Origin of the sequence: Streptomyces albipurpureus, from assembly GCF_023701525.1 — a bacterium.
Taxonomy (GTDB): domain Bacteria; phylum Actinomycetota; class Actinomycetes; order Streptomycetales; family Streptomycetaceae; genus Streptomyces; species Streptomyces albipurpureus.
Genome location: NZ_JAMQAW010000066.1, coordinates 1 through 57,671 on the forward strand (window position 1 = coordinate 1; position 57,671 = coordinate 57,671).

A 57,671-nucleotide genomic window follows, 5' to 3' on the forward strand; every position below is an offset into this window, starting at 1 on the left:
ACGCGAGAGCGTCTCAAAGGAGTACTCGGTGGTCTCGAAGATGTCACTGTCAGCCCAGAACGTCAGTGAAGTACCGGTCTCGGAGGCCTCCTCGTGCTGCTTGATCGCGGCGGTCGGCACGCCCTTCTCGTACTCCTGGCTCCAACGGTGCCCGCCGTAGCGCACCTCCGCCTCCACCCGCGTCGACAGGGCGTTGACCACCGACATGCCCACGCCGTGCAGACCACCGGAGACGGCGTACCCACCGCCGCCGAACTTGCCGCCCGCGTGCAGGACGGTGAGGACGACCTCCAGGGCCGGCTTGCCCTCGGACGGCACGATGTCCACCGGGATGCCTCGACCGTTGTCGATCACACGAACGCCACCGTCGGCGAGGATCGTCACGTCGATGCGGTCCGCGTGCCCCGCGAGGGCCTCATCGACCGAGTTGTCGACGATCTCGTAGACCAGGTGGTGCAGACCGCGCTCACCGGTCGAGCCGATGTACATGCCAGGCCGCTTACGGACCGCCTCCAGGCCCTCCAGGACCTGGATCTGGCTGCCGGTGTAGGACGCGTCCCCCACGTTGCCCGCGTTGGGCGCGGATGCGGTGGCGTCTACCGAAGGGTCGGAGGGAATGCCGGGATCGGTCACAGGGGCGCTCTCTTTTCTGGCGCGACAAACCGCGCCCCCACCCAGTGGGGCGGGAGCGGCATGACGTCGAACGGAGGTCGGCGCAGGGCCCCGCCGACCGGCCAGGCCCTGTTCCGCAAGTTTCACCATGGAATCGAGAACTAGGTTTACCACACCCAGCGCAGGCATCGCAGACTCCACCACGAGCCCCCCTAAAGCCCCACAGGCGGCCGCGTGTTCATCCAATCAATCCCCCCTACACGTGACACATGAAAGCCCCTCAGGGCGCCACACAGGGCTTCCCCTGCCTGGTGTCACGATCCGCTGAAAAAGGGGACCCGGGAACGGCCTGGAATTGCTCCGTAGAGCCCGCGAAGCCGCCTAGGCAGACAGAGGACATCCACCTCAGGGTCATCTACTCAACGTCCGGGACGGAGGCGCCCACAGCGCATTGCCGCCGATTCCTGGGCCGCGGTGCGACGGGCGCCGAGCGGGTCGCGGTGGCGGTCAAGGCGTTCACCAGCCTGCGCAAGGCCGCGCGCAACTGGCCCGGTTGGCGAACAAGTGCCGCGCCCACCGCAGCGTCCCCTCGCTCTCGCCGTGCTTGCCGGTCACCGCGACCCGCTTGATCCACACGTTCGCCCCCAGCCCGAAAAGGACCAGCAACTGTCGGCGCCGCAGCACATCCTTCGACAGCAACTCTCGGGTGGCCACCGAGGTGGACTCAACGATGAAGTCCGTGCCCAACTCGGCGTACTCCGGGATGGCCAGCGGATCGATGCCGCCTGTCCCGAACTACCGGTCGGTCCCCGCCGGCTGAGCTGTCGGGCTCAGCCGTGGCGGTGGGTAGTTGGGCACGCACCTTGCGACCTTCAGCGCATCTTCCCGATCCCCCGTGCTCGCGCCTGCTCTCCGGTGCTCTCCGGGCGGATTCGTTCGGCCAGGCAGTTCCGGTGGGAGATGATGGTGTGGCTTCCTGGACCGTCGTTGCTCCGCGAGTCCAGGACGAGGGCGTCTCCACCCGGGCTCAACGTGATCGTTCGCCACAGAAGTCGCAGCGCCAGGCCAGCGACTCCAGGTCGTCAGGTCGGATGCTGAGCCGCACCGATACCGGCGGACGCCAACGATGGATCTGCTCGATCACCGCATCGATCTGCGAACCGATGGGTGGGAAGAGCGCGAGTAGTTCGTCATAACTACTCGTGGTCCGGGAGAACTGCTGAATCATGTCGATGGAGGCCGACAGACCCGCGTTCTCGAAACCTACGATCTGAACGACCGCTCCCCATGGGTGATGGCTCAGGATCTTGGCCTGAACCCTCTGGCCAGGCATAAGCGCCAGACTCGCTGTCTCGAACCTCTCCATGAACCGCTTCCCCATCCCTTGACCCAGCAGGCCGCGCCCCGCGGCACTCGTGCGTGTCATTCGCCCGGAACCCCTACGCCTCCCGGATCTCCTTGCGGTGCCGCCTGACCCGGTCACCCTGCCAGCCGTAGTCCATCCACGCCCCGGCGGGAACCCTGACCCGCTGAGCCATGTACTCCACCGCCGCCGCGGGCGTCTCCCGGGCAGACTCCGGGAACCGGGCATCCGCCTCAAGAAACCTGGGCAGGAGCACAAACCCCAATCAGGTCGCCCGTGGATTGCTCCAGGCCACCTGGCCTCAGCCATACCCACGCACAGGGGCCAGGTACGGCGAGGTGGACCAGCCACCACCGGAAGCGGTCGGGCGAGGCCACTGAGCGCGGGCGAGTACCCGGCCTTGCGTAGTGCATACGAGTGGCCGGCGGTCAGTGTCATTCCCGATGCCTCTCACCCCGTGGCCGGACGAACGGCGGAACAGCGGTGGAGCATCCGACAATAAATTCTGTCTTGACAAAATTTATTGTCGGTTGGATTCTGGAACGGTGCTGGACGTCGCTGTGATCGAAGAACCCGCCGCGGCCGAGGCCTCACTGGACCCGATACGGTCCCGAATCCTCGCCGCCCTCGCCGAGCCCGGCTCGGCCGCCATGCTGGCCGTCCGTCTGGGGTTGCCCCGGCAGAAGGTCAACTACCACGTCAAGGAGTTGGCACGGCACGGACTTGTTGAGCTCGCCGAGGAACGCCGCAAGGGCAACGTCACTGAGCGGGTGTACCGCGCCACCGCCGCCTCCTACGTGATCTCCCCCAACGCGCTGGCCGCCGTCAGACCGGACCCTTCCCGCTCTCCCGACCAGCTCTCCGCCCGCTGGTTGTTGGCGCTCGGGTCCCGGCTGGTGCAGGAGGTCGGCACCCTGCTGACCGGCGGCGCCCGCGCCAGGCGGCGCATCGCCACCTTCGGTATCGACGCCGAGGTCCGGTTCGCATCCGCGGCCGACCGGACGGCCTTCGCCGACGAGCTGGCCCTGGCAGTGGCGACCCTGGTGGGCCGCTATCACGACGACGCAGCCCCGGGCGGCAGGAGTCACCGCGTGATCGTCGGGCTCCACCAGACCCCCGCGTCGCAGCCTGGCCCCGCAGGGAGTGAGGCCGACCAGCAGCAGGAGACCGGACCCGAAGCAGGACAGGACGACGCACCATGACGCACCCGTTCGAGATCGAGTTGGAGACGACCCTCCCGGCAGGCCCGGAACAGGTCTGGGAAGCGATTGCGACAGGACCGGGGATCGACTCCTGGTTCATGGGCCGCAATGAGGTGGAGGCGCGCGAGGGCGGCATCACCGCCATGACCACGGGCGGTCACCGGGAGGAGGGAGTGATCACCGCCTACGAGCCCGGCAAACGCCTCGCCACCCGCACCGCCGAGGGTGCGGACGGTCGGTTCATGGCCTTCGAGTATCTGATCGAGGGACGTGACGGCGGCAGCACCGTGCTCCGCGTCGTCCACAGCGGTCTGCTCGGCGACGACTGGCAGGATGAGTACGATGCGCTGCGCCGCGGCTGGCCCTTCCACCTCCACACTCTCCGCGAATACCTGACGCACTTTCCCGGACGCGTCGGTGTTCCCGTCTTCGCCCTGGCGCCGTCCGGCGGACGATCAGGGCACGAGGTGCGGGCGGCACTGGCCAGAGGGCTGTCGCTGCCGAGCTCGACCCCGGTGGGCGCCCGGGCGCACGCGGAGTTGGCCGGCCTGTCCCCATGGGAGGGCGAAGTGGTCTGGTCCGATGACGAGCGCCTGGGGCTCCGCGCCAGCGAGGGGATCTACACCTTCCATCACGGCTCCGGTATGGCGTTGATGTTCCATCACCTGTTCGGGCCGGACATCGGTGGAGCCGAGGCTGCCTGGCAACGGTGGCTGACCGGACTCCTCAGCTGACCTGCGCGGACAGCCCGGAACACCCGCCCGCTCGAACCCGGGCCGTCTCCCCCCTCACCACCGCAGAACCTGCCTCCTATGGCTCTCCGGGATGAATCAGCACCAGGCCTCTGCAACCTCGAACACCGCCGAATCGGCACCAAGCAATCGCGAATCAGACACCAGACACCAAGGAAGTCTCATGCGTACCCTGATCAGCACCGCCTTCATCTCCCTCGACGGCGTAGTGGAGGGCCCCGGCGGCGAACCCGGCTACCGAAACTCCGGATGGACCTTCAAGGACATCGAGTTCGTCCCCGAGGCGTTCGAAATCAAGGGGCGGGAACAGCAGGAATCCACCGCGATCCTGATGGGTCGGGTCAGCTACGAGGCGTTCAGCCCCGTGTGGCCGGACATGGAGGAGTTCGCCGACTACAAGACCATGCCGAAGTACGTCCTCTCCACCACCCTCACCGAAGACGACCTGGTCGCGAACTGGGGCGAGACCACGATCCTGCGCTCGCTCGATGAGGTCGCGGCCCTCAAGGAGGGCGAGGGAGGCCCCATCATCATCCACGGCAGCGCCTCCCTGAACCGCGCCCTCTCCGACGCAGGTCTGATCGACCGCTATCACCTGCTCGTCTTCCCGCTGCTCCTCGGCGCGGGCAAGCGCCTGTTCAGCGCCACGGACAAGGACACCCAGAAGCTGAAGCTGGTCGAGCACGCGACATACGCCAACGGCCTGCAGAAGAACGTCTTCGACGTCGTCCGCTGACCAGGCTCCGGTGGCGCGCCCTGCCGTCGCCTCCTCGTGCGCAAAGCCGACCGTCCGGTCCCGGTTGGGCGCTGAGACCAGCGGAAGACGTCAGGGCCGCACCCGGTGAATGATCGACTTACCGCGTTCGGAAGGCGATGAGCCGGTTGGGATTCACGGCGCCGGTGGGATCGACGCACCGGCGGCGAGCAGTCTCCGCGCCAGCGCGCGGCAGCGGCTCCCGAGCTCCGGAGGGCCGAGCACCTCGAAGTCGTGCCCCAGCAGGAGTACGTGCATGAGCACGAAGTCGAGGCTGGCGGCACCGCTGAGCACCTCGCAGAGCTCGCTCCCCCGGTGTCTCACGACGGCCGCCGATGCCGGAATCTGCGCACGCACCGTGTCGGCCGACGCATGGACGAGGAAACGGGCCTGGTGCGGGTAGACCCGGCTCGCCACGCCCTCCTGCACATATGTCGCAGCGTCGGGCACCGCGCGCGGGCGAAAGCGCCACGCCCGTGCGGACACCTCGGTCATCCGGTCGACGCGGAAGGTGCGCCAGTCGTCGCGGTCGAGGTCATAGGCGAGGAGGTACCAGCGCCGGTCGGAGGCGACCAGGCGGTAGGGCTCGACCCGGCGCCGCCGCACCGCGTCCCCAGCCGGATAGTCGAAGCCGGACTCGACCTCGTCGCGGCAGGCTCGGGCCAGCGTCATCAGCACCTCCGGGTCGACCGGTGTGCGCCCACCGCCGAAGGACTCGACCGAGCCGGAGAGCGCGCGCACCTCGTGACGCAACCGGCTGGGCAACACCTGATCGAGCTTGGTCAGCGCGCGGAGCGCCGCGTCGCCGGCCCCGACGATCGCGCCACCCGCGCCGGCGAGCAGCGAGACCGCGGTGGCGATTGCCTCCTCGTCATCGAGAAGCAGCGGCGGCAGGTTCTGCCCCGGGCCGAGCCGGTAGCCACCGCCGACGCCCTGGCCGGCATGCACCGGATAGCCGAGCGCGCGCAGCCGTTCGACATCTCGGCGTACCGTGCGCGAGGTGACCCCGAGCCTGTCGGCGAGCTCGGGGCCGGTCCAGACCCGGCGCTGCTGTAGCAGCCCGAGCAGGGTGAGCACCCGCTCCGCCGTACCCCGTTCATCGCCCTTGGCCGCGTCCATGGCGCCCACCCTGTCAGAGATGGCGGACCGCACCTGTCCGCTATCGATGTCACGGTGGCTCCATGGACGGCAACGAACTCGATGGGAACAGGACCCTGCGCGAGCAGTGGGAGTTCCACTGGAACCATCAGCTCCGGGCCCGGCTTGATGGGCTCACCGACGACGAGTACTTCTGGGCGCCGGTTCCTGACGCCTGGAGCGTGCGGCCGCGCGGCGGCTCGACAACGCCCCCGCGGTTCGGCGCTGGGGACTTCACGATCGACTACGACTCCCCTCAGCCGGTCCCCGCGGCCTTCACCACGATCGCCTGGCGGCTTGGTCATGTCATCGTCGGTGTGCTCGCCGCGCGCAATGCGGCGCACTTCGGCGCGCCGGCGGCGTCATACGAGACCTGGGAGTACGCCGGCAGTGCGACCGCTGCGCTCGACCAGTTGAAGACCCAGCTCGACGTCTGGCTGGCTGGGGTGCGCGGACTCGGTGACGCCGGGCTCCGGGTCCCGGTCGGTGAGAAGGAGCCCTTCCCCGAACTGCTCATGGCGGATCTGGTGCTGCACGTCCACCGCGAGTTGATCCACCACCTGTCCGAGGTCTGCCTGCTGCGCGACCTCTACCTGCACGCTCCGGCGCCTCTCGGGAGGACCCCATGACCACGAAGACGACCCACCTCGACCCGGAAGGGCTCTACTACAACCCCGCCTTCACCCAGGGGGTGATCGCACCCGCCGCCCGGACGGTCCAGGTCGGCGGCCAGTTCGGCACCGACGGCACCGGAAGCCTGCTCGACGGTGTTGAGGCGCAGACCATTCAGGCGATGCGCAACGTGCTGACCGTGCTCGCTGCCGCGGGCACCGGTCCCGAGCATGTCACCAAACTCACCATCTACCTCGTCGACGGGGTCGACGCACAGGCGGGATACGCGGCGTCGCGATCGGTGTGGGGCGATCACCGCACGGCCGTCACGGTGGTTTACACCTCAGGGCACGCTCGCCCGGGCGCGCTCGTGCAGATCGACGCGGTAGCGATCATTCCCGAAGCGGAGGAACCCATGGACTGAGGCGGCGACGGCGCGCATCGCCGCACGGCGGAGGGCAGCGCCGGTGTCACGGGGCCGTGCCCGGCCGCTGTCGTGCGGCTACCTCACCATCGTCCGTGTCGGCACCCGGCTTGTGGGCGAGCCGGTCGCCCGGGTGGAGACTCACCGTGCGGCGGACGCCACCGCAGCCTCGCTCTGCGCCCGCGTCCGCCAGCTGTGTGCACCACGGAATCGCCGTCATCTGCTCCCCCTCCGGCCGAGCAGGGCCAGGCGTCTACTCGCCGAGGGAAGGCGTTTCTCACGAACGGACCCGCCAGCATCACGGGTCACAGCGTCCCTGCGGGATCTCGGCGTCCCGGTGACCAGCGGGCCTTCGCCCAGGTGGAAGGCCTCCGCACCCGCCCTCGTCCTTGCGCGCTGGGGATGTCACAACCATCCGTTCCGTTGTGCCTGCAAGGCCATCTGAAAGCGGTTCGCGGCGCCCAGCTGGGCCATCAGGATCTGTAGGCGCCGGAACAGGGTGCGCCGACTGACTCCCATCTCGCGGGCGATGACATCATCACTCGCGCCGCCCGCGAGGAGCCAGAGCAGACGGCGGTCGGCGGGTGGCAGACCGCCGGGGCGGGTGGTGCGCCCTTGGAACGGCAGGGCGTTCTGCCAGGACTGCTCGAACAACGCGATGAGTGCGGAGAGCAGCCCGCACGGCTGCACGACCAGCATGGTGTTGTGCACGTCGGCTTCTTTGATCGACAAGGAGACGAGCGCGTAGGCGTCATCGATGATGACGAGTTTGACGGGTACCGATGGCAGTACCCTGGCCTGCTCACCGGCCTTGACACACGGTTCGATCACCTCCCTCAGATGGCCTGGATGCTCCAGCGACTCCCGGGAGTACACGACCCGCTGTGTCACACCGCGGGCGAGGGTGGCGAGCGCGTCATCCGTGGCTCCGGGCAGGGGAAAGTACGGTGGCGACTCAAACTGCCGGATCTGATCGCGGGCGCTCGCCCAGGCCTGACGAATCCGGGGGCCGATGGTGTCGCCGGTGACGACCTCGACAAGATCGTCGTTGTACGCGGCGAGCCGCTGCCGCCGAAACGACTCAAAAGCACCCCCGACGGCGATGCGCGACTCCTCGACCTCGGCCGCGCGGTGGCGGGCGAGGATCTCCAGGCCGGCGGTGGGCGGAACCGGGGCAACCATGTCCCCGCCGTCCTCGGCGGGGCTGGCCAGACCGGCGTCGACCAGTGCGCCGTACGCCGTGGCGAGTTCCGCACCGTTCACACCGGCCGCGGCCGCGATCGTGCTCAGCGGGGCGGGGGCCAGTTCGAGAAGGGTCAGATAGACCTGGGCCGCCGTGTGGTCGAGTCCTAGCAGCCGGAGGGCCTCGCTGAGTTTCCCGTTCGTCATACGCCTCATTATCGGCGGCGCCGACGCCGGGCTATGGCCGATCAGTGCCAGTGGCACTCCTGGGCGCCGAGCGGGCGCGGTGCGGGGTACCGTCCGAAGACCGCCGTCGACCGGCGGCGGCGAGGGAACCGAGGTACACCGGCGAGAAGCCGGTCCTGCGTGGCTCGCCCTGTCCCTCGTCGGTGAGGAACCCACCCAGAGAAGGTGTACGACGTGTCAAAGGGCCGAAAGAACGGTCTCTACTCAGGGATCTCCGAGGAGCTGTCCGCTCTGATGCGCACGGGGTGGGCGGACACCGAGCGGCACGACCTGGGCATTGATGAGCAGGCTCCGTACGCGGCCCGGCGCCGCGCCGCGCTCTCAGCGCGCTTTCCGGGTGAACGCCTCGTGGTTCCCTCCGGAAACCTCAAGGTCCGATCGAACGACGACAGCTACCCGTTCCGGCCGTACACGGGCTATGTGCACATGACGGGAGACCAGGCCCGGGACGGCGCCCTGGTCCTCGAACCCCGTGCGGACGGCGGCCATGACGCCTACTGCTACCAGCTGCCGCGGGACAGCAGGAACGACAACGAGTTCTGGACCGGTCCCACGGCCGAACTGTGGATGGGACGGCGCCACTCCCTCGCCGAGTCGGAGCTCGTGCTCGGTCTGCCCTGCCGGGACGTCCGCACGGCCGCCGCCGACCTGGCCGCCGCCCCCGATGCGCCGACCAGGATCGTACGCGGCGTCGACCCCTCCCTGGAGGCGGCCGTCGCCACGGACGAGGAGCGCGACGCCGAACTGGAAGAGGCCCTCAGCGATCTCCGCCTCGTCAAGGACGACTGGGAGATCGCGGAGCTCCGCAAGGCGGTGGACTCCACCGTGCGCGGATTCACCGATGTGGTCGGTGAGCTCTCGGTGGCAATCGCGTCGTCCGAGCGGTGGATCGAGGGCACCTTCTTCCGCCGCGCGCGCCTTGAGGGCAACTCCGTCGGCTACGGCTCGATCTGCGCCGCGGGTGAGCACGCCACGATCATGCACTGGACGGACAACGACGGCCCGGTGCGCTCCGGAGACCTGCTCCTGCTCGACGCCGGCGTGGAGACGCGCACCCTCTACACCGCCGACGTCACCCGCACGCTTCCGATCAGCGGAACCTTCACACCCCTGCAGCGCAAGGTGTACGACGCGGTGTACGAGGCCCAGGAAGCAGGCATGGCCGCCGTCAAGCCCGGCGCCGCGTACCGGGACTTCCACGAAGCGTCCCAGCGCCACCTGGCGGCCCGACTGGTCGAGTGGGGCTTCATCGAAGGCCCGGCCGAGCGCGCGTACGAACTCAGTCTCCAGCGGCGCTTCACCATGGCCGGCACCGGTCATATGCTCGGTCTGGACGTCCATGACTGTGCACAGGCCCGGAACGAGGAGTACGTCGACGGCGTACTGGAGCCGGGCATGGTCCTCACCGTCGAGCCCGGCCTGTACTTCCAGCCGGACGATCTCACCGTGCCCGAGGAGTGGCGCGGCATCGGCGTCCGGATCGAGGACGATCTGGTCGTGACCGTCGACGGTCATCAGAATCTGTCGGCTGGCCTGCCACGGTCTGCGGACGATGTCGAGGCGTGGATGGCCCGCTTCGCGGGTTGAGCACGTCACCAGGGACCCGGTGTTGGAGCCCCTGGTCCGGAAGGGTGCCGGTCGGCCCCCCTTCCGGACCGGGGGCTCCGATCTGCCCGGCCAGCCGGTGATCCAGTGCCGTCTGCTGTTCGGCCGTATCGAAAACCTGGCGTGCCCCGACCCGCCCCCGCATGGCCAGTCCCGGAGACCGCATGCCCGCCTGCCCGCCTGACCGCCCACTCGCCCGTCGGTGGTCCACTGCCTTGAACACCTGAGCAGGAGTGAGAACACTCGGCTGGCGTCGCCGATCCGGCCCCGCCCCACTGACACCTGCTCTGAGTCCCCCGCAGGCTCTACCGTCCAGGGATCAACGGTCGGGAACACCGGCTCCGGAGGGTGAAAGGGAGCGAGGGTCAGGACGTTGTGGACTTGTGCCGCGGGGCTTCGCGCAGTGAGAACCACATCCGGGCCAGCAGGCGGGAGCGTTTGGTCAGCACCGTGTAGGCGGTGGGCTGGTGCCCGGCGTCGCGCGCGGCTTGTTCGAGGTAGTCGCGCAGTTGCCACACATCGACCGGATCGGCCGCTGGGTCGGCCTGGAGTGTGGAGTGCAACCGGTGAGGCGTGAAGTGGAGATCCGTCGCGACTTCACGCGATGTCAAGCCGGACAGGGCGAGGTTACTCTTCAACTCCTCACTGGTCTGGTGCCGTTCCGCGGGGTTCAGCGTCATGAGCTCGCTCGTTTCCGTGATCTCGCGGCGGCGCTGGACGGGCTCCGACCCGCCGGTGCCCCGCTGGGAAGACCCCCTGCGGACCGGGACCACAAGTCCCGACCCGACCGGCAACGTTACTGGTGCCCGGCTCGGTCTCGCCTCACTTACCGGGATGGCACAACACACGGTTCGGCCCATGGGACCGTCATTCCGCTGCCTGGCCGCTGCTGATCTTGGAAGGCCCCCATCCATATCGCCCCTGCGCCACGGCGTGGCCCCGAACACCGCGAGACGTGTCACCCAGGTCCATCCGCGAGAGCCGAAGAAGATATGGCCGGCGATGTCGAGAACCCGTGGCTGGCTTCGTCCCAGGAGTGAACGCGGCCAAGATGGGTCGCACCAGTAACGAGGAGAAGAACGATGGCCAAGTACCTGCTGCTCAAGCACTATCGCGGCGCCCCGGCCGCGGTCAACGACGTGCCCATGGACCAGTGGACGCCTCAGGAGATCTCGGCGCATGTGCAGTACATGCAGGACTTCGCGGCCCGCCTTGAGGGAACCGGGGAGTTCGTCGACGGTCAGGCGCTCGCCCCCGAGGGGACGTACGTCCGATACGACGGCGAGGGTCGCCCGCCGGTCACCGACGGCCCCTTCGCCGAGACCAAGGACCTCATCGCCGGCTGGATGGTGATCGACGTCGACAGCTACGAGCGCGCCATCGAACTGGCCGGGGAACTGTCAGCCGCCCCCGGGGCGGGCGGGAAGCCCATCCACGAGTGGCTGGAGGTACGCCCGTTCCTGGCCGCGCCGCCCACCATCACGGAGTGAGCTCCGAGATGAACGAGGCCCTCCTGCGGAGCCTCACGCCGAGTGTGCTCGGGATCCTCGTCCGCCGTGGAGCTGGCTTCGCGGCGGCCGAGGACGCCGTGCAGGACGCTCTGGTCGAGGCCGTCCGCGTCTGGCCGGCCGCGGAACCGCGGGACCCGAAGGGCTGGCTGGTGACCGTGGCCTGGCGCAAGTTCCTCGACGTGGCCCGGGCGGACGCTGCCCGCCGCCGCCGTGAGGACCTCGTCGACGAGGAACCGGCGCCCGAGGCGGCACACGCGGCCGACGACACCCTCCAGCTCTACTTCCTGTGCGCCCACCCATCGCTGACGCCGTCGTCCGCGGTCGCGCTCACGTTGCGCGCCGTCGGAGGTCTGACCACCCGCCAGATCGCCCAGGCCTACCTGGTGCCCGAGGCGACCATGGCGCAGCGCATCAGCCGGGCCAAACGCACCGTCTCCGGAGTGCGGTTCGACCAGCCCGGCGACGTCGCCACCGTGCTACGCGTCCTCTACCTGGTCTTCAACGAGGGCTATTCCGGCGAGGTCGACGTCGCCGCCGAGGCCATTCGACTCACCCGGCAGCTCTCGGCCGCGTTCGACCACCCCGAAGTGGCCGGGCTGCTCGCCCTCATGCTGCTCCACCATGCCCGGCGCGCGGCCCGGACCGCACCCGACGGCAGCCTGGTGCCGCTCGCCGAGCAGGACCGCGGTCGGTGGGACACCGAGTTGATCGCCGAGGGCGTCGAGATCCTCCAGGCGGCCCTCGCCCGTGACCGGCTGGGCGAATTCCAGGCGCAGGCCGCCATCGCGGCACTCCACGCTGACGCGCCCACCGCGGAGGAGACCGACTGGGTGCAGATCGTCGAGTGGTACGACGAGCTCGCGCACCTCACCGACAGCCCGGTTGTCCGGCTCAACCGCGCGGTGGCCGTCGGCGAGGCCGACGGACCGCGTGCCGGCCTGGCGGCGCTCATGGTGCTTGACGACTCGCTGCCCCGCTACGCCGCGGTGTCGGCGTACCTCCACGAGCGCGACGGCGATCCGGCGACGGCGGCACGGTTGTACGCCGAGGCAGCCCAGCAGGCCCCCAACCTCGCCGAGCGCGACCATCTGACGCGCCAGGCGGCCCGGCTCAACGCCCGCAGGCGCTGAGAGGTGCGGCTGCTGGTTCGACCGGCACCACCCGTGCATCCGGCTCCGACCGGTCCCGACCTGGCCGGAGGATCGCCGTTCACCGCCGTAGGTGTTGGCGATCATTCGCGCCCATCGGGCGAAGTCGACGTCAGTGACGGGACGCAGGAGATAGGGATCGGTCACCGTGACTGTCCAACGGAGATCAACCCTCGACGCGATCGAGTTTTCCGGCGGCCACCGATCGTACTGCTCGGAACGATCACGCGGCACCCGGTCCGTGGTCGTCGACCGCGGCGATCCACTGCCACGGACGCTGGATCGGACGGTCGGTCCGGGCGCCGCGGAAGGGGACATCGCGTTCGTCGCGCGTAGGCCGGTTCCTCACGCGGCAACCGACGAGGTCATCGAGCGGATACCCCAGGTGCCGTGCGGCCCGCCGCTCTGTCGGCGGTCATATGCGGCGGGCGGTGGTCTTGTTGGTCGTAGCCCAAAGGCGTACGCGCCGACGGGGGCGGGCATCTCCAGAACTCGCTGGCCGAACCGCTGCGGTGCGGGTGATGGCCGTGCGGACGCCGGGGTCTTTGAGCCGACCGGAGAGACAGCGAGGTGGCGAACCCGCGCACGATCCGGCCATGTTCGGGCTCGGCGGCGAGGGCGAGCTGGCCGTTGAGCCGGGTCTCGAACCGGCGGGGCGTCTTGACGATCGCCGGGCGAACACCGTAGGCCACGAGGGCCGGGGCCGTCCGCCGCTCGCGGACAGCCCCGGACGGTTGCTGAGCGGGACGTCAGAAGGAGAGTTTCCAGCTGTGGATGGAGGAGAGCCCCCAGCTGTCATCGGACTGCGCTCTGAGGTTCCAGGTGCCGTTCGCGGTCTCCGCGGAGGCGTCCACGGCGAGGGTGGCGGTGTAGCCGCCGCCTTCGTACCAGTTGCCGTTCGCGAGGGGGTAGACGGTGCCGTCCGGTGCCACCAATTCCAGGAGGGGGGTGGTGTCATTGAGAATGGAGAGGTCGACAAGGAGGATGGTGGGGGCGTTGCCGTTGACCCCGGTGACGGTGATCGGTGAGGAGACCTTCGCTCCAGGGCTGCCGTCCGGAAGGGGGCCCGGGATCGGGACGCTGGAGGTGTTCTCGAAGACCGGGCCGGACGGCCTCGGGGCGCCACCGGGGCGGGTGCCGACGTTGACGGCGCCCCAGGCGTGCATCACATTCCGATAGGTGGCCGAGGTGGCGCCGTAGAGGTCGGCCGCCGCCGAGAGGGTGGCGGCGCGGGCTCCGGCGTAGTCCGTGGTGGAGGTCATATAGACGGTGAGCGCCCGGTACCAGATCTTCGCTGCCGCGTTCCGTCCGATGCGGGTGACGGGCAGACCGTCATGGGTGCGGCTGTTGTAGGAGACTCCGTTGACGGTCTTGGTGCCGCTGCCCTCGGAGGCCAGATAGAACCAGTGGTTGGCCGGGCCGGCGCCGTAGCGCTTGTTGCCGCTCGAAGCGATACGGGGGTGCCAGTAGTCCGCGTAGGCGCCGGTCCTGGAGGGCTGGTCCATAGGGCGCGTGAAGTCACGCTCCCTGCCGGTGTAGGTCTTCTCACGGATCAGGTAGTCGCCGACGTCATGGGCGTTGTCGGCGCTGAACTCCACCGCGGCGGCGAAGATATCGCTGTTCGCCTCAGCCAGTGGGCCGGCCTCACCGTAGTAGGAGAACTTGGCGGTGGCGGCGCTGAGGCCGCGTACCATCTCGTGCGCCGTGGCCTCGACGCCGGTGTCCGGATTGGTCCCGCCATCGCCATAGGTCACACAGAAGCAGGTGTCCCGCCAGAAGGAGTTGAAACGGTCGTTGACGCTCCAGTGGACACGGGATGAACCGCCGTCACCGTCGTTGCGGATGCCATAGCGGTTGTGCTCATCCACGAAGTAGTCCCAGGTGACCTGGGCTCCGTACGCGGCGTCCACGGCGTCGGTCTGTCTGTTCGCGGAGGTGCCGTCGCCCCAGATGTTGTCGGTGTCGGAGACGAGTTTGCCTATGACCTCCTGATATGAGTTGCCGAGGTCATAGGTTCGGTGGCTTCCACGAGCGGTGTCGGTCAGGTTGTAGTTGGAGCCGAACTTGTAGACTCCGAGGTTGACCTCGCCGCTGTGCCGGCTGTGGCCGATGCCGCTGTCTCTGCGCAGGGCGTCATGGCGCGGGAGTTGGGCGCCGGCCTTGGCGTCGGCGGGCCGGCTCTGACCGGTGCCGCTGCTCTGCACGGCCTCGCGCCGGTGGAGTTCGGCGCCGGTGGTGGCATCGGTGACGATGTGCAGTTCGCTGGGGGTGCCATCGGGCTGGATGCCGTTGACCACGGATTCCCAGGCGAGGACCGGGCGACCGGAGACAGCCCAGACCACCGCACGCGGGGCCCGAGCGAGTTTGGTGCTGGTGCTTCCCTCTTCCTTGGCCCGGGTCAGGGAGAGGGCCTTGGCCGATGCGGCGCTGCGGGCGGGGGTGGTGCTGGGGACGGAGATCCGGGCCGTGGTGGCCCTGGTCACGCTCTTCATGGCGCCGGTCGCGGTGGTGTGGACGATCAGGTCGCCGCCGAGGACGGGCAGCCCGCCGTAGGTGCGCTCGTACCGGGTGTGCACGGTGCCGTCCGCGTCCGTGAGCACGCTGCGCGGCACCAGACGCTCCTTGCCGCCAAGACCGAGCGCGGCAGCGGTCCTGGCACGGCTGACGGTGGCGTCAGCGAGCAGGGCCGCTTGCTGCGCGGGGCTGAGTTTCGCGGGCAGGGCGCCCGCCCGGACCGGCGCGGCCGGTGGAGTTGTTGCCGTGGGCGCGGCGCCCGCGGCAGGGGATGGCAGGGCCACGGTGAAGAGCGCGGCGGAGGCGAGGAACGCGGTCGAGACCTTGAGGGATAACCGTCTCAAGTGGACTCCTTCTGCGGGCGGCCGTACGTTGCGGCCGGTACGGGTGGCCCGTCCGGCAGGCCGTGCCGGACGGCAGAGCTGTGCTGTGCGGATGACGAGGCGCATCGGGATGGCGGGAGGGGTGGACGCCCCTGGGCCGGGCAGTGCGGGACCTCAGCTGTATGTATGTGAGGTAGGGCGCCTGACAACAATGTGAAGCGTGACACCAGAGATACAGATAGGACAGGAGTGATTCAGGAGTTGGCCCGAACTCATCGGCGGGCCGAGATCGGCTCACAGAAACCGTGAACGGTCCCTACGGTGAGGAGTTCCACGCCGTCCTGGTCCGGGTTGACAGAGCGCGGCCAGTTCGGGCAGGTCAGGCACCCGATGGGCATGACCCATACGTACCGACGACCTGTACAACAACACGTGGCGGAAGGGGGCGGCGGACGCCTGCGGGCACGCGGTATCGGCGTGATTCGGATTTCTCTGTGACGCCTTGGAGAGCGTGAGCCCGATGGGTGCTAGGGGCGTGATGGGGATCGGGCGCCAGATGGGGCCGTCCCGACTCGTCGCAGGCGGCAGGCGGCAGGGCCGCCGCGCTCCCCCGGGCCGGCTTCATCGTCGAGGCTCACCAGACTCTCGCCTCGGCCGAAAACACGCTCGGGGGAATCCTTACTCGCGCGCCGCCAGCCCGATACGCCCCAGGCCCCCATCTGGTGAGTCGACGGAGGCACGGCAGAGGACCGTGTCAACCGCCCGGGACCCTGCTAGGCGAAGCCCCCTGTCCCATGCGCCCGTTGGTCTCCAAGGTGGCTATGGGTCCGCGCGCGGCGATACGGCGGCCACCGCACGGAGATCCCGTGGAGCCGACGCAAGCGTCCGCAGGCCGAGGGGCGTCGTGGTCCCGTCCAGAAGTAGTTGGTCGAGCCAACTCCTGGCGTGGAGGCCAACTCCTGGCGTGGAGTGAAGGCGCATCATGGCGTCGTATCAGCCAGCCCGTGTCGGGTGCCCAGGGATGGCGCTGTAGCCGAGTCGCCCAGCGAATGCCGGTGAAACGCCACGGCCGATGGGATGGATCAGGTACTCGGTCTCGCCTCCTCGTACCTCAAGGGGTGGCCGGGACCATGCCGAGGCGCGGTGGGCGGAGTCGCTGACGATGATCGTGGCGAAGTCCGCGATGGCCTTCGCGGTGGCGGGTTGATGATCCAACCACGTGACACCCAGGAGTCAGGGGTCATGGCCTCTTGCCCCGGAGATCATTCAACCTTCCTCCCTCCCATGGGCAGTTCGGGTAGATCGCCCAGGTCAAGGGCCTCCCTGACCGCCGACAAGCAGGTGCGGACGTCTTCACGAGCTCGTTGGTCCGCCGCACTGGCCCGCCCCGGAGGGCATAGGGAGCGTAGGCGCTCTCCGTCCAGATTGATCTGGGCGACTATCTGTCGCCTTTTGCGCCGGACGTGTTCGGGCACCAACCCGAGAGGCGAGGCCACGACGTTCATCACCACATGGAGCTGGGGGCTGTCCGCCTTCGCCCACCATTTCTTCCAGTCCAAGGACACCGCCATGGACTCGTTGAGTGCCCCGATGGTGCTCTGGTACGAGAATGGCAGACCGCAGTCAAAGGCCAGGGAGAGTGTCAGCCAGCCATCCTGTCCGGCCTCCGCTCTGGCCCCCGGGTGGGGCGCGAGCATCTCCAGTGCATCGTCAGCGGCGGTCAGTAGGAGCAGTGCTTCGGTGTCCTCGTGGGTGGGGATGCCCGCGGGATTGACCAACGCCGCGTCGAAGGAGGCTTTTCCGGCCGCGACGACGCCGCAGGCTCTGGTGTCGGTGAGTGGGGTTCCCCCGAGTTCTTCGGCGTATGAACTCTGGATCTGCGCGATGTGTGCCCTGACCAGCTCACCGAAGGCGGCGACGTCTTCTTCGTCCTCTTCGGCGAGGAGTTCGGTGAGGTGATGCACTGTTTCCTCATCGGCTTCACCATCCAGTTCGCCCATCAATTGCCAGAACTGGTCCTGGTGCACCGCTGACTCCCCGTTGTCGCTCTTCCGTGTGCGCAGTGTCGCAGAAGCGGCGGGCCCCATGATGTCCGGGCTCCCGCCCCTGGATGTCCGCGTCCCCAGCCGCTGAGGAACTGCCAGGACAACCGGCGTCACGGCCCCTTGGAGCGACCGGTCTTGGGGGTTGGGGCCGCACCGGGGGCGCGCGGAGCTGATCTGGCCCTGGGTTCGCGGGCACCCTGGCGGGAACGGGCGACGGTGCTACCGCTCGCACTCGGCATCGGGATCGATCCGCCCCGCAGGCCGCGCGGACTGCACGTCGCGATGAGCATGCTTTCTCGGGGCCGTCCGCTCCCCCGTACCCCGGGCAACGGCCGCATCCTCCCCTGGACCAGGACACGATGACCGCGGACCAGTCCTGCCAAGGATCTACCTATCGTTCCTGCCAAGGACTACCTCCCGTGAAGCAGGCCTGGCCCCGGCAGCGATGACGCTGCCCGGGGCCAGGCCTTGCGTTGCTCGCGGAAGCCCCAGGTGATGATGCCTAGAACCTGATCAGAGGCCGAACTCCTGCGGGGACACGCCGAGCGCCATGCACGCTTCCCGCAGGACCTGGGCCTCAGCCGGGGCGATGTACCCGTCCGCTCCAGCGACGACGAAGCCGGTCTGCACGACGGCCTTGGCCTCCACCGGCTTCTTCGCCGCCTTGGCGATCTCCTGCATGGCCTCGGTCTTGCCCTGCTGGAAGTTGAACATCAGCTGGTCGACGTGCTTGTTGAACCGCTGCCGTAGCTGCTCGGGCGGGAAGTTCTGCAGGACGTCGTTCTGCAGGATCAGCGACTCCACATGCTGCCGCTCGGCCGGGTCGACCGTCCCGTCAGCGGCCGCGACCAAGGCACACATGGCCATGCTGGCGTCCCGGTAGGAGCCGCTCTTGAGCTCCGTCTTGAGGGAGCCGAGCTGAGACTTGAGCAGGCCTACCAGCTGAGCCTTCGATCCCCCGCCGGCCCCTGCTCCCGGCCGGCTCTGACCGCCGGAGCTCCGTGCTCCCTGCGACTGCTGCAAGCCCTTGGCCTGGTCCTTGATCCGGTCCCACATTGCCATCCGTGCCACCTCAGCTACCCGATTGCCCGTCCGCGCGCGTTCCGCGCGCGTCCTTGTGGCAACGCTTGCCCGCCCCTCGAAGTTCCATGTACATCGCGGACGGCGGGACCACCTCGGCCCTGCGGTAGACCGCCCTCGCCTTGCCACCAACCCACCTCCCGGACCGGGCTGACGCCTGAGCCAGCAGGAACGCACCCGTTTCGGAGCCGTGGAGGCGCCTGCTCTCATGCGGGCCCTTGCCCGTGGAAGCGCTCAGCTGAAAGGGCGCAGCCTGTCGGGTGCCGGAGGCGGGCCAGGAGCGGTTGGGCGTTGGACGGCGGCCCAGATGGCGACGGACGCCATCAGGGCCCGGAGTCCGAAGGCACCGGGCAGCGTGTGCCAGAAGCGAACCAGCCACCCATGAGACCTTGGTCAGCGAGTACGGCGTCACCGCCCGTGCTACCCCACACGCCGCTGACCGCCCGACCTGATCCCAACGGTCCATATGAACTCCCCTGGCACATAGCGGAGTTCAAGTCTTGCCCACCATCGCACCGCCGGCATCAGTCGCCGGATGCGTCTGTGCCGTCACCCGGGATGAGTGAGTACCGGCCGAGGGAGCACATAGAACCGCCGATTCAAGCCGGAGTGTTGAATAAAGTTCTCAGCCGCACTCACTGCCGCTGCTCGGTCCGCGTCGCTCCGGCGGCCGGGCACACCGCACCGGCACTCAGTGTTCTCGTTGCCCAAGACGTCGATCGACATCAGCCCCCGTAGCGAAGTGACCGACTCGGTCAAAGGCGGCTGAGTCGCCATCCAGCGGTGAGCGGAACCGATGGTCGGTGGCCGAAGTGTGGCGGGCTGCGGACCGATCGGGCCGCCGTGGCCACCAGAGCCCGCGCCCCAACAGCACTGCCACCGCCGGTACCAGCACGATCGACAACACGAACGACGACAACACGATGCCCAAGGCGGTGGCGAAGCCGACCTCCTGGGTCGCGGGGTTGGCGACCAGACTGGCGAAGGAACCCGCGAGCACCAGACCGGCGGTGGCGATCGCTGGTGCGGTGTGGCGCACCGCCTCGGCCACGGCGTGCCGCACGGTGACCGGCTTGTCCATCTCTTCCTTGATCCGGTCGCTGATCAGAATGTTGTAGTCGGTCCCGAGTGCGACGACGAAGAGGAACAGCACCAACGGCAGGGTGAACGAGATGCCCGGCCGGTCCAGCAGGTGTTGGAAGGCCAGTGTGCCCGCGCCGAGCGTGGCCGCGAACCCCAGCCCCACCGCGATCATGAGTACCAGGGGCGCCAGCACCGAACGGAGGAGAAGCAGCAGGATCAGGCAGATCAGGGCAGCTGCGATCGGAAAGACCAGGCGCAGGTCCTTCTCCACGGCGGTCGCGATGTCGGCGAACACGGCGGCCGTTCCCGTGATGTGCGCCTCGGCGTTCGCTGGGGTGTTCTTCTCGATGGCGGATCGGATGGGACCGGACACCAGGTCACGCGCCTGTTGGGTGTCGGACTTGACGGACAGGATCACATCGATGCGTGCGGCCGTACGATCGGGGTTCAGGGTGGGCGGAGCCACCTGCCCCACTCCTTCGGTCTTGGCCAGCGAGCCGGTCAGAGCGGACAGCGCATCCTGTTCCAGGGTGCCGCCGTCGCTGCGGACGTACACGGTGTGCGGGTCGGTGGCGCCGGCGGGCAGACTGCGGGAGATCTCCGCGGCCACCTTGACGGCCGCGGTCTTGGGCTGGCCCGCCGGGTCGTAGCTCATCTTCACACCGAACGCACCGGCCGACAGCACTCCCAACAGGGCCAAGCTGCCGATGAGGTAACGCACGGGCCGTCGGGTGAGTTCCAGTCCCAGGCGCGCGCTGAGCCCTCCTTGGTGTTCTTCCTTCCACGCCTTGGCCGGCCAGAACATCGCGCGCCCGCTGACCGCGAGCAGTGCCGGCATCAGGGTGAGGCTCGCCAGCAGCATCACCAGCACGGAGATGGCGATCGCCGGTCCGAGGACCCGGAACTGTCCGAAGCTCGCCACCCCCAGGGTGGCGAACGCGGCGACGATGGTCAGCCCTGCGGACAGGATGGCATTGCCCACCCGGCCCGCCGTCGCGGCCGCCGCCGTGACGGCGTCCTGTTCGGGGTGGGTGCGCAGCTGCTCGCGGAACCGGAAGAGGAGGAAGAGGAAGTAGTCGATACCGATGCCGAGCAGGACGACGGTGATCAGGGATGGTGTGGACGCGTCGAGCTTGATGTCGAGGAGTTCCGCCGACCCGGCCACCGCTCCGGCGGCGACGCCGCCGATCAGCGATACCGCGATCAGTGGCAGCAGCGCGGCGAGCACACTGCGGAAGACCACCACATTGAGGAGGATGATGAGACCCATCGTCATGATACCGATGATCTTCTCGCGGAGTTCCCCCGCTTCCACGATGTCGGCGTTGCTGGCGATACCCCCGGTGAATCCGACGCGCATGCCCTGCTCGCCGAACTCCTCCTCGGCGGTGTCACGGAATTCCCGGTAGACGTCCCTCAGCCCGGGGTCGTTCATGTTTCCGCTGACGGAGACCGAGAGCAGTTGGAAGGTCCCATCGGGAGCCATGGCGCTCTCCCCCACCCGTGGGGTCTGGGAGTGGTCCTTCATCAGCATCTCGGGCTTGGGCGCGCTGATTCTACGGTTACCGAGCTCAGTAGCGATTTCGCTGATCGTCTTTCGGTCCTGGACGGTCAGCTTCCGCCCATCGGTCCTGGCAACGAGAACCGTTGCGGCGTTTCCGTCGGGTTTCGCGTCGAACTTGTCCTCGGCTATTTCCAGAGCGGCGGCCGAATCATAGCCCTTGGGGAGGAAATCACCCGCCTGTGAATCGGTGGCGCTGAACATCATGGATTGCCCCACGATGGTCAGCGCCGCTCCCAGGAGGGTCCAGACGATGATCGTCACCCACCGACGACGGGTGGCGAACGATGTCAGACTGCGGATCATTGTCCTTCTCTCGACAGTTGGCTTCACGGGCCTTTCGCACTCCTCACAGCCCATCAAGGACAGCCCCGACAGGGCATCGGCCTGGGGAAGGGGCCGCGACGGGGACCGGGGTCCGGGGCGTACGGGAACCAGTACCTGGGTCCTGGGTGGGTGTCGTCCCTGGTGAGGATGGCGATGGCGGTGGGATGTGATGCGATGGGCCGGACGTTTCCTCGGGTCCGGTGGAGGACGGGACCGCAACCACGCCGCGTGGGGTGGCGGCGGTCAGCTGCTCGCGTGTGTCCCTGACACACCGCGCTCGGACCCGGGCCGTCGCCCTCGTACCCCGTTCCCTCGTGTGAAGGAGGCGCCCGGATGGGCCCCGCCCCCCGTACCGCGGTCGCCGTCCGGCTCCGTGACGCCTGGCCGGACCGGCGGGAGTTGCGGCGGCTTGCGGGCGAGCGCGGGGCGATGTCCCCGGCGCTCGGCTGGCTCCGCAACGACGTCCTGGTCGCTCTCGTCGTGGTGCTGGAGATCGTCGACTACGCGGGGTCGAGCTGGTCCGTCGGGAAGCAGATCTCCCCCGTCGCGGTGGCTCTGCTCACACTGTCCGCCCTGCCGCTCCTGGTCCGCAGGCGCCATCCCCGGGAAACGCTGGCCGCGGTGTTGACGCTCCAGACCATCGCGAGCCTTGCTGTGCCGATGGCCCACGGCAACGGCGTCCCGGTGATCTTCGCCCTCTACGCGGTCGCCAGGCTCTGCCCGCCACGCACCGTGGCGCTCGCCTGGGCGGCCGCCCTGCCGGTCCTGGTCTTCCGCGGTCTGTGGAACGGCATGGGCATCGCGGTGATGGCGGGAGAGGCCGCGAACTCCATCGCCGTCATCGCCGTGGCGCTGTGGGTCCGCAAATGGCGCCGGCAGGTGGATCTGAACCGGGAGCTCCTCGCCGATCGCGCGGTGGCGGAGGAGCGGCGGCGCATCGCGCGCGAGCTCCACGACGTGGTCGCCCACCACATCACCACCATGTATCTGATGTCCGGAGGCGCGAGGACCCACCTGGACCAGGACCCGGAGACCTCCCGGGAGGCCCTGGTCACCCTGGAGGCGTCCGCCCGTACGGCGCTGCGCGAGATGCGGCAGATGCTCGGTGTGCTGCGCGGCAACGACGTCTACGAGGAGGCACCGTCGCAGCCGCAGCCGGGCGTGCGGGACATCGACGGACTGATCACCGAGTCCCGGGCCAGTGGTCTGTCCGCGCGGCTCGTCGTCACCGGCGAACAGTTCCCACTGCCGGTGACCGTCGGTCTCACCCTCTACCGGATAGCCCAGGAGGCGTTGACCAACGTCCGCAAGCACGCGGGCGACGCGTCCGCTGACGTCCACCTCGTCTATCGACCGGACCGCGTCACACTGGAGGTCACCGACGACGGGAACGGCAGCCACCGTGCGCGAGGGGGGACGGGCGGGGGATACGGTCTGGTGGGAATGCGTGAGCGAGTCGCCGTGCACGGGGGCTCATTGGAAGTCGGCAGCCGCGAAGAGGGCGGCTTCAGGGTCGCGGCCGAGGTGCCGCTCCCCCGCCATGATGATGATCAAGGAGTGAGGGTCCGATGACACTGGCCGCCCCCGCTGAAGGCGCCCCCGTCCTCCCCCGTGCCACCGCCTCCCCGCCGGCGCACCGCTCCAAGGCCGTCCCGGACTCGCACCCCGACCCGTCCGACCCGGACCGTTGCGGAACCATCACCGTTCTCATCGCCGATGACCAGCCCCTGGTCCGCCGGGGCTTGGCCCTGATCCTGCGTACCGCACCGGGCATCGAGGTCGTCGGCGAAGTCGGCGACGGTGAGCAGGCCATTGCCGCCGCCCACGCCTTGCGCCCCCGGGTGGTCCTGATGGACATCCGGATGCCCGTGCTCGATGGGGTGCGTGCCACCGAGCGTCTGACCGCCGAACTACCGGATTGCCGGGTGCTGGCCCTGAGCACCTTCGACATCGACGAGTATGTCGTCCGCGCCCTGCGTGCCGGAGCTTCGGGTTTCCTCCCCAAGGATGTGTCTCCCGAGGAGTTGGCCTCGGCGCTGCGCACGGTCGACGTCGGTGAGGCGGTCGTGGCTCCCCGGATGCTGACTCGGCTGATCGCCACCTTCATCACCGAGCCGACCGTCTCCACCGACCTTTCCGAGCTCACTCCGCGGGAAGTGGAGGTACTGCGGTTGATCGCCTCGGGGCTCGACAACGGTGAGATCTCGCGGACCATGCAGATCGGGGTCCAGACCGTGAAGAACCACATCACCAGCGTTTTCGCCAAGCTCAATGTCCGTGACCGTGCCCAGGCGGTTATCGCGGCCTATGAATCCGGGCTGGTCCAGGCCCGAGGCGCGGGCGCCGACGGGGCCTAGCGCCTTCTTTCGCGTCTTGCCGGGTCCATGTCCCCTGGCACCTGCCGCTCATAGCCCGCTACCGGGTCTTCGTCAACCGTGAAGTCCAGATCCGCCGCCCAGGTCTGGCCGGAGGCCGCCCCGCCCGTGCGGGCGTCAGGGTTCCGCCAGCACCACGGTGAAACGGAGGATTGGTGTCCTCCGGGATGCACAGGGTGCAGATGCGTCAGCCGGGAAGGTGTTGTCCAGCTGTCCCGGGAAGCCGGAAGAGCTCCATTGTCCCTGCGCATCCCGGCACCCCGCGGTGACGGCGCAGGAGCTCGTGGGCTCCTGCGCCATTGAAGCTCACCCCGAGTTCACGCAAGCCCTGGGAGCGTCACCGCGTCGCACCCGGCACAGTGATCCCGGACCGTCTCGGAAGCGGGAGGTATCCCTCGGAGGGCGCGTGGTGGGTGACGGCCCGCGGATACTCGATGAGGGTCTGCCGGAAGGCGAAGCCGACGGCCGGAGCGACCCGGGCAACCACTGGGGCGGCTTCCCCGTCCTCGCACGGGCTCGGCACGGCGCCCTCGCCGAGCGAACGGGGTGTCCCGCTCGCCGGTCAGTTGTGGGCGGGGGCTTCGGAGCTCCCGTTTCCGTCCTGGTCGAGGGGCCGTAGGAAGCGGCGTTCGTACCGTCGGATGCAACCCGTCCGGCGAGCGAGTTCGATGGCGGCCCGGCACTCGGGATCGGTGGCGCTGTCCGCCCGGTAGCGCTCGTACTGCGCGAACCCTGGAAACGAGAAGAGTGCGTACGCGATATCGCTGTCGCCCTCGCTGGGCAGGAAGTACCCGTGATGAGTGCCGCCGAACCGGTTGACGAGTACGACCCACCGACGGCCGTACTCCTCGAAGTCCTCGATGCGGTCGGGATCGATCTCGTACTTCAGATGAATAGTGATCACAAACGACATCATCCCCGAACGCCCCAGCGCAACGTACTCCTGGGCGGGTACGCGTCCCAAGGGCGATCGTGCCGCACCGCCTGACTGCTGGTCAAAGCTGGGTCAGCCACCACGGCACCCACTGCCAGGGCTCGCACTCCGCGGTTCCGCCGATGTCCGCCCCTGGCGACCGCCACCCACATACCGACCCAGCCAGTAGTTCCCGCCCCTCGAAGTACGAGCTATGAGCGGTCCTTTTCGCAGATGGCACGATATGGGATTGCCTGACGCGAGCCTTCCACGCGGGCTTGGACAGGCCCCAATCGACGCGGGCGCACATGCGGGCGATCAGGCCCCGGGGGTCGGGAGCAGGGTGACGAAGACAAGTGGCAGAACCATCCGGCTCAGGAGCGGGCCGGGCTCACGCAACATCAGCAGCTGGTTGTGGCGGACCAGGACGCTCATCCGGCTGGCGGATTCACGCGGCAGCATCGCCGGGCACCGCCTTCTTCTCTATCGGTGCGGCTTCCAGGGAGTGGTAGAGGTCGTCCAGGCTCGGGCGCCGTACTCGACGCAGCAGTGGCGATCGCCGACGAACGCGGCCTCGAAGCAGTCTCGATGCGCGCGTTGGCCGAGCGTGTCGGCGTCACACCGATGGCGCTGTACCGGCATGTCAAGGACAAGGCCGCGCTGCTGGACGGCATGGTCGGACGCCTGCTCGCGGCCTTGTTGCCGTCGAGTGGCGTCGGGGATCAAGCCTGGGACGAACGACTCAGCGCCCTCGCGCACGCCTGCCGAAAGGTGACCCAGCGCCACCCCTGGGCCGTTCACCTACTCTTCTCGCGGCCCGCTGTCACCCCGGACTCCGTGCGCGCTGTGGACATCCTCTACATCGCCCTGATCGAAGCCGGGGTTCCAGCGTCGGAAGTGCCCCGGCTGGAACGCCTGATCAGCACTTTTGTCATCGGATTCGCCGCTTCCGAAGCCTCGGGCCGCTTCGCCCCCGAAACCCTCGATCCACGCAGCCGCCGCGGCCAACTCCCAGACAGCGAGCTCCCGGGGCACAGCAGGCTCGGGCCTTGGCTGGACCTGCCTGTTGACCTCACCGCTGAGTTCGAGGCGGACCTGAACGACATCCGGCGGCTGATCGAGTCGACCGCTCAGCAACGGGATTGACACGATGGGAGGGACACGATGGGAGGGACAGGCATCATCGCCTCCTCCCGTTGAGCAAGCCCGCCGCGTTCGGGCCGCGGGCCACCCCACCTTGCTGGAAGTCCGCGGCCCCGACGGCCGCTTGGCAGCCCGCGGAGATCAAAGCGTCCACCGTCGTCGGGTCCGCCCCTTGGAGGTGTGGTTTCTCCTGTCAGGGCGAGCGGATGCGGCCCTGGGTCTCGTCGCCCCGCCGTGTCCGCCCCGACCGGCGGATACGGAAGACCGGCGCATGCGCTCGCCGTGCATGGAAGCGGGGCTGCCCGCATGTGTTGGCAGTCACCGGAGACGAGCTTGCGGCGGTCAGAGGCAGTGGGTGCGCACCTGGCGTCTGGACCTGGAGGTTAGATCGGAATGAAGTCGGTCGTGCCGGTCCACCAGTTGCCCGGCGCCTGTGGGTCGCGGCTCGTCCAGAACTCGATGATGCCGCCGATGAACTCCTCCCGGGACAGCGCCCCGTCCCCGTCCCGGTCGAGGCGTCGGAAGGCCTCGGCGGCCTGCGGCCGGGTCAGGGTGGGAAAGTGACCGTGCTGGAAGGCGAAGAACTCCTCGGCGTCCACCGTTTCGTCGCCGTCCGTATCGGCCACCGCCAAAAACGCCTCCGCGAGGGCACCGAGCGTGGACCTGGCCGCCACCGGATCATCAGCCAGAGTCAGGGTGGACACGATGAACTCCGCGCGACTCACCGAATCCGCGCCCGGCGGCAGGTAGGGCAGATGCAACTCGCGCCAAATCCCCGAGTACGCCGCCACCACCCGCCGCTCGGCCTCCGAACCCTCCGGGTGCCCGAGGGCGATGGCGACCGACCTCCCCATCAGGACGTGATCGTGTTCGGTTAACCGGCCGTCACCATCCCGGTCGAGGTGGTCGAAACCATGGCCGATCTTCCGGATGAGCAACTCGTCGGACATGTCATGCCTTTCCGTCGGAGGGTGCGGACCTCCTTCGTAGCAGCTGGGGTCGGCGGCTGTCCGGCCCACCCGGAAAAGGGGTGTTCGGCCAGATGATCGTGGCGCGGGGGAGGACGAACGGGCAGCGGCTTCGCACACAGCCCGCATACCTGTGTGCCGGAGTGACGTGTGCTCTGTGGACCCGGTGGGGGACGGCATATGGGTGGGAAGGCCACTTTGACGCAGTACGCGGTGGGGGTTGCCGGCCCTGGTTCACTACCGCATCACCGGAAGAGACGCACGTCACATTCGGCCCTGTCACATCTTGCCGAGCTGTTCCGTCAAGGAGTCGTCACCATCGACAACGGCAAGGAGTGCACCATGGATGCCCGCTTGAATCTCCTCGGCAACCCGGTCGCGGCCAAGGCACTGCGGCACGTCGTCTCGGCGAGCAAGGTTGTTTCGGACTCGACACTGCCGGCCGCGACCCAGGAGCTGGTGAAGATCCGCGCCAGTCAGATCAATGGCTGCGGCTTCTGCACCGACATGCACACCAAGGAGGCCACGCATGCCGGAGAGACCTCGACCCGCCTCAACCTGATCGCTGTCTGGCGGGAGGCGAAGGTGTTCACCGATGCCGAGCGCGCTGCGCTGGAGCTGACGGAACAGGGCACCCGCATCGCCGACGCGGCCGGTGGCGTCTCGGACGAGGCCTGGGCGAACGCCGCCAAGCACTATGACGAGGACCAACTCGCCGCCCTGATCTCACTCATCGCCCTCATCAACGCCCTCAACCGTCTGAACGTCATCATCCAGCAGCCCGCGGGCGACTACCAGATCGGTCAGTTCGGATAACCGGCGGTAGCGTCCTCCCGGCCCCCTCGCCGAGGTCCGGGGGCGTTGCCCTCGGCCCGGCGACCGGGATGACCGTACGCGTGTAGCGAGGACGAGCGGGCAGTGACTCTACGCATTGCCCGCTTGCCGAGGCTGCGTCCTCAACAGTCTTCAAGGGCTTTCACAGAAGGCGCAGAAGACGCGGGAGGCACCGGAGGAACACGTCTGTCAGCCCCAGGACCGCGTCCGCCCCGGGCCCGCCGCTTGCCCCAAGGTCTCGCGCTGACCTGACGGTCAAGGCCGGGCAAGGGCGAGCTCAGCCGATGATGGGGCCAGCCGGCGACGTTTCGCGGGTGGCGGCGGATGCCGGGGCCCGCGGTAGCCCGCGGTCGTCCCGCTTGCGGCTATCGGCGGCGGTCCCGTTTCCGCTCGCTGCGCCGCAGGGCCCGGCGCTGCTTCCCCGGGAGGGTGGCGGCCAACTCCCCCACCAGGGAGACATCGTGGAACGTGCCGTGTCGGTTACCCCGGCACCACCACACCGGTGGACCGACCGTGTCTGTTTCGCCCTGGTACCAGTTGTCGGTGGTCCCTGCGGGGCGAGGGTGCATGCCGATGTGGTGTGTCGAGCAGATCGGCCAGACCTGCCGTAGCAGTTCGATGATGGTCTCCTGCGCCGCATCCGCGACCACGGACAGCACCAGCGCCGCGTCGTCCGGCTCTGGCGGGTCGCCCTCCTCCAGATCACACGCGTTGACCGAGTTGCCTTGCCAACGGCCGTCGGGCAGCGCCACATAGATCTGATCCCCATCGGTCGCGTCCCGGGTCATCGGCCCCGCGGACGGGACGAGCATCAGTATCAGCTCATCCTGACCCGGCAGGGTCGCCGCCAGGTCGCGATTGACCACGGCGAGCGCGGCCTCCAACTTCGGCCACTGGCCTCCCTGGACCTGCCGGGGCTCTGAAAAGTGCTGCCAGTCATGACCAGGACCGATGCCAACGAACGGAAAGTAGTTCACTGATACATCATCCCAGCCCTACCGTTCCTCGTAGGTGGCTGAGGGGTAGGCGAATCCACAGACTCGGGTAGGGGTTTCCCTCCCTCGCATGTCCTACCCCAGCAGTCCCTCGGATTGCTTCGCCGACCCAGCCCCGCTCAGAGCTCGCTCAGCCCGATGGTGACACCAGGCCCAACTCATAGGCGGTGATGACCAACTGAACCCGGTCACGAGCAGGCAGCTTGGTGAAGAGGCGTCCCACGTGGGCCTTTGCCGTGGCCGGGCTGATGAAGAGCTCAGCGGCGATCTCCTTGTTCGACAGTCCGCGGCCCACGAGGATGAGCACCTCGCGCTCCCGTTCGGTGATGCCCTCGATCATGGGGTGTCGGGGCGCGGCGGCGGGCTCGGGGCGGGCGGCGAACTCCTCGATCAGGCGGCGGGTCACGCTCGGCGCGATCAGGGCTTCACCAGCGGCGACCACGCGGATCGCGGTGAGGATGTCGTCCAGGTCCATGTCCTTGACGAGGAATCCGCTCGCGCCAGCACGCAGCGCGCCGTAGACGGACTCATCGTCGTCGAACGTGGTGAGGACGAGCACCCGCGCCGTGCTGGGGCCTGCGGTGATCAGCCCGGTCGCCTCGATACCGTTCATACCGGGCATACGGATGTCCATGACGATCACATCGGGACGGACTTCCCCGGCGAGCCGGACCGCGTCGGCGCCCGTGCCAGCCTCCCCCACGATCTCCAGGCCCGCGCTGTTCGCCACGAGTACGCGCAGCCCGGCGCGTACCAGCGGCTGGTCGTCGACGAGTACGACACGCACAGGAGGGTGAGTCATCTCGTGCCCGCGGTGACCGGGAGCCGTGCCGCCACGCGGAAGCCGCCTTCGGGGCGGGGACCAGCGGTGAACTGGCCGTGCAGCAGGGTGGCCCGTTCGCGCATCCCCGTGATGCCGTATCCGGTGCCTGCGGCCCCGGGCCCGAGGCCTTCGTCGGTGATCTCGATGGACAGTTGGTCCTCCTGGTAGTCGATGATCACCTGGCACTCGTCTGTGCCCGCGTGGCGCACCACGTTGGTGATGCCCTCCTGAACGATGCGGTAGGCGGACAGTTCGACGTCGGCGGGTAGTGGGCGCCGCACCCCGAGCCACTCGACGGCGACTCTCACGCCGCCGTCCTCGATGGTTGCCACCAGCCGGTCGACGTCCGCCAGAACAGGCGCGGGCGCCTGGGGCGCCCCGTCCGGTTCGGCCTGGCGGAGAGTTCCCAACATGCGTCGCAGCCCGGCCAGGGTGTCCCTGCTGGTGGACTCGATGACGGCCAGTGCGTTGCGCGCCTCCCCCGGCTGGGCGTCGATGACCCGGCGGCCGGTGCCGGCCTGGATGGCGATAACGCCCATGCTGTGCGCGACCGTATCGTGCAGTTCGCGGGCGATCCGCAATCGCTCGGCGGTGACGGCCTGTACCGCGGCTTGGGCCCGCACCGTCTCCGCGTGGGCACGGCGTTCTTGAACGAGGTAACCCGTCATCCAGGCGAGGGCGAGCAACAGGGCGAGCAACACAACACCAGAGACGAAGTCGTCCGACCCGGTCCGGTAGTAGCCTACGGCGGCGATCTGCACGGCGAGGGCCGAGACCGCGGCGACGAGCGCGGTCCGGCGCCTTTGGGTGGCGGCGATCCAGCCGACGGCGAGATCGGTCACCAGCGCCTGTAGATAGCCGATCTGCCATGCGGGTCCCGACCCCCCGAACGGGTAGACCGCGGCCAGTTTGGAGGCCGCCATCAGCGTTGTGGCGAACGAACCGGCCAGTATCAGCGTCAGGGTCGGCAGCGGTCTGCGTCGAAGCAGGGGAAGGGTGAGAACCGCGAGTACGGTCGGCGGGAAGAGCCGGACGCCGGTGGGCTCGTGCTCGTTGAGCACCGCGACGTACAGCAGGATCGGGTAGGCGATGGCCCCGCACCAGGCCAGGGCCCGCGCCGCGGCCGGTGGTATGCGCCACGGGCGGGTGGCACGGGGTGAGTCGCTCATGTGGTGATCATAGGTAGGGGCAGCAGCCCGGTGCATCGGCCCACGGGCGTACGCCCTGCGGCTACCCATGGGCCCCGAGGGTGTGGCCCTCGAACCGATGCCGCACGGTCCGATCCACGGCACCGTGGGCCGGGTGATCGAAGTCAATGAACTGACGAAGCGATACGGCGCCACTACCGCCGTCGACGGCCTGACCTTCACCGTCCGGCCCGGCCATGTCACCGGGTTCCTCGGCCCGAACGGCGCCGGCAAGTCCACCACTCTGCGGATGATCCTCGGCCTGAACACCCCCACCAGCGGGAGAGTCCTGGTCAACGGGCGACCGTTCCGCGGACTCCCTCGCGGACTGCGACACGCCGGGGCGTTGCTCGACGCCCATGATGTGCACGGCGGACGCACCGCGCGGGCGCATCTGTCGGCCCTGGCGCACGGCAACGGGCTTCCGCGGCGCCGGGTGGAGCAGGTCCTGGACGAGGTGGGGCTGGCCTCCGCGGCCCATCGCCGCGTCGGAGGGTTCTCACTGGGGATGAAGCAGCGACTGGGTATCGCCGTCGCCCTGCTCGGCGACCCGCCCGTACTGCTCTTCGACGAGCCGCTCAACGGACTCGATCCGGATGGTGTGTTGTGGGTGCGCCGGCTGTTGCGGCAGCTGGCCGCGGAAGGCCGTACGGTGCTGGTCTCCAGCCATCTGATGGGCGAGATGGAGCACACGGCGCATCAGGTGATCGTCATCGGCCGGGGCGAGCTGATCGCCGCGGAGGGCCTTGCTGAGTTCGCCGTCCGCGGCGACCGCCTTGGGGTGGCCGTCCGGACACCCGACGTCGCCGGTCTGACGTCCGCCCTCGCCACGGAGGGGGCGACCGTCCAGCACGAACAGGACGGCTCGTGCACGGTGACCGGCCTGGGCGCGGAACGCATCGGCGAACTCGCCCTGCACGCCCGCATCCCACTGCACGAGCTCACCCCCCGGCACGCCTCTCTGGAGGAGGCCTTCATGGAGCTCACCGCTGACCGCGTCGAATACAACTCGGGAGAGGCACGATGACCACCCAGACACAGACGATCACCGAGCGGCGGGTGTGCACAACGGATCTCGGCACCCCTGCCCGGTTCCGCGATCTGCTCGCCGCCGAGTGGATCAAGCTGTGGTCGCTGCGTTCCAGCTACTGGGCACTCGGAGGCGGCGCGCTGACCGTCATCGGGATCAATGTGAACTCCGCCCGGTCCAACGCCGACCGGCTGGCGGATCAGCCCCCACTGCCCCCTGCCCCGCCGCCCGGATTCCCCGACCTGCCGCAGATGGTGTTCGATCCGCTGGCGACCGCCTTCGTCGACCCGGCCTGGCAGCTGCTCATGGTCATCGCCGGGAGCGTCGGCGCCATCGCGGTCTTCGGCGAGTACACCAGCGGTCTCATCCGCACCACCTTCGCCGCCGTCCCAGCGCGCCGTGCGGTGATGACGGCCAAGGCGACCGTCCTGGCGGTGGTCATGCTGGCCCTCGGTGCCGTCGTGGCGGGCACCTCGTTCGGTGTGACCCAGGCGATCCTGCGAGACCACAACGGACTCTCCCTCAGCGACCCCGGAGCCCTGCGGGCAGTCGCGGCTTCCACGTTGCTCGCCCCGCTGTGTGCCTTCGTCGGCATGGCTCTCGGCGCCCTCATCCGGCACGCGGCGGGCACCGTCGCCGCGGTCGCCGGTGTGCTCCTCCTGTTGCCGGCGCTCTTCCAGGGCGAGACCTATCGGTGGGTCGCGGAGATCGGCGACGCCATGCCGCTCACCGCGTGGAACGCCCTGGTCCAGAACCCGGAGTCGAACGACGGCATGGGCCTGTATCCGGTGTCGGTCACCGAGGCGTGGAGCGTGTTCGGTGGCTGGTCGCTCGTTGCCGTGATCATCGCGGTGACCGTCGTGCACCGCCGCGATGTGTGAGCGTTGCGGACGAGTCCCACACCCGCGATGCCTGGGGTGGCACTGGCCTGTCCCCACCCTGGCTCATCCGCGAGCACGCCGTCCGGTGTCGCCCACCGCACTGGTTAGGTGGTGGCCGGCTGAGTGACCGTACGAATCCGGCCACCGTCGAGGGTCAGGACCTGGTCGGCCGCGGTGAGGCCCGACCGCGCATGGGTAACCAGAAGTGTGGTGCGTCCGCGGGTGGCGTCGAGGATGTCGGCGAGCACCGCGGCGGCCGTCTCCGGGTCCAGTCCATCGGTGGGTTCGTCCAGGACGAGGATCGGCGGGTCTGCGAGGAGTGCCCGGGCCAGGAGCAGGCGCTGGCGCTGGCCGCCCGACATCGTGGCTCCGTCCCCGCTGAGCAGGGTGTCCCAGCGGTTCGGCAGTGACTCGATCCAGTCGAGGAGCCGGGCCCTGCGGGCCACCGCGCACAACTCCGCGTCCGTGGCTTCGGGGCGGGCGAGAACCAGGTTGGCGCGGATCGTCGCATGGAAGACATGCGCGTCCTGGGTCACTCCGGTGATCACACGGCGGACGTCCGAGGCTGCGCACTCGCTGAGTTCGCGCGTCTCGCGACCGCCGACGCGGATGCTCCCGGCTTCGTACGGGACGAACCGCATGAGCGCCGCGATCAGCGTCGACTTGCCGGAGCCGCTGGCGCCGAGCAGGACGACCCGGCGGCCGGGCGGCAGTCGCAGGCTCACCCCGTCCAGGGCTGGAGCGCCACCGGGCCGGTGGCGCACGCGCAGGTTGGTGATGTCCACGCCCAGTGGCTCGTCAGTGGGAAGCAGGGCGGGGGTTGGCGGGTCGGTGACGGGGGGCGGTGTGTCAAGGAGGTCGGCGAGACGGCGAGCGGAAGCTCGCACTTCGGCGAGACAGCGGGCAGCGGATGGCAGCGGTGTGAGGGAATCGAAGGAGACCAGTGCGAGGACCGGGAGGACGGTGAGGTGCACGGCGGGCAGCGCACCGCCCGTGTGCGCCCGCAGCGCGAGCCAGGTGACGCCGACCAGCGCCCCGCCCTGGAGCAGCAGTACCACGGCTGAGGCGAGTGAGGTGGTCAGGGCCCGCTGGCGCTCCAGCGCGGCGAGCCGGGCGGAGGCCTGGTGGGACCGTTCCTCGGCGCGGCCCCGGGCGCCGTACGCGGCCAGGTCCGGGGCTCCTTGGATCGCGTCCACGGTGAGAATCGCGAGTTCGGCTCGGACCGCCTTCTCCTCGCGACCCGCACGGCGGGACAGCGTGAGCACCAGGCAGGGCACGAAGAGTCCCGCCACGATCAGGATCAGCCCGAGCAGGACGCCTGCCTGCGGAAGCAACACCGCGGCCGTTGTGGTGGCGGTGGCAGCGACCGCGCAGGCCGCGGCCACCGGGATCAGGACCCGCAGCAGCAGGTCCTGGGCGCAGTCCACGTCGTCGACGAGCCGGGTCAGCAGATCCCCGCTGCGAAAGGCCGGAGTGCCCGCGGGGGCCAACGGCACCAAGGCCTCGTACACCCGGGTGCGGAAGCCCGCGACGGCTCGCAGCACGCCGTCGTGGCCCAGTAGTCGGTCGGTGTAGCGCAGCACTCCTCGCCCCAGAGCCAGGGCGCGTACGGCGACGATCGCGATACTCACCGAGGCGAGTGGGGGTTGTTCGGCAGCGCGGGTGATCAGCCAGGCGGCGGTGGCCATCAGCGCGGCGGCAGCGAGGTCGCTGCCGGCCGATGCGAGCGCGGCGGGCAGCAGCCTGCGCCAGTACGGCAGGAGGTGGCGCAGCAAGCGGACGGTGGGGTGGGGCTCGGGTCCATGGGCGGGGGTGGTGACCTTGGAACAGGGGGTCATGGGTCCACCAGTCCTTGCTTGGGTGCCGGTTGGGGGTGAGTGAGGCTGCCTGCTCGTACGGTGATGATCCGGTCGGCGTGGGGCAGCAGGCTCGTGCGATGTGCGACCACGACCGAGGTTCGGCCGTGCATCAGGCGGACCGTGGCACGCGTGACGGCGGCCTCGCTCTCGGGGTCGAGGTGGGCGGTCGGTTCGTCGAGGAGTAGTACGGGGGCGTCCAGGAGGAACGCGCGGCCAGGGCGATTCGTTGGCGCTGACCCGCGGAGAGTCCGGCGCCGTGCTCGCCGAGCACGGTTGCGTACGCCTGTGGCAGTTCCTCGATGAAGCGGTCGGCACAGGCGGCGCGGGCCGCCTGCCGGACCTCGGCGTCACTCGCGCCGGGGCGTCCGAGGCGAATGTTGTCCGCGACGGTCTCCGCGAACAGATGGGGACGCTGGGGCACCCACGCCACCTGGGCGCGCCAGCCGTCGATGTCGAGGTGGGCGAGGTCGGTGGCACCGACGGCGACCCGGCCCGCCCCTGGGGCCGCGAAGCCGAGGAGTACCGCCAGGAGTGTGGACTTGCCCGCGCCGCTCGGGCCGACCACCGCGATGTGTTCGCCTGGGCGGATGGAGAGGGAGACGTTGAGCAGGGCCGGTGCCGATCGGCCCGGGTACCGGACCGTGACCTGGTTCAGGTGCAGCTGGGCCGTGCGGGCATCGGGCGCCGGAGCGCGGGCCATGGGCGTGAACGCGCCTCCAACTCCACCAGCCCCGCCGACGAAACCGGGGGTGTCGGGGGTGTCGAGGATCGTGAAGACTCGCTCGGCCACGGCGATGCACTCGGCGCTGTCGTGGAATGCCGCGCCCGCCGCACGCAGCGGCAGATAGGCCTCGGGGGCGAGGAACAGGATGATCAGGGCGGTACGCAGGTCCGTGTCACCGTCGAGCAGCCGCAGCCCGACCGGGACGGCCACCAGCGCCACGGAGAAGGTGGCGACCGTCTCCAGGACGAGGGAAGAGAGGAACGCCACCCGCAGTGTCCGTAGGGTGGCACGCCGGTGAGCGTCGGCCATCTCGCCGACCACCCGGGTCTGGTGCCGCTCGCGGCCGAATGCGCGGAGCGTCGGGAGGCCGGCCACAACATCCAGGAAGTGGCCGCCCAGCCGTGCGAGCAACCCCCACTGCCGGGCGGTGCGTTGGGCGGTGTGCCGGCCGACCAGCGCACCGAAAGCGGGGATCAGTGGCAGCGTCACAACAACGATCAGGGCCGAGACCCAGTCGATCCACGACAGCCAGCCGACGATCGCGAGTGGGACCACCGCGGTGGCCGTCATCGTGGGCAGGTAGCCGACGATGTAGGGGTCCAGGGCGTCGAGGCCACGGGTGATCAGCGTGGCCGTCTCGCCGTGTCGGCGGGCCGCTGAGCGCAAGGGGCTGGTGTGCCGCAGCCGGCCGGTGATCCGGTCGCGCAGTGCGCGCTTCGCGTCGGCCGCTACGCACTGTGCAAGCACTCCACGGGTCCAGGTCAGCAGTGCACGCAGCCCTGCCGCGACGCCCAGTGAGGCCAGCGTCGCGGTCGGGAACCCGTGTCCGGCGAAGCCGTCCGCGAGCACACTCGCCAGCAGGCTCGCCTGGACGATGACGAGTGCCGCGCCCGCCAGCGCCAGGGCTGTGGAGAGCGTCATATGGCGCCCCAGTGATGGCAGTTCCCGTATGAGGCGGCGTTCGACGGGACTCAACGGTCTCATCCGGGGCCCTCTCGTGACTCGTCGCGGTTCAGTGTTCAGCGGTTCAGAAGTAGCTGGGGTGGCGGCGGCCCGTCCGGCCCCGGAAGACCCACCAGCTCCAGGTTTGATATGCGAGGATCACCGGGATCACGACGACGCCGAAAGCGGTCAGGATCTTCAGTGTGGCGCCGTCCGCCGCTGCTTGGTGGACCGTCAACCCGGTGCCAGCAGAGTTGATCAGGACGTAGGGGTAGTGTCCTGCGCCCACGAGCAGCACGGGCAGCAAGGTCGCGCTGCTGCTGGCCGCGAAGGCCCGGCCGTGGTGTCCGCGGGAGAGGTACTGCCACGCTGCGGCGAGGGACGCCGCGAAGAGGGCCCCGAGAACGGCCGAGGTCACGCGGTTGGTCATCGAGGCTCCCGCGCCGAAGAGGGTCAGCAGCAGCGCGAGGGAACCCGCCGCACCGACCGCGCGCAGCAGGTTGGCACCCATGACCGCTGCCCTGGCGGCGGGTTCGGGAGCCGAGCGCAGGGCGATAAAGGCAGCCCCGTGCGCAGCGAACAGCAGTGTGGTGGTCATGCCGCAGGCCAGCACGAACGGTGTGAGCACATCGCCGGGGGTGATGTGGAAGCTCCCGTCAGCCCGATGGGGCACACCGTGGAGCAGCAGTCCCAGGACGAGTCCCCAGCACAGGGCGGGCAGCACACCACCGAACACGATCAGGACGTCACACCACCGGTGGCCTCGGGCGGTGTGGGCGCGACCACGGAGCTGGATCGCGGCACTGCCGAGGACCAGGCCGACGAGGATCGCCACGATCAGCGGGTACAGACCGGACAGGAGGGTGCCTTCCAGATGGGGGAAGGCACCGAACATGACACCGGTGAAGGCGACGAGCCACACTTCGTTGCCCAGGAAGTACGGTGCCATGGCGTCAAGGGCTGTGTTCCGGCCGGTGTGCTGGGCCTCTTGACCGATGCTGCGGCCGAGTAGGGGGTGCAGCATCTGTACGCCGTAGTCGTAGCCGCCGAGGACGAAGTACCCGGCGAGAAGCAGGCCGAGGAGGGCCAGCCAGTAGGTCTCCAGAGTCATCCTGCTCAGCTCTCCATCGCAGTTCTCATCGCGGTTCCATTGGGGTGGGGAAGTGGTGGGGGTAGGCGCTGGCCGGTCGGTTCACAGGGCCGGGACCCGCTGTTTCCCGTCGGCGTGGCCGTGGGGATCCTCGTCCGCGATCGGCTCGGTGGTACCGAGCTGGGTGGCGACGGGGCCCCGGCGGGCGAAGCGGGCGATCAGGGTCCAGTTCGTCACCGCCAGGGCGACGAAGACGGCGATGAACACGGTGCAGGACACGACCAGCGAGGCCCTGCTCACGGGTGAGAGCGCGTCCTCGACCTTGAGCTCGCCGTAGATGATCCAGGGTTGCCGCCCGACCTCGCGGACGATCCAGCCGGCCACGGAGGCGATGAAGGGGAAGGGGATCAGCGCGGTCAGCAGATAGGCCAGGGGACGCCAGCGCACCAGCCAGTCCTTCCACAGCAGAAGGACGGCGATGAGCATGATGGTGGAAACGGTGTTGCCGATGACCGTCATCGCGTCCATCGAGATCCGGAGCCAGTCGTGCGCGAACACATAGTCGCCGGGCCCGTGCTCCTTGACGAGCTGTGCCCGCACCTGGGCGATGTCGCCGTTTTCCAGGGCTGCCGCTTTCATGGGCTGGGTCCGACGGATCAGAGGGAGCTGCAGGTCACCGACGATGATGACGAAGAAGGAGGCCAGGGTGGACACCACGGTCCCCAGGCGCAGGGAGCTGCGGAACAGGTCCGTCTCCTCAGTGCCCCGGGCGAAGTGGAAGGCGCTGATCCCCGCGACGAGGACGCCGCCCGTCGTCAGCGCGGCGAGTGCGATGTGGGCAAGCGCCACCAGTGCGTTGGGGTTGGTGAGCAACGCCCCGAAGTCCGTCAGGTAGGCGACGCCGTCCCGGACTTCATGGCCGACCGGGTGTTGCATAAAGCCGTTGGCGATCATGATCCAGTACGCGGACGCGTAGGCGGTCAGGGCTACCAACCAGATCAGCGTGGTGTGGACGCCACGGCTCAACCGGCCCCAGCCAAAGATCCACATACCGAGGAAGGTGGACTCCGCGAAGAAGGCGATGAGGGTTTCGAGCGCCAGCGGGGCGCCGAAGACATTGCCCGCGAACTTGCTCAGGCCGCTCCAGCTGAGCCCGAACTGGAACTCCATGACGAGGCCGGTGACGATACCGACCGCGTAGTTGATGACGTACAGCTGGCCCCAGAAGCGAGCCATGCGCTCCCAGACGACTCTCCTGACGGGGTCACGGGTGAATGCGGCCCGGGTGTGCATGATCGCCACAAAGGGGACGAGCCCCATGGTGAGGATCACAAACAGCCAGTGGATACCGGTCGTGGCCGCGAACTGGAGACGGGCCAGATCAGCAGCGCTCATGCTGCGACCTTCCTGGAGGACGGGTGCCGATCGGCCGGCGGATGGGGTCGCCGTGCCGTCGCGGGTTCGGGGTAGGCGGTCAACGGGTGCGGGGGCCCTGCTTCGTCTGTGAAGCGCTGGAGGTCATCGCCCTCCGCCTGGGGGCGGTGACCCCGATGGAGATGACCGTAGGGAGAATTGCTTATGTGTTCCAAGACCGTTTTTGCCATATGAAGATGACTCAGAAGGCATAAGTGAAGGTGGACCGTGGACCTGCTGCAGTTGCGCTACTTCCAGGCCGTCGCCCGTTATGAGCACATCAGCCGCGCGGCGGAGGAACTGCGCGTTGCCCAGCCCTCGCTGAGCCGCACCATCGCGCGCCTGGAGGCCGAGCTCGGTTCCCGGCTCTTCGACCGGCAGGGCCGCCGCGTCCGGCTGAACCAGTACGGTGCGATATTCCTGCGCCATGTCGACCGCGCCCTGAGCGAGCTGGACGACGGCCGACGGGCCGTCCGTGAGGCTCGTGACACGGGCCTCGGCCGGGTCAGTGTCGCCTCCGAGACCCTGCTGACGATCACCCATCTCCTGGGGAGCTTCCGGGTCGCTCACCCCCGTGCCGATGTGCGTCTCTTCCAGTCGAACGCGGAAGACATGGACCGCCGCCTGCGTGCGAGGGACGTCGACTTCTGTGTGGCCTCACAGCCGCTGACCGGCGCGAACCTCGATTCGATCGAGCTGCTCCGCGAGGAGGTGCTGCTCGCGGTTCCGCCAGGGCACTGGCTCGCCGGGCGGGAGAGCGTGACGGTCCCGGAGATCGCCGACGAGCCCTTCGTCACCACACGCCTCGGCAACTGGCAGCGCGCCCTCCTCGATCGGCTGTTCGCATCCGAAGGGCTTGCGCCGCTGCTGTCCTGCGAGGGCGACGAGCCAGGTGCCAGCCAGGACATGATCAGCGCGGGCCTCGGTATCGGCCTCATCCCCGCGATGTCCCGCCAGGTCGGTACGGACAAGCGCGTCCCCGTCGCCTGGGTGCACTTGGACGCCCCAGACTGCCATCGGGTGCTCAACCTGGTGTGGAACCGCGATACCCATCTGTCCGAGGCAGCGCGGAAATTCCGCGAGTTCACCACCAGCGTCCCCTTTATGAGGCATCGCCTGCCCGACCCCTGTCCCGAGCGCCTTCCGGGCGGAGAGATCGCCTAGGCGGACGCCCCCCGGGACGCGACCACCGCCTCGGGCCGTAACCCCCCTCACGGCCGCAGAGTTGTAGGGGTGGGTGGGCAGCGGCAGCCCTGGCCGTCTCAAGGTGGGTCTTCGTGCCGCTCATCCGGGTAGGGCGGAGTCCGCAACGGCCGGAAGCGGTCTGACCGGCCTGCGCGCGACCGCCGGCTCCCACCCACTCACATCCGACTCTCACGACCGACACAGTCCAAACGACTCGATCCAGCAGCGCAACAGGAGCCACGCCCGCCATGGGATTCGTCAAGTACACGGAGTACAAGCCGATCGAGCCTCCCGGCTATCAGGAGGCGCTGGACGAGATCGTCCAGAATGTTGTCCGGAAGATCAGGGAATCCGTCGTGCGTGAGGGAGTGGGCAGGGCGGTACGTGGCGCCCACGGCAAGAGCTACGGCTTGGCCAAGGCCACCGTCACCGTTCCCGAGCTGAACGACATCTACGGGCAGGGCGTCTTCGCCGCGCCAGGTAGATACGATGCGGTCGTCCGCTTCTCCAACGGCCTCGGTCGCCTGCGGGCCGACGCGCTCCTCGGCCCGGCCTGCGGCATGGGAATCAAGGTGTTCGGGGTACCCGGTGCCTCACTGCTGGCGGATGAGGCCGAGGCGACGACATTCGACCTGAATCTCATGAACAGCCGGACGTTCTTCGCGAACACCGTGCAGGACTATGTGGTGATCGACGAACTGTTCAGCGAGCTTCCTGACGTACTGATGACTCCGGCGACACGCAACAGATGGCTGGGTGATCTCCTCACCCGCAAAGGAACCCTGCCTCGTGACGCATGGCTTTGGGACGAGTTGATGTCGATCATGTCGTTCGCGGCGATCCCCTGGAAGAATCTGCTCACCTACACCTACAACAGTGTCGGAGCGTTCCGCCACGGCGACTACATCGCCAAACTGCGGTCAACTCCGACCCAGGCATCCCTTGATGGCATCGTGCACGGCGTCGTTGACCCCACCGCCGATGCTGAGGCGTACCGGAACACACTGATCGCGGAGGCCGCCGAGCGGGACCACGGCTTCGAACTCCAGGCTCAGCTGAACACCGATCTGACCCGGATGCCGGTGGACAACACCTCGGTGGAATGGCCCGAAAGCCTGTCGCCGTGGGTGACCGTGGCCCGCATCGAGGTTCCCCGTCAGGACATCTCGGATGAACACAACCTGGAGATCGCCGATGCCACATCGATCACCCCCTGGCGCGTACGCGAGGAACACCGGCCCCTTGGCGAGATCCAACGCGTCCGCGAAGAGGTCTATCGCCAGTCCTCCATCGAACGGCACCGGATCAACGGCCAGCAGCGCCACGAGCCCACCAGCAGCACCGCGCTCCTGGGCTGAGACGGGCTTCCGGCAATCCGTACCGGCGGGGACGGCGGCAAGGAGCCTGAGCCGCGTTGTGCGCTCTGCGACATGGGACCCCTCGGGTGGAGTGGTGGTACGCCACAGAGTGGTTGAGTGCCACGGAGTGGTTGAGTGCCACGCGGGGCGGTAGTGGGGTGCCATCGCGGGCAGGCACCGCGCTCCTCCGCACCGCTGTCGCAGGAAGGCCGCGGCAGAGGCCTTCGACCACGGCCGCATCGGCATCGGCCCGGCTTCCCCGGAGGAACCCCGTAGGCAAGCCCCCAGAGGGTGGGACGGGCTTCGGCCCCTTCCTGGTGTGTCGCAGCGACACGGCGTAGAGGTGTCCAGCGGGCAGGTCGGAGGACGGCATCTCCAGGGCCGTGCGCGGACCGGAGTACCGGCGCTTCCCATCGACGCATCCGGTGTCGGGAACGGTCCCGTTGGGGGTCTCGACGGGACCGGTAGAAGCCGCGCCCCACGGGGCTCACACCGCCAGCCTCGGCGGCTTCGGCAACTCGTGGGGCGGACAGGGGTTTCGAGCGCGCCGCACGAGGCTCACACCCCCGGCGCAGAACCAAGGCCCCTACGCCCGACATGGCTGAATAGTCCGCCTCGCAGGTACATCCACCAGCGTATGCCCCCTACGCGCATAGACCAGGACGATGGACCATCTGTACGAGAACGGCGGGTGTGATCGACTGGTTTTCAACAAACACTTGCGACCGCCGCTCACTCGTGTGCAGGATCTGGACGGTCGGTACCCGGGCCTCCCGGGGCTTGACTGACGCCTGGTCAGATCACCGGCGGGTACCGGGTGGAGGGGGTCCACCCGGCAGACGGGGGCGGCACTGCCGCAGCAGGGGGAACGCGGTTGTCCGAGCAGAATCTACACGTGTCCACAGGAGCCTCCGATAGCTTGGCGACCGCATCGCCGCTGGTCGTCGCGGGGCCGGTACTGCGCCGGGTCGACGATCAAGGCGTCACGGTCTTCGTCGTCACTCGTGAGCCGCGGCAGGTCGTCGTCGAGGTCATACCCGGCTCGGGTCCAGCGGACGCGGCGCCGCTGCTCGCCGGTACGGCGGCCACCGTCGCACTCGGAGGGCACGCGCACGCCGTCGCCGTTACCGCGACCGTCACGGCTCAGGGCGCGCCGCTCGAACCCGGCACCACCTACCGCTACCGGGTCGGCTTCACCGCCGCCGGATCGGCCCGGCAGGACCTGATGGCGGCGGGGGTGGCCGCGGCCACTCCGGAACTCGCCCGGGAGCTCTTCTGCTACCCGGCCCCAGCCCCGCAACTGCCCAGCTTTGTCACGGCGCCCGCCACCGCCGACGGTCTGCGTGTCCTCCATGGCGGCGCCCGGCGGCCCCACGCCTCCGGCCCCGACATGCTGGCCCACGCCGACACGGTCATCGAGCGCTCCCTGGCGAGTGCGGACTCCCGCCGCCGTCCACATCTGCTCCTGCTCCACGGTGACCAGATCACCGCGGCCGATGTCGCCGACACCACCCTGTCCATGGTGCGTTCGGCCGTGGCCACCCTCGGTATCCGGGACGATGTACTGCCCGGGACCGCGGCTCAGCAGCCCGGTGCCCTCGGCCCAGGCACCCGTGCGGCGCTGTGCGAGAGCATCAGGCTTCCCACCCCGGCGCCGAACCATCTGCTGTCGTTCGCCGAGTACGCGGCGATGCAGCTGATGATGTGGACGGACACGCTGTGGCCCGCGGAACCACCCGCTGTCGAGACGGTGCACCCCGACCCGGGCTGGGCCTCCTTCCCCGCCCCACTGCGCGCGAGGATCCTCGCAGGCAAGCCCTACCAGCCCACCGCCGCCCAACGCCCGCTGGCCGACCGGCTCGCCGCCTGGCGCGACCAGACAGCTGCGCTGAGGTCGTTCCGGAGCGGACTGCCCGCCGTTCGCCGGGTCCTGGCGAACGTCCCGGTCCTCACCGGCCTCGGCGAACACGACATCAGCCCCGGCTGGAACGGCGGTACGGCCCAGTCCACCGCCCTCCTCACCGACACCACCGGACGGCGGGTGGTGCAGAACGCGCTCGCGGCCCATGCCGTGCTGCGCGCCTGGGGGAACACCCCAGAACAGTTCACCGGCGCGTCCTCACCCGGCCGGCTGCTGCTGGACGCGCTCAGCGGCTGGCTGCGCTCCACCGCACGGGGTGAGGACGCCCAGAGCGCGGCCATCGCGGCCCGGGCCGGTGTTCCCGACACCACCCTCACCCGGCCGTCGGGCGCGCTCGACTACCACTATCTGATGACCGGCCGGGGCTGGCAGCTGCTGGTGCTCGACGTCGCCACCCGCCGTTCCCTCGCCGTGGTGGGCGAGGACCGCAGACCGGTGGGCGACGGTGCTCTCGACACCATGCTGGACCTGCTGCCCGAGGCCCGGCCCGACACCCTCACCCTGGTCGCGTCGGCCGTGCCGCTGCACCGGGTACGACACTCCGACGACCGTACGGTAGCCACCGACCAGACCGGGTCCTGGGCCGCCGACAGCGCCGGATACCACTACGCCCTCAACCGGCTCGCCACCCGTCGGGTGCCGGCCGGAGCGGACCGCGTCCGCAGACGTCAGCTCCTGGTCCTCGCGGGCGGATCGGGCCACGCCTTCGCCGACACCATTCGGCTCTCCGCCGAACGCGCCTACCGCACGCCCGGCTCCCCCGCTTCACAGCCGGTACCCGGTGAGGCCACCATCGGCCATCTCGTCGCGGGCGCCCTGCTCGGCGCCGGCCCCGCCGACCTGGCGTTGCACTCGGCGGGCTACACCAACGCCGAGGGGACGTCGGGCCGGCGCCGCTGGGTGGGCTGGGATGACCCGGCCCCGGCGGTCACCGCCGGCGTACAGCTGCGCGAGGAAGGGCTCACACCGATCCCCTGGCAGGTCACCGGGCATCCGCAGGTGGGCGAGATGGACGCGCTGCGGCGGCTGGCCCGCCGTCCCGAGTGGTACGTCGACGTCACCCCGACGGTGTCCGCACCAGGCGACAGTGAGTCCGCGCCCCGGCCGGGAACACCGCTCCCGGTGGAGACAGTGGTCGAGGACGAGGGCATTGTGGACGAGGACGGCAATCCGGCCGTCGTCTCCCGGGTGACCGCCCAGACCTTCGTCGACTCCATCCTCAACCACCGCCGCTACCGCGCCGCTTGGAGCCCCGGCAGCCAGCTCGTGGGCCGGGAGTCACTGAGCGAGGTGTCCCTCACCTTCATCCCCGAACGCCAGGTCGCCGTCCAGGCCGTGCACTTCGCCATCCAGCACCTGGCAGACACCACCATCGCGCCGTACAGCGCCTTCCCCGTCGTCCTCGACCGGCGCCAGAGCCTGTACGTGCCCGGCCTGTACGCGTCGCTCGCGCTACGGCGGGGCGACCGCGACCCGCACAACGGTGCGAACGGGGTCTACGCCGGTGCGAACTGCACGGCCGGCACCCATGTCCGCGATCTCCAGAACGATCTGGCCGAGCTGGGCTTCGCGATCGTCCGGGGCGACCTGGCGGGTGTGTTTGGACACCACACGGAGTGGGGTGTGCGCGAGTTCCAGACCTATGCGCAGTACCGCACCGTCGCCCACGAGCCCGAGGTCTCCAACCCGCCCGCGCGCTATGTCGCAAGACTGTCCGCCGCCACCGTCGCCGATGACCAGTGGTACGCGGGACCGGTCAGCGGTGTCGTCAACGACCAGACCCGTTGGGCCATCGCGCTCTGGAAGCGGGAGCGGTGGCGCTGCCCGGTGGTGGTCGAGGCGTTCGTCGGAGGCACGAACGCCGCACACTCCCACAACCCCGCTCCCGGTATGGGCAACATCTGGCGGCACACCGAGCCGGGCGAGATCTCCCGATCCATCTACGTCACCGACTTCACCGGGCGCCACCCGGTTCCCCCGGCGCACCGGGTCCCCCAGCCGGGTGGACTGCCCGCGGGAGCCTTCCGTATCCGGCTGGCCTACTGGATGGACTACCACCAGGAGTACAAGGGGGTGGATCTGAACGGACCAGGCACCGCGGACAACGTCCCGTACAAGGTCGACGTGCAGTTCGACGGCGGTGGTGGGACATCGGCCAACTCCAGCTGGCACCCCGACAGCGAGGTGCTGCCGGAGAACCTGCTGCCGGCCAGCCAGGGCACCCACCCGACACTGGCGGATCTGGTCAGGGCCGCCACCGACGATCCGAACGACGGCCGGCTGTCCACCTTCAAGGTGATCCGGGCCGTCAGCGACGTGGAGTCGATCGGATACTACGACGTGCTCAACTCCTATGACAGCGCCTTCCTCTCGGGCGGCCTGTTCCACTGGACGATGGGCCCCACCGCTGTGCCCGGCGAGAACTATCCGGTGGTCGCGAACGCGCCCACCCCCACCCCCGCACCGGTGGACAGCTGGGGAGTCCGCCGGGGCGAGATGTGGGCCTTTCTGGCACTCCTCAAGTTCCGCCACCCCGCCACCTACCAGAAGCACTTCGGCGCTACCGGGATCAACCCCGCTCAGACGTGGGGGGCCGACGCCATCTGGGACGAGACCGGACGGGTGTACGTCTCCAGCGCACAACAGGACACCGAGACCGGTTCGGTGGCCGTTCCCCGGACGGTCCTTGAGTACAACCGCTTCCGCGGCTGGCACTGGTACTACCGCCTGTGCATGGCCTTCCGGGCCGAAGACGCCTTCCGCCGGGAGATGTGGGGTGCCACCCGCCAGCGCGTCGCCGATGTGCTGAGCGTCTCCTGGCCCCAGACAGCCCAGGTGGCCAACGCGGACCTTGAGGACATCACGGAGCCCGACGGCACCACCAGACGCCCCACCATCGGCGAGGTGTTCACCTCCGAACGCGCCATCGGGCTGATCGTGCGGTGGCATGTCAACCGGCCCGCCTTCATCGTCCGCAGCACCGAGGAGGGAGACACCGACGTTCCGCGCGCCGGCAAGAAACTCCAGAGCGCGCTCCAGTGGGCCCGTGCCCATTGCGGTACGAACGCCGATCTGGCGCAGCCCCCGGCCGAATGGAGCCATGCGGAGGAGCAGTGGCTGATCGCCGGAATGATGGACAGCGTGCCGAACAACGACTTCGGCGTCACCGTGGCGTCCGTGAACGACTGGCCCGCCGAGAACAGCCCGAACCACTGGACCCTGCCGATCAACCAACTCCCCCTCGCCGACCCGCCCACGGCCCCCGATCCCCGGCGCGAGAACAGCGAGCGCCAGCTCCGCACCGACCGGGACAGTTTCCGGTTCGACGCGACGGACCTGCCCTGGACCGGCACCCCGCACTGATGAGTACGGCACGCCAGCCGGCACCTTGCCCGGCCCGCCGTTCCGCCCCGCACCCGGTTCCCGGTGCCGCCGCCACCGGGACACACCTCCGACCTGCCGTCAGGACGATGCCGCCATGGGCGAAACCCACCACCAGGCCCTCCCCCGAGACCCCCGCCACGAGCGCGACCTCCTCGAACGCGTCTGGCGCGAGATCCAGTCTCTCGTACGCCCGCTGCTCGAAGCCGCGGGCGACCCGGGCCGCCGCCACGCCCTCACCGAGGAGCTGGGCTGGGACCTCGTCGCGCTCGGCGAGCAGCTGAGGATCGGCGATCCGGCTCGGCTGGAGGAGCAGTTCGACGCCTGGCTCGCCGCGCTCAAGGCCGCTTACGCCGAACTGGACCGCCAACTCGCGGCCGGACTACCCGGCTCCCTGGAGGAGGTCAAGGAGCGGGCCGAGCAGGCGGGGAAGGCAGCGGGGGCGCTGAAGGCGCTGCCGCCGGTGTGGCAGGCGTCGGCTCCGGACCCCCGGCTGCTGCCCGCGCTCGGCGAGGATCTGGTCAGCCATCTGGCGGTTCGCTACCTGAGCACCCGCACCCCCGCGCTCTACCACGCCCTGGTACTGCTGGGACTGGTCGAGCAGGCCGGGCCGCTGCCCACCCGTGAGCCGATGCCAGGTCCGCCCCAGGTCCCCGTACGGCTGGCCGTCTCCCGCGACCGGCTGCGCCCCGATCGGATCAGACGGCTGCTCACCGAACCGGAGGTACTGCTGGGCGAGCTGTACCCATGGCGCGGCGACCTCACCAACCAGGAAGCGGACGCCACCGCCGCATTGCTCTTCCCCCGGATCGCGGCCCTGCTCAACGCCCTCGGGCTGGACGCGGGGTACGGGGCCGTGCCGGGCATCGGGCCCGTACAGAGTGCCGCGAGCGCCGAGCTGACGTCCCGGATGCTGGGGATCTCCGGCGGAGTGGGGCAGGGCTCCGGGCGCGTCGAGTGGGGCGCTGGGATCGCCCTCTCTCCGAAGGACCGGGGCGGGCTCGGTGTGGTCGTACTGCCCTGGGGCGAGCTGGGGCTGTCCGCAGCTGCGGGCGGCTGGAACATCGCCATGGAACTGGCGGGCGGTACGGCAGGTTTCGCCTGGGGGCCACAGGGCCTGGTCATGGTGGACGGGCCACCGGACGTACGGTTCGCGCTGACCGCCGATCGCCGGGGCGCCACCGGCGAGCCGGCCTGGACGTTCGGCGCGCCCACCGGCACCCGGGTCGAACTCGGGCGGTTGTCGGCCAAGGCGTTCGCCGAGTTCGGCGGGGACGGGGACGCTCGGGCCGACTGGGGGTTGTCGTTCGACGCGGCGGAGGGCGCGGTGCGGATCGCCCCTTCCCAGGGGGATGCCGACTCCTTCCTCCGCCGTATCCTGCCCGACCAGGGCCTGGTGGTGCCCTTTGACCTCGGTCTCGCCTGGAGTCGCCGCAACGGGCTGGCCCTCACCGGGCGCGCCGGTCTCGAAACCAGCCTGCCGCTGCATATCGCGCTCGGGCCGCTCACCATCGACCAGCTCCATCTGGCCCTGCGCGTCGGCACCCCGGAGGCCGGGCCCGCCGACCCCGTCGCCACCGTGGAGGCGTCCGTCAGCGCGCGGCTCGCGCTCGGCCCGGTTCTCGCATCGGTCGAACGCCTCGGACTGAAGACCTCGGTGGCCTTCCCACCCGGTGGCGGCAACGCCGGCCCGATGCACCTCACCACGGGTTTCAAACTGCCCAGCGGTATCGCACTGTCCGTGGACAGTGATCTGGTCAGTGGCGGCGGCTATCTCTCCATCGACCAGGAACGCGGCAGCTACGCCGGCGCGGCGCAGCTGCGCGTCATGAACTACCAGCTCTCCGCGGTCGGGCTGCTGAACACCCGTCAGGCCGATGGCCGTCCGCTGCGCGACAAGGCCGGCCGGGACATCTTCTCGCTGCTCGTCATCGCCTCCGGTATCGCACCCGCACCGCCCAGCCCCGGCTTTGCCCTGGAGGGCCTGGGGGTCCTGGTCGGGCTGCACCGCGCGGCGGACGCGGACGCACTGCGCGCGGGGGTGCGGACCAAGGCGCTGGACTCCGTGCTGTTCCCCGCCGACCCGGTCGCCAACGGCCCGCAGATCGTCGCCTCCCTGTCCCAGCTCTTCCCGGTCGCCCCCGACCGCTACCTCCTCGGGCTGATGGCCAGGATCACCTGGGGACCGCGTACTCCCGACCGAAGCAGCCCGTCCGCGCCCGCGAAGGCGCTGGCGGTCGCTGACCTCGCCCTCTTCGTGGAGCTGCCGGCGCCGGTGCGGATCGGGCTGCTGGCCCGGGTCACCATCACCCTCCCGGCGCCCATAGCGCCGGTGGTGGTGCTGCGGATGGACGCGGTCGGCCTGGTCGACCTGGGCCGCAAGGAGGCGTCACTCGACGCCAGTCTGGTGGAGTCCTCGGTGGCGGGCTTCCCGGTGACGGGCGATATGGCGCTGCGCGCCTCGTGGGGCGCGAAGCGGGAGTTCACCCTCTCCATCGGCGGTTTCCATCCGCGTTTCACCGGGCGGCCCAAGAACTTCCCCGCGCTGCGACGCGTCGCGATCTCGCTCGCCAAGGGTGACAACCCCCGGGTCCGGGTCGAGGGCTATCTCGCCGTCACCTCCAACACCGTGCAGCACGGTGCGCAGGTGGATGTGAAGGTGGAGAAGGCCGGGTTCACGGTGCTCGGGCGGCTCGGGTACGACGCGCTGATCCAGTTCTCGCCGTTCGGTTTCATCGTGGACATCCACGCGTCGGCGTCGGTCAAGCGCGGCTCCAGGACGCTCCTCGCGATCGATCTCGCCCTTCAGCTGTCCGGGCCGAGTCCCTGGCACGCCAAGGGCCGTGCGCGGATCAAACTGTGGTTCGTCTCGGTCTCGGTCGGCTTTGAGATCACTGCGGGGCGCTCGGGTCCCAAGGTGCTGCCCGAGCCGGTGGACCCGACCGAGGCGGTGCTCACCGCACTCGCCGATCCAGCGGCCTGGTCGACGGTGCCGCCCGCTGGGCAGGGCGTGGTGTCCCTGCGGCAGACGTCGCCGGGGCCCGGCGAGGTGCTGGCCCATCCGCTCGGCGGTCTGACCGTTGCCCAGCAGGTGCTGCCGCTGGGTCTGGCGGTACGCCGGATCGGCACCGATCCGCTGGCCGCGCCCACGTCGTACGACATCGCCGCGGCGGCCTGCGGCGAGGGCGCGGCCCGGACGGATGCCGAGTTGGGCGAGGCGGTGCGGGACTGGTTCGCGCCCGCCCAGTACAGGGAGCTGGCCGACGCGGCAAAGCTCAGCAGTGCTTCGTTCGAGCAGTTGCGCTCGGGCGTCGGGATCAGTATCGGGAAGCTGCGGGCCGGGACGGGGAAGGGGCCGGGACCCGCGGGCGGCACCGAGCGGGCGGCGTATGTGACCCTGGGATACGAGCCGATCATCGTGGACGGACCCGGGGTGGTGACGGCCGCTTCGGCGGCTGCCGGCGGCGCCCGGGCGGGGGCTCGGCACGGGCAGGCGGCGGAGCCGGTGGGCGACGGCGCCGCGGGCTCCGACGCCGGGTCCGGCGCACCCGGAGCACGCGCGTCGAAGCTCCCGGCAACCGAGTCACTGGCACCTGGGTCCCTGTTCGCACTGGCGGGTTTCGGGCCCGCGGCGCGCGCCCGGACCGGCTCTCGCTTCCGGCCGACTGCGGCGGGGATCGCCGTGGGCGGTCACACCTGGCAGGTCGGTACGGCCGGGTCGGCCGAGATGGGTCAGTCGCGCGCACCCGCAGGAGACAGTGCGGGAGACAGCGGGGGGCGACGCCCACCGGCCATGGACGGCACGGACACAGCGTCGGGGAGCGTAGCTCACGCGGCCGGCACCGCCGCCGGGGGCGGTGTGCAGGGAGTCGTCACCGACACCGCAGACAGCTATGTGGAGGCGTGGGACAGGGCGGTAGCGCTGCAGGAGGCCCGCCCGGCCGACTGGCCGACCGCGGTCCGGGCACCTGGCCGGGCACCGCGCGTCGCCGCGGTCACCGCGGCCTGCGGCGCCCCGGTCTCCCTGGCAGGCGGCACCCGATGAGCGATCGGACCACCGAGGCCGGTGACGGCGCGGCAAGCGGCCGGACCAGCACCTCCGGGGAATCCTCGGCGAGCGACGCGACCACGACGACCGGCACGAATCTCGCGACAGACAGGAACATGACCCCAGACGCACACAACACATCGGATACGAGCCGCGCTTCGCGGGCGAGCACGGCGACCGGTGAGACCACGGCCTCGGGCGGTCTCCGGTTTCTGCCATGGGTGAGGGACGGGCTCGTGGGCGGCCTGTCCGAAGCGGGCGAGGGAACCGGCCCGGCTCGCGCCCGGGCCGGGGTGAAGGTCGGTCTGACCGTCGCCCGGAGTGTCGACGGAGGTACGGCGGCCCAACTCGCCGTGCCCCCGGTCACCGTGACGCTGCTTGGGCCAGGCGATGTCACCGGCCTGGACGCGGCGCAGATCATCCGCGCCTTCCCCGAGCCCGGGACGGAAGGAGTGGAGACCACCGGTTTTGCCTCCGTCGAGTTCGACCGGCCCGACCTGCCGTGGATGTTCTCGCCCGGTGGCCCCGACGCCCGGGGGCGGCTGCGCCCCTGGCTCGTCCTGGTGGTCGTGGCCGAGGAAGCGGCGGTCTTCGCGCCCCCGGCGGCCGAGGGTGCGCTGCCGTCGCTGACCTGCCCGGTCAGTTCACTGCCCGATCTCGCGCACTCCTGGGACTGGGCGCACGCCCAACTCGTCACCGCCGAGGGCACCGATCCGCTCGATGTGCTCGGCGGCCCGTCAGAGCTCTCGCTTTCGCGGATCATCTGCCCCACGCCACTGGCCGGCGCCACCCGGTATGTCGCCGCGCTGGTGCCCGCGTACGAGGCTGGGCAACTGGCCGGTCTCGGACTACCGCTCGGCGGCCACGCCACCGGGCCGCTCACCGACGCCTGGAAGGGCACGGCGGGCAAGGTCACCCTGCCCGTCTACCACACCTGGCGTTTTGGTACGGGCCAGAGCGGTGACTTCGAGTACCTGGCCCGGAAGCTGAGTGCCCGTGCGTTTCCCGAAGCGGGCTCGCGGCCGCTGGACCTCTCACGGGCGGGGGTGCTGCCGCTCACCCCGGGCGCCCCCGATGCCACCGGCTGGCTCGGCAGCGCGCTGCGCGCTCCGGGGCCGCGTCCGCCCTGGCCCATCGGCCCCGCCTGGCGTGCTGCGATGCGGGTGCGGTTCTCCCCGGCGACCGACCGACTGCCACCGCCCCTGTACGGCGCCGCGTATCTGGGCACTCAAGGCCCTGTCACGCTGCCCCCGGACGGGGCCGGGCCCAGTTGGCTGACCGCCGTCAATCTGGAGCCGCAGCACCGGGCGGTGGCGGCGCTGGGGGCCCGGATCATCCAGAACCACCAGGAAGATCTGGTGGCGGCGGTACAGGAGCAGGCCGCCGCCCTACGGGAGGCCAACGGCTTGCTGGGCCTTGCCCGGCTCGCACGGGGTGCGGGCTCCGCCCTGCACCGCCGTCGGATCGCCCGGACTTCGTCGGGCGGCGCGGCGCTGGCGCCTGGGATGGTGGCGGACACCGCCCCCGGTGAGCCCGGGGACGCGGGGCTCGCCTCCCCGGGTGCCACCCGCGCCTTCGGGGACGCCGAACTGCTCGCCCTCACCCGGCCCGTGCACGATCTGGTCGATGCTCCCCAGGGCACACCCGCCCGCCCGCAGGGCGCGGCCGGAGTGTCGGAGCTGGGTCAAGCAGCGCAGGAGCGCGACGGCCATGCCGCCATGGCCGCGCGGAGCCTGGCCGAACTGGTCGATGGCAACCCGGGCGTCGCCGCCGCGACGACCACCGCCTTTCGCCGCACCGCCCGCAGCGCGCCGGGCCCGCAGGGAGCGGGCACTCCCCCGGCCGACGCCGGCGCGGCCGTCACCGCGCTGGCCACCGGCGCCGCCACCCCCGTACCCCCCGCTCAACTGCCCACCGGCGCGGTGTCGGACTCGGTGCTGCGGGACGCGGTCGGGAACCCGCTGCCGCTGGAGCGGCTCAGCGCCGCCTTCCTCAGCTCGGCGGATCCCTGGTGGCTGACCCCGCCGCCACCGCCACCGGGACCGGTGACGCTGTGGCCGCTCGCCGCCTCCTCCGCACCGGCCTTCGTCGGCGACCGGCTGTTCCAGTTCGTGGGCACCAACTCCGGTCTGAGCGACTCCAGTTCGCTGTTCGAGCTGGTGCCGATGGGCACGGAGGGCGAGCGGGTGTGGCGCGACCACTGCGTTCCCGAGGTCTATACCAGTCCCTCGTTCACGGGTGGTCTTGCGGTCGTCCCGGGCCAGCGCCGGGTGTTCAGTGTGAAGGTGGTCGGCCTTGGTTGGCGCGAACTGGCCGAGCGGCGCTGGGACGGCGACCGCTGGATCTGGGTGGCGCACCCGATGCCGGACGGCAGGAGTCCGCACTTCCACGCCGGACCGGCAATCGCGGGCGACAGTCTCTGGATCACCACGGCGCAACTGGGCCTGGCACAGCTGAATCTGAGCACCGGCGAGTGGACCCAGCACGGCGATCCGGGTTATGGCGTCCTCAGCTATCTGTCCGGTACCCCGGCGCCCATGCCGAGCGGACGTCAGACCTATGTGATGACCACTCACGGCGGACTCTACGAGCGCCGGATCACCTCCAGCGGCATTGGGGAGTGGCACTCCGTACCCACGCCGCCGTCCGCTCAGCTCCAGTCCATCGTGCCCAACGGCTCGACTGGTATCAGGGCGCTGGGCAACGACGGTCAGCTGTGGGAGTACCGGCCGGGTCTGACCCCGCTGTGGCGTTCCTACCCCAGGCCACTGGGTGTCGACATCACCGCGATCGCGGCTCCCTCCGGCGAGTACCAGCAGGTCACCCTCGCGAACGGCGCCTGGGCGCAGGGCCGGAACCTCTCGGCCTCCCCCGCCTGGACGGTGTATCGCTGGGCCGACCGTCCGGCCCACCGTGGCTTCCCGCCCACGCAGGACCCCCAGGCCCCGGACCGTGCTTTTGTGACACTGGCCGACGGTCGGGTGGCGCGCCTGACCTACAACAGCGCCGGCACCACCGCGGTGCAGGACTTCGGCATCCCCTCCGACCCTGGTGGCCAGGGCAACTGGATCGACCCCGCGCTCGGCGACCGGCGCCGCTTCGCGCCCAAGGTCGGCCTCTTCGGCTCGGTGCTGGTCTCCCATCTCGACCTCAATCCACCGCCTGGCGCCTCCACCATGCGCTCCCGCACCGGGTCCGATCTCGGCCCGGACGCGGCGCCCCGGGGTGGCTGGAGTGCCGACCGCACGGTCGTGCCGGGCGTGGCGCTTTCGTCACGGGAGTCTCATCTCGTCACGGCGACCGCCGACCTCACCGGGAGCGGCCGGCCGGACCTGGTGGTGCTGACCCGGCTCGATCCGGGGATGGAGCACCGGCTCACCTACCGGGTCGGGACCGACCTCGGCCCGGACGGTACGGTCACCGGCGGCTGGCAGCCGACCATCGTGCTGCCGGAAGGGATGAACAAGGTCCATGCGGTGGACATCGCCCTGGCCGACCTCGACGGCGACGGCCGTCCCGAACTGATCGTCGCCTACGTCACCGGCGATGTGAACAGCCCCCGGCTCGCCTACCGGATCGGCTGGCGGCTGGACGCCACGGGTCGGGCCACCGGCGGCTGGAGCCTGACCCACGGCCTGCCGCAGCCCGGGGGCCCGGTGTACCAGATAGGGATCGACGTCGCCGATGTCACCGGCGACGACACTCCCGATCTGGTGCTGGTGACCGCCGAGTCCGGCACTCCCCGCGACCGGATCACCCATCGCATCGGACGCTCGGTCAACCGGCGCGGTCTGGTCACCGGTGGTTGGACTGACGCGGTGCCCTTCGGGGGCGCGTCCGCCGACGGGACTCGGCTGTCCGCTCTGTCACTGGCGGCGGCCGACCTCACCGGCAGCGGCCGCCCCGATCTCATGATCCTGCGCGGCACGGTCGCCACCCCCGTCCACCAGGCGGCGCTGTCGGTGGCGATCGATCTGGACGCGGCCGGTGTGCCCACGAGTTGGCGTGGCGATACGCCGCTGCCGGGTGGTGCGTCTCCTCGGGTCTCCGGGGCTTCGGTGACGGTTGCCGACCTCGATCCGGCGCTGACACAGCGCCGCGCGGACATGGGCACCCGGTTCATCGAGGCGGCGATCCGGCACCAGACAGTGGTCGCCGCCGCTCAGGCGCTGACCCGGCAGCCCACGCCGCCCGCCGTTCCGGTGTCGGAGGCGGCCGCGGTGCTGCGGGCCGCGCTGAACCCGCGGACCACCGTCCCCGAACGGGCGCTGGCCCGGATCGAGGTGGATGGGGTGCCACTGTCCGATGTCGTCCCCGACGGGGTCGACCCCTTGCGCACCCTGGTGACGGGCGTGGAGTTTCCCGAGCCCATGTACGAGCCGCTGCGCGAACTGTCGCCCGATCATCTATTGGGCGGCGCGCAGGACATCCCGGCGGAGACGGTGACCCTGCTGGAGACCGACCCGGCCTTCGTCGAGGCGTATCTGCTCGGTCTCAACACCGAACTGGGTCGGGAACTGCTGTGGCGGGAGGTTCCGGTGGATCTTTCCACCACCTTCTTCCGGCAGTTCTGGGACGTACGGGGCAGCACGCCTGATGGCTCCCGGCCGTCGGGCGCGCCCGTCGCCGACATCCCGCCGATCGCGCAGTGGGGCGGTGGTGCGCTCGGCACCCATGCCACCGGCGTGGGTGGACCGGGCGAGGGATCCCTGGTGCTGGTGGTCAGGGGCGAACTGCTGCGCCGCTACCCGAACGCGGCCGTCACGGCCAGGCGCGCGTCCTGGACCGGTCAGCCGGGTGGGCCCCGCACGGTCACGGTGGGAGCACCCCAACTGCCGCCCCTGTTCTCCGCCCGGTTCGACCCGGACATCCAGGTGTTCTGCTTCCCGCTGACCCGGGCGGCGGCGGTGGGCGGGGGTACGGACCCGGGGTGGTTCTTCGCCTTCTGGGAGCAGCCGTCGGCACTGCGGTTCGGCGTGGACGAGGGGGAGCCGGCACCGGCCGACCCCTACAACTCGGCGCATCTCGCGGCGGCGCTGGTACAGCGGCCGGTGTTTGTGGCGATCCACGCCGACGACATGCTGGCGCCGGCCTCCGGCGCGGTTTCCGGTCCGGTGTCCGGACCCGACCCCGACCGGGACGCCCCGGCGCTGAGGCCCGCCCCCGGCGGGTCGCGCCACCGTCCCGACGCCCCGCCGGGCCCTGGTGCTCCTTGGCCCGGCGAACCGCTCCCGCACGACCCGTCCGCGAACGTCCCGGAGGACCGGCAGTCATGACCACCATTCCCGGACCGGCCACCGGCGCGGCATCGCAGGACCCGGCCTGGACACTGTCCTTGAGCTATCCGCTCGCGCTGCTCCCGGTGCGGCTGGAGACCCGCTTCGCGGGCCCGGCACACGAGAGACTGCTCATCCGGATCTTCCCCGACGTGCTCCATGTGGACTCTCACGAAGGGGAGTTGACGCCCGATGAGGAGCAGGCGGGCCGGGACTACTGGCTGGCGCTGTGGCGCGCGGCGGGTGACACCCCGCGCGAGGAGGGTGCCTGGGCGCGCCTGGTGGCTCTGACCGGTGCGACCCGCGCCGGCTGGGTCGCCAGGGTGATGGAGCCCGATCCCGGTGGCCGCCCGACCACTCCGCTCGCCCCGGACGCGCGTATTCCGGTGCCGAAGGGCTTCAGGCCCCCGTTGCCTCGTTTCCCCGACCCGCGGTCGCGTACGGCGGACTGGACCAAGCCGGCGCTCGCGCGTGGCCTACCGACCCGGTGGATCGTCCTGGCCGCCACCGGCGGTCAGCAGCTGCGGGCCGTCTCCCTACCGGTCCGACCGGACCTGGTGGTCGGTCTCGACCCGGCCGCCGATGTCTCCGATGTGCCGGACGATCTTCCCCCGACGGACGCCACGACCGCGTGGCTCACCGACTTCTCGGCCGCCGTCGACGCGGGTATGGCCGTCACCCTCGAACTGCCCGCGGGCGTCGCCCGTACCCGCATCGACCGGCTGCTGGTGTACGGCGTCGGTGAGACGGCGACGCCCGACACCGCCGCCCGTAGCCTGGGCGATCTACTGGAGGCGCACGCCGCCACCGGCGGACTGTCCTGGCTGCCACCCGGAACACCCACGAACAACACTGACGACCTGCCTTCCGGCTTCTCCAGTGCCCTCCCGCAGGCCCCCGTACGGCACACCGACACAACGCCACCGGGCAACACCTCGGTGGGCCGGGCCGCGTTGGCCTTGGGTCTGCACCCGGAGACCGGGGCCGGGGACGCGCTCGCCACCGCCCGGGGGCAACTCCCCCGTACGGGTGCGCCCACGGCCTACGCCCGGGTGGCGCACGCCGGAGACGACGAGGACGCGCCCGCGCGCCTGGTCCAGTCCGTGTTGTGGCCCGCCACCTGGGGCTATCACCTGCGGCACATGATGGCGGGCAGCACGGACGAGAACACGATCCGAGGCATTCGGGCCCACTATCTCGACTGGGTGCGGGCCGAGGGGCCGTTGCCGTCGTTCCGTGTCGGGGCCCAGCCGTACGGCATCCTGCCGGTGATGGAGACGGGCCGCTGGCTGCCGCTTGCGGGTGAGAGCGACGACCGGGTCGGCATGGGCTTCGTGACCCGGCTGCACTCGACGCTGTGGAAGCCGTCGGTGCCACAGGTGCCCCGACTGGGCGCGGCGTCCGCGGGGACACCCGAGCAGAATCTCGTACGGGTGCTGGGGACCGACGCCCGCACGCGTGAGGTGCGGGCCCGCAGCCTCCTCGGTGGCGACTACGCCATCTGGCTGTGGCGCTTTCTGCGGCTGCGTCTGAACGCGGGCTGGCAGACCAGCCTCTACACGGAGACGGCTCAGTTGCTGCGCGGTCTGGGACTGCCCGACACCGTGCCGCTGGCCCGTGCCGTCTTCGCCACGGGTTCCTTCCGGCTGGCCACCCCGCTGGCAACGGGGCCCGGCGGGCTGCTCGGGTATCTCGCCGGGCTGGCGGACCGTACCCCCGACCAGCTCAAGGCCGCGGCCGACCTGACCGGCGGGCCCACTCCGCTGCTCTACCGGCTGGCCCGCGCCGGCCTGCTGACCGAGGTGTCCCGGGCGGCCCACGCCCTCGGCGCGAGCGAGCCGGTG

General features: G+C 69.9%; 44 protein-coding genes (1 of these 44 running past the window's edge). 20 read left to right on the plus strand and 24 right to left on the minus strand.

Annotation, left to right across the window (positions count from 1 at the left end):
- From NBG84_RS33955 to NBG84_RS33970, 4 genes are all read right to left on the minus strand, one after another.
- The coding region (locus NBG84_RS33955; protein ID WP_308312146.1) for an ATP-binding protein at positions 1 to 633 on the minus strand (633 nt) is incomplete at its 3' end.
- Between the two features lie 495 nt (positions 634 to 1,128).
- A complete protein-coding gene (locus NBG84_RS33960) occupies positions 1,129 to 1,359 on the minus strand; it encodes a hypothetical protein (RefSeq protein WP_250923528.1) in 231 nt (76 codons plus the stop codon).
- Positions 1,360 to 1,639: 280 nt separating this feature from the next.
- A complete protein-coding gene (locus NBG84_RS33965; RefSeq protein ID WP_250923529.1) occupies positions 1,640 to 1,945 on the minus strand; it encodes a hypothetical protein in 306 nt (101 codons plus the stop codon).
- Positions 1,946 to 2,051: 106 nt separating this feature from the next.
- On the minus strand, positions 2,052 to 2,231 hold the full coding sequence (locus NBG84_RS33970) for a DUF4158 domain-containing protein (protein WP_250923530.1): 180 nt from the start codon (positions 2,229 to 2,231) through the stop codon (positions 2,052 to 2,054).
- Positions 2,232 to 2,520: 289 nt separating this feature from the next.
- On the opposite strand from NBG84_RS33970, the gene NBG84_RS33975 reads away from it, so the two are divergent.
- The 3 genes from NBG84_RS33975 (at position 2,521) to NBG84_RS33985 (ending at position 4,665) form a co-directional block, all read left to right on the plus strand.
- On the plus strand, positions 2,521 to 3,177 hold the full coding sequence (locus tag NBG84_RS33975; RefSeq protein WP_250923531.1) for an ArsR/SmtB family transcription factor: 657 nt from the start codon (positions 2,521 to 2,523) through the stop codon (positions 3,175 to 3,177).
- Complete coding sequence (locus tag NBG84_RS33980; RefSeq protein ID WP_250923532.1) at positions 3,174 to 3,911, plus strand: SRPBCC family protein; 738 nt, start codon at positions 3,174 to 3,176, stop codon at positions 3,909 to 3,911. Before NBG84_RS33975 ends, NBG84_RS33980 begins: the two co-directional genes overlap by 4 nt.
- A 181-nt stretch (positions 3,912 to 4,092) precedes the next feature.
- Positions 4,093 to 4,665 (plus strand): dihydrofolate reductase family protein, encoded by a 573-nt coding sequence (locus NBG84_RS33985; RefSeq protein WP_250923533.1) that lies wholly within the window; start codon positions 4,093 to 4,095, stop codon positions 4,663 to 4,665.
- Positions 4,666 to 4,818: 153 nt separating this feature from the next.
- On the opposite strand, the gene NBG84_RS33990 is transcribed toward NBG84_RS33985, so the two are convergent.
- Positions 4,819 to 5,802: a helix-turn-helix transcriptional regulator gene (locus tag NBG84_RS33990; RefSeq protein ID WP_250923534.1), complete on the minus strand. Its 984-nt coding sequence runs from the start codon at positions 5,800 to 5,802 to the stop codon at positions 4,819 to 4,821.
- Positions 5,803 to 5,864: 62 nt separating this feature from the next.
- On the opposite strand from NBG84_RS33990, the gene NBG84_RS33995 reads away from it, so the two are divergent.
- Entirely contained in the window at positions 5,865 to 6,449 is a 585-nt protein-coding gene (locus tag NBG84_RS33995) for a DinB family protein (protein WP_250923535.1), read from the plus strand.
- A complete protein-coding gene (locus NBG84_RS34000) occupies positions 6,446 to 6,856 on the plus strand; it encodes a RidA family protein (protein ID WP_250923536.1) in 411 nt (136 codons plus the stop codon). The genes NBG84_RS33995 and NBG84_RS34000 overlap by 4 nt, the downstream gene beginning before the upstream one ends.
- A gap of 46 nt (positions 6,857 to 6,902) precedes the next feature.
- On the opposite strand, the gene NBG84_RS34005 is transcribed toward NBG84_RS34000, so the two are convergent.
- A complete protein-coding gene (locus tag NBG84_RS34005; protein ID WP_250923537.1) occupies positions 6,903 to 7,076 on the minus strand; it encodes a hypothetical protein in 174 nt (57 codons plus the stop codon).
- Positions 7,077 to 7,261: 185 nt separating this feature from the next.
- Positions 7,262 to 8,245, minus strand: a complete 984-nt coding sequence (locus NBG84_RS34010) for a LuxR family transcriptional regulator (RefSeq protein ID WP_250923538.1) — start codon at positions 8,243 to 8,245, stop codon at positions 7,262 to 7,264.
- A 213-nt stretch (positions 8,246 to 8,458) separates the two neighbouring features.
- Between NBG84_RS34010 and NBG84_RS34015 the strand changes: the two genes are divergently transcribed.
- Positions 8,459 to 9,871 (plus strand): aminopeptidase P family protein, encoded by a 1,413-nt coding sequence (locus tag NBG84_RS34015; RefSeq protein WP_250923539.1) that lies wholly within the window; start codon positions 8,459 to 8,461, stop codon positions 9,869 to 9,871.
- Positions 9,872 to 10,254: 383 nt separating this feature from the next.
- Here NBG84_RS34015 and NBG84_RS34020 read toward each other — a convergent pair whose 3' ends face one another.
- Positions 10,255 to 10,569 carry a DUF2316 family protein gene (locus NBG84_RS34020; RefSeq protein WP_250923540.1) on the minus strand — a complete coding sequence of 105 codons (315 nt, stop codon included), beginning with the start codon at positions 10,567 to 10,569 and terminating at the stop codon, positions 10,255 to 10,257.
- Between the two features lie 402 nt (positions 10,570 to 10,971).
- On the opposite strand from NBG84_RS34020, the gene NBG84_RS34025 reads away from it, so the two are divergent.
- Together NBG84_RS34025 and NBG84_RS34030 are read left to right on the plus strand one after the other, a co-directional pair.
- Positions 10,972 to 11,379, plus strand: coding sequence for a YciI family protein (locus NBG84_RS34025; RefSeq protein ID WP_250923541.1), 408 nt, complete (start codon positions 10,972 to 10,974; stop codon positions 11,377 to 11,379).
- 8 nt (positions 11,380 to 11,387) lie between these two features.
- Complete coding sequence (locus NBG84_RS34030; RefSeq protein ID WP_250923573.1) at positions 11,388 to 12,530, plus strand: RNA polymerase sigma factor; 1,143 nt, start codon at positions 11,388 to 11,390, stop codon at positions 12,528 to 12,530.
- Positions 12,531 to 13,297: 767 nt separating this feature from the next.
- On the opposite strand, the gene NBG84_RS34035 is transcribed toward NBG84_RS34030, so the two are convergent.
- The 5 genes from NBG84_RS34035 to NBG84_RS34055 all read right to left on the minus strand — a co-directional run bounded on the left by NBG84_RS34035 (position 13,298) and on the right by NBG84_RS34055 (position 21,460).
- A complete protein-coding gene (locus tag NBG84_RS34035; protein ID WP_250923542.1) occupies positions 13,298 to 15,406 on the minus strand; it encodes a M4 family metallopeptidase in 2,109 nt (702 codons plus the stop codon).
- 972 nt (positions 15,407 to 16,378) lie between these two features.
- On the minus strand, positions 16,379 to 16,600 hold the full coding sequence (locus NBG84_RS34040) for a hypothetical protein (RefSeq protein ID WP_250923543.1): 222 nt from the start codon (positions 16,598 to 16,600) through the stop codon (positions 16,379 to 16,381).
- A gap of 47 nt (positions 16,601 to 16,647) precedes the next feature.
- Entirely contained in the window at positions 16,648 to 17,412 is a 765-nt protein-coding gene (locus tag NBG84_RS34045; RefSeq protein WP_250923544.1) for a DUF4240 domain-containing protein, read from the minus strand.
- Between the two features lie 531 nt (positions 17,413 to 17,943).
- The gene (locus NBG84_RS34050; protein ID WP_250923545.1) at positions 17,944 to 18,492 is read right to left on the minus strand and encodes a tellurite resistance TerB family protein; all 549 of its coding nucleotides are present in this window, start codon (positions 18,490 to 18,492) and stop codon (positions 17,944 to 17,946) included.
- Between the two features lie 709 nt (positions 18,493 to 19,201).
- Positions 19,202 to 21,460 (minus strand): MMPL family transporter, encoded by a 2,259-nt coding sequence (locus NBG84_RS34055; protein WP_250923546.1) that lies wholly within the window; start codon positions 21,458 to 21,460, stop codon positions 19,202 to 19,204.
- Between the two features lie 354 nt (positions 21,461 to 21,814).
- On the opposite strand from NBG84_RS34055, the gene NBG84_RS34060 reads away from it, so the two are divergent.
- Both NBG84_RS34060 and NBG84_RS34065 read left to right on the plus strand, forming a co-directional pair.
- Positions 21,815 to 23,053, plus strand: coding sequence for a sensor histidine kinase (locus NBG84_RS34060; RefSeq protein ID WP_250923547.1), 1,239 nt, complete (start codon positions 21,815 to 21,817; stop codon positions 23,051 to 23,053).
- The gene (locus tag NBG84_RS34065) at positions 23,050 to 23,838 is read left to right on the plus strand and encodes a response regulator (RefSeq protein WP_250923548.1); all 789 of its coding nucleotides are present in this window, start codon (positions 23,050 to 23,052) and stop codon (positions 23,836 to 23,838) included. The genes NBG84_RS34060 and NBG84_RS34065 overlap by 4 nt, the downstream gene beginning before the upstream one ends.
- Positions 23,839 to 24,418: 580 nt before the next feature.
- Here NBG84_RS34065 and NBG84_RS34070 read toward each other — a convergent pair.
- Entirely contained in the window at positions 24,419 to 24,760 is a 342-nt protein-coding gene (locus NBG84_RS34070; protein WP_250923574.1) for an NIPSNAP family protein, read from the minus strand.
- Between the two features lie 327 nt (positions 24,761 to 25,087).
- Positions 25,088 to 25,231, minus strand: a complete 144-nt coding sequence (locus NBG84_RS34075) for a hypothetical protein (RefSeq protein WP_250923549.1) — start codon at positions 25,229 to 25,231, stop codon at positions 25,088 to 25,090.
- Between the two features lie 87 nt (positions 25,232 to 25,318).
- Between NBG84_RS34075 and NBG84_RS34080 the strand changes: the two genes are divergently transcribed.
- Positions 25,319 to 25,915 carry a TetR/AcrR family transcriptional regulator gene (locus NBG84_RS34080; RefSeq protein WP_250923550.1) on the plus strand — a complete coding sequence of 199 codons (597 nt, stop codon included), beginning with the start codon at positions 25,319 to 25,321 and terminating at the stop codon, positions 25,913 to 25,915.
- A 380-nt stretch (positions 25,916 to 26,295) separates the two neighbouring features.
- On the opposite strand, the gene NBG84_RS34085 is transcribed toward NBG84_RS34080, so the two are convergent.
- Complete coding sequence (locus tag NBG84_RS34085) at positions 26,296 to 26,862, minus strand: EF-hand domain-containing protein (protein WP_250923551.1); 567 nt, start codon at positions 26,860 to 26,862, stop codon at positions 26,296 to 26,298.
- A 360-nt stretch (positions 26,863 to 27,222) separates the two neighbouring features.
- Between NBG84_RS34085 and NBG84_RS34090 the strand changes: the two genes are divergently transcribed.
- Positions 27,223 to 27,696 (plus strand): carboxymuconolactone decarboxylase family protein, encoded by a 474-nt coding sequence (locus NBG84_RS34090; protein ID WP_250923552.1) that lies wholly within the window; start codon positions 27,223 to 27,225, stop codon positions 27,694 to 27,696.
- A gap of 383 nt (positions 27,697 to 28,079) precedes the next feature.
- Here the strand turns inward: NBG84_RS34090 and NBG84_RS34095 are convergent, their stop codons facing one another.
- From NBG84_RS34095 to NBG84_RS34105, 3 genes are all read right to left on the minus strand, one after another.
- Positions 28,080 to 28,691: a hypothetical protein gene (locus NBG84_RS34095; RefSeq protein ID WP_250923553.1), complete on the minus strand. Its 612-nt coding sequence runs from the start codon at positions 28,689 to 28,691 to the stop codon at positions 28,080 to 28,082.
- Between the two features lie 148 nt (positions 28,692 to 28,839).
- Positions 28,840 to 29,511: a response regulator gene (locus NBG84_RS34100; RefSeq protein WP_250923554.1), complete on the minus strand. Its 672-nt coding sequence runs from the start codon at positions 29,509 to 29,511 to the stop codon at positions 28,840 to 28,842.
- A complete protein-coding gene (locus NBG84_RS34105; protein WP_250923555.1) occupies positions 29,508 to 30,701 on the minus strand; it encodes a sensor histidine kinase in 1,194 nt (397 codons plus the stop codon). The genes NBG84_RS34100 and NBG84_RS34105 overlap by 4 nt, the downstream gene beginning before the upstream one ends.
- A 97-nt stretch (positions 30,702 to 30,798) precedes the next feature.
- Between NBG84_RS34105 and NBG84_RS34110 the strand changes: the two genes are divergently transcribed.
- Together NBG84_RS34110 and NBG84_RS34115 are read left to right on the plus strand one after the other, a co-directional pair.
- Positions 30,799 to 31,746: an ATP-binding cassette domain-containing protein gene (locus NBG84_RS34110; protein WP_250923556.1), complete on the plus strand. Its 948-nt coding sequence runs from the start codon at positions 30,799 to 30,801 to the stop codon at positions 31,744 to 31,746.
- Positions 31,743 to 32,630, plus strand: coding sequence for an ABC-2 transporter permease (locus NBG84_RS34115; protein ID WP_250923557.1), 888 nt, complete (start codon positions 31,743 to 31,745; stop codon positions 32,628 to 32,630). Before NBG84_RS34110 ends, NBG84_RS34115 begins: the two co-directional genes overlap by 4 nt.
- A 104-nt stretch (positions 32,631 to 32,734) precedes the next feature.
- On the opposite strand, the gene cydC is transcribed toward NBG84_RS34115, so the two are convergent.
- From cydC to NBG84_RS34135, 5 genes are all read right to left on the minus strand, one after another.
- Positions 32,735 to 34,468 (minus strand): thiol reductant ABC exporter subunit CydC, encoded by a 1,734-nt coding sequence (cydC, locus tag NBG84_RS34120; RefSeq protein WP_250923558.1) that lies wholly within the window; start codon positions 34,466 to 34,468, stop codon positions 32,735 to 32,737.
- On the minus strand, positions 34,465 to 34,599 hold the full coding sequence (locus NBG84_RS40855; protein WP_285368539.1) for a hypothetical protein: 135 nt from the start codon (positions 34,597 to 34,599) through the stop codon (positions 34,465 to 34,467). The genes cydC and NBG84_RS40855 overlap by 4 nt, the downstream gene beginning before the upstream one ends.
- Complete coding sequence (cydD, locus tag NBG84_RS34125) at positions 34,599 to 36,197, minus strand: thiol reductant ABC exporter subunit CydD (RefSeq protein ID WP_250923559.1); 1,599 nt, start codon at positions 36,195 to 36,197, stop codon at positions 34,599 to 34,601. Before cydD ends, NBG84_RS40855 begins: the two co-directional genes overlap by 1 nt.
- Before the next feature lie 43 nt (positions 36,198 to 36,240).
- Positions 36,241 to 37,266: a cytochrome d ubiquinol oxidase subunit II gene (cydB, locus tag NBG84_RS34130; protein WP_250923560.1), complete on the minus strand. Its 1,026-nt coding sequence runs from the start codon at positions 37,264 to 37,266 to the stop codon at positions 36,241 to 36,243.
- 81 nt (positions 37,267 to 37,347) lie between these two features.
- Complete coding sequence (locus tag NBG84_RS34135) at positions 37,348 to 38,640, minus strand: cytochrome ubiquinol oxidase subunit I (protein WP_250923561.1); 1,293 nt, start codon at positions 38,638 to 38,640, stop codon at positions 37,348 to 37,350.
- A 246-nt stretch (positions 38,641 to 38,886) separates the two neighbouring features.
- Here NBG84_RS34135 and NBG84_RS34140 point away from each other — a divergent pair, with 246 nt between their 5' ends.
- The 6 genes from NBG84_RS34140 to NBG84_RS34165 all read left to right on the plus strand — a co-directional run.
- Positions 38,887 to 39,822: a LysR family transcriptional regulator gene (locus tag NBG84_RS34140; protein WP_250923562.1), complete on the plus strand. Its 936-nt coding sequence runs from the start codon at positions 38,887 to 38,889 to the stop codon at positions 39,820 to 39,822.
- 269 nt (positions 39,823 to 40,091) lie between these two features.
- Entirely contained in the window at positions 40,092 to 41,201 is a 1,110-nt protein-coding gene (locus NBG84_RS34145) for a catalase family protein (RefSeq protein WP_250923563.1), read from the plus strand.
- 919 nt (positions 41,202 to 42,120) lie between these two features.
- Positions 42,121 to 46,485, plus strand: a complete 4,365-nt coding sequence (locus NBG84_RS34150) for a DUF7800 domain-containing protein (RefSeq protein WP_250923564.1) — start codon at positions 42,121 to 42,123, stop codon at positions 46,483 to 46,485.
- A gap of 115 nt (positions 46,486 to 46,600) precedes the next feature.
- The gene (locus NBG84_RS34155) at positions 46,601 to 50,548 is read left to right on the plus strand and encodes a DUF6603 domain-containing protein (protein WP_250923565.1); all 3,948 of its coding nucleotides are present in this window, start codon (positions 46,601 to 46,603) and stop codon (positions 50,546 to 50,548) included.
- Positions 50,545 to 55,827, plus strand: a complete 5,283-nt coding sequence (locus NBG84_RS34160; protein ID WP_250923566.1) for a hypothetical protein — start codon at positions 50,545 to 50,547, stop codon at positions 55,825 to 55,827. Before NBG84_RS34155 ends, NBG84_RS34160 begins: the two co-directional genes overlap by 4 nt.
- A protein-coding gene (locus NBG84_RS34165) for a hypothetical protein (protein WP_250923575.1) crosses the window boundary here: on the plus strand, positions 55,824 to 57,671 show its 5' portion. The gene runs 2,655 nt beyond the window's last position; 1,848 of the gene's 4,503 nt are visible here — the first part of the coding sequence; it begins with the start codon at positions 55,824 to 55,826; its stop codon lies beyond the right edge, outside the window. Before NBG84_RS34160 ends, NBG84_RS34165 begins: the two co-directional genes overlap by 4 nt.

Bases quoted from the DNA above. Each gene is read 5' to 3' on its own strand.
- cydB (WP_250923560.1), bottom strand. From the start codon at position 37,266: ATGACTCTGGAGACCTACTGGCTGGCCCTCCTCGGCCTGCTTCTCGCC.
- NBG84_RS34065 (WP_250923548.1), top strand. From the start codon at position 23,050: ATGACACTGGCCGCCCCCGCTGAAGGCGCCCCCGTCCTCCCCCGTGCC.
- NBG84_RS34085 (WP_250923551.1), bottom strand. From the start codon at position 26,862: ATGTCCGACGAGTTGCTCATCCGGAAGATCGGCCATGGTTTCGACCAC.
- NBG84_RS33985 (WP_250923533.1), top strand. From the start codon at position 4,093: ATGCGTACCCTGATCAGCACCGCCTTCATCTCCCTCGACGGCGTAGTG.
- NBG84_RS34075 (WP_250923549.1), bottom strand. From the start codon at position 25,231: ATGCTGCCGCGTGAATCCGCCAGCCGGATGAGCGTCCTGGTCCGCCAC.
- NBG84_RS34025 (WP_250923541.1), top strand. From the start codon at position 10,972: ATGGCCAAGTACCTGCTGCTCAAGCACTATCGCGGCGCCCCGGCCGCG.
- NBG84_RS33995 (WP_250923535.1), top strand. From the start codon at position 5,865: ATGGACGGCAACGAACTCGATGGGAACAGGACCCTGCGCGAGCAGTGG.
- NBG84_RS34055 (WP_250923546.1), bottom strand. From the start codon at position 21,460: ATGATCCGCAGTCTGACATCGTTCGCCACCCGTCGTCGGTGGGTGACG.
- NBG84_RS34030 (WP_250923573.1), top strand. From the start codon at position 11,388: ATGAACGAGGCCCTCCTGCGGAGCCTCACGCCGAGTGTGCTCGGGATC.
- NBG84_RS40855 (WP_285368539.1), bottom strand. From the start codon at position 34,599: ATGCACGGCCGAACCTCGGTCGTGGTCGCACATCGCACGAGCCTGCTG.
- NBG84_RS34000 (WP_250923536.1), top strand. From the start codon at position 6,446: ATGACCACGAAGACGACCCACCTCGACCCGGAAGGGCTCTACTACAAC.
- NBG84_RS34155 (WP_250923565.1), top strand. From the start codon at position 46,601: ATGGGCGAAACCCACCACCAGGCCCTCCCCCGAGACCCCCGCCACGAG.
- NBG84_RS34090 (WP_250923552.1), top strand. From the start codon at position 27,223: ATGGATGCCCGCTTGAATCTCCTCGGCAACCCGGTCGCGGCCAAGGCA.
- NBG84_RS34115 (WP_250923557.1), top strand. From the start codon at position 31,743: ATGACCACCCAGACACAGACGATCACCGAGCGGCGGGTGTGCACAACG.
- NBG84_RS34135 (WP_250923561.1), bottom strand. From the start codon at position 38,640: ATGAGCGCTGCTGATCTGGCCCGTCTCCAGTTCGCGGCCACGACCGGT.
- NBG84_RS34110 (WP_250923556.1), top strand. From the start codon at position 30,799: ATGCCGCACGGTCCGATCCACGGCACCGTGGGCCGGGTGATCGAAGTC.
- NBG84_RS34010 (WP_250923538.1), bottom strand. From the start codon at position 8,245: ATGACGAACGGGAAACTCAGCGAGGCCCTCCGGCTGCTAGGACTCGAC.
- NBG84_RS34100 (WP_250923554.1), bottom strand. From the start codon at position 29,511: ATGACTCACCCTCCTGTGCGTGTCGTACTCGTCGACGACCAGCCGCTG.
- NBG84_RS33990 (WP_250923534.1), bottom strand. From the start codon at position 5,802: ATGGACGCGGCCAAGGGCGATGAACGGGGTACGGCGGAGCGGGTGCTC.
- NBG84_RS34105 (WP_250923555.1), bottom strand. From the start codon at position 30,701: ATGAGCGACTCACCCCGTGCCACCCGCCCGTGGCGCATACCACCGGCC.
- cydD (WP_250923559.1), bottom strand. From the start codon at position 36,197: ATGAGACCGTTGAGTCCCGTCGAACGCCGCCTCATACGGGAACTGCCA.
- NBG84_RS34020 (WP_250923540.1), bottom strand. From the start codon at position 10,569: ATGACGCTGAACCCCGCGGAACGGCACCAGACCAGTGAGGAGTTGAAG.
- cydC (WP_250923558.1), bottom strand. From the start codon at position 34,468: ATGACCCCCTGTTCCAAGGTCACCACCCCCGCCCATGGACCCGAGCCC.
- NBG84_RS33965 (WP_250923529.1), bottom strand. From the start codon at position 1,945: ATGCCTGGCCAGAGGGTTCAGGCCAAGATCCTGAGCCATCACCCATGG.
- NBG84_RS34005 (WP_250923537.1), bottom strand. From the start codon at position 7,076: ATGACGGCGATTCCGTGGTGCACACAGCTGGCGGACGCGGGCGCAGAG.
- NBG84_RS33980 (WP_250923532.1), top strand. From the start codon at position 3,174: ATGACGCACCCGTTCGAGATCGAGTTGGAGACGACCCTCCCGGCAGGC.
- NBG84_RS34160 (WP_250923566.1), top strand. From the start codon at position 50,545: ATGAGCGATCGGACCACCGAGGCCGGTGACGGCGCGGCAAGCGGCCGG.
- NBG84_RS34050 (WP_250923545.1), bottom strand. From the start codon at position 18,492: ATGGCAATGTGGGACCGGATCAAGGACCAGGCCAAGGGCTTGCAGCAG.
- NBG84_RS34060 (WP_250923547.1), top strand. From the start codon at position 21,815: ATGGGCCCCGCCCCCCGTACCGCGGTCGCCGTCCGGCTCCGTGACGCC.
- NBG84_RS34145 (WP_250923563.1), top strand. From the start codon at position 40,092: ATGGGATTCGTCAAGTACACGGAGTACAAGCCGATCGAGCCTCCCGGC.